The sequence below is a fragment of the Tropicibacter naphthalenivorans genome, assembly GCF_900176475.1.
Classification (GTDB): Bacteria; Pseudomonadota; Alphaproteobacteria; order Rhodobacterales; family Rhodobacteraceae; genus Tropicibacter; species Tropicibacter naphthalenivorans.
Genome location: NZ_FWXX01000011.1, coordinates 1 through 55,168, shown reverse-complemented (window position 1 = coordinate 55,168; position 55,168 = coordinate 1). Strand labels below are relative to the sequence as shown.

The window sequence follows — 55,168 nt, the reverse complement described above, 5'->3', positions numbered from 1 at the left end:
ACGCGTCGCGGTGATCGTTGATGTGCCGCCCCCAGGCCAGCGCCTCGTACCCCACGCGCAGACCGCGCTTGGCGGCGCGTTCACCCAACTCGGCGAAATCATCAGCGCAGCGGTCGATACCCCCAAGGCTGGCAGGATGGCACGACGAGCAGATCAGCACCAGATCGGTGCCAAGCTCTTGCATCAAATCGAATTTTCGCTCGGCCCGGTCAAAGGCTTTGGCGCGCAGGGGCGCTGGCAGGCCTTCGAAATCGCGGAAGGGCTGGAACAGCGTGATGTCCAGACCGTGATCGCGGATCATGTTCCCCACATCGCGCGGCGCGCCATCATGGGCGATAAAATCGGCTTCGAAAATCTCGATCCCGTCAAAGCCTGCGTCGGCGATGGCACGCAGTTTCTCGGTCAAGGTGCCGGAAATCGAAACGGTGGCAATCGAGGTTTTCATGGCGCGATGCTTTCGAAAGTGGCGCGCATCCGCGCGGCGTCGGCGGGCTGGCCGGTGAACAGTTCAAAGGCGCGGACCGCCTGGAAAACGGCCATGCCCGCGCCGGACATGGTGCGGCAGCCCTTGGCGCGGGCGGCGGCGAGCAATGCGGTTTCCATGGGGAAATAGACGATGTCGCCGACCCAGTGGCGCGGGTCGATCAAGGCGGTGTCGATGGCGGTGCCGGGCAGTTTCGCCATGCCCATGGGGGTCGCGTTCACGATGCCTTGGGCCTGCGCGGCGGCTTGGGTCACGTCGCGGGCCACCTCTGCGCGACCGGGAGTAAACCTGTTGATGCTGTCCACCAGCGCCTGCGCCATGGCCGGATCGCGGTCCACAACCAACAGCCGCTGGACGCCCTGATCAACCAAGGCGTGCCCGACCGCGCCGCCCGCGCCACCCGCGCCTAGCAGCAAAACGCAGTCTTTTTCCGCATCCGGCAGGCGCTGGCGCAGCCCTTCGGCAAAGCCCCAAAAATCGGTGTTATGCCCGAAACGCTTGCCATCGCGGAAGACCACGGTGTTCGCAGCCCCCAGTTTCGTGACCGAGTCGGACAGCGTGTCGAGATGCGCAAGCACCTCTTTTTTATAGGGAAACGTGATGTTCAGCCCGGCAAAACCCGCGTCTTGAGCCCGATCCAGCAACTGTGCCAGCGGCGGAACCGGGTCCATCGTGCCGGTGTCGATCAGATCGTAGCAAAGGTCAAACCCCTGCGCTGCGCCTTCGGCCACGTGCATGGGCGGCGTGCGCGATTTCTGGATTCCATCGCCGATCAGGCCGACCTGAAACGTACGAGGCGAAGGGGATGGGGCGTTCATGACAGACTCCGTTTGACCCGCCAAAGATGGCGGATCGCACCGGGCACGTCAATCTTTTAACCGCAGCGTACAAAGATGGTTAGGTGAACGCCTCATCAAAGGCCGCAACCATCTCTGCGGCGCGGCTGGCCACCTCGGCGACAGAGCGTCCGGGCTTGAATAAGGCCGAGCCGATACCAAAGCCGGTGATACCAACCTCTTGCCATTGTTTGAAATTCTCGGGGCCCGCGCCACCGACCGCATAGGTTTTCACGTCGCCCGGCAGGACCGCCTTGATCGCCGCGATGCCGTCTGGACCCAGCTTGGACGCCGGAAAGAACTTGAGCCCATCGGCGCCGGATCGCAGCGCGAGGAAGGCTTCGGTCGGGGTAAATACGCCGGGATAGGACAGCATTCCCGCCTTTTTCGTCGCCACGATCACGCGCTGATTGGTGTCGGGCGAAACCACCAGATGCGCACCCATCTGCCCCAGCCGATGCACATCCGCAGGATCAAGCACCGTGCCCGCACCGATCAGCGCGCCCCTGCCCACGTCCAGCATCGCCCGGATGCTGTCGAAAGGCTGCGGCGAGTTCAGCGGAACCTCGATCTTGGTGATGCCCGCGTCGATGAGGGCTTCGGCCATGGGGGCGGCCTCGGGCGGGGTCAGCCCGCGCAGGATGGCAATCAGTTCACGGCTCATGTGTCAGCTTTCAGTTGGGCATAAGCGGCCTTGAGGCCATTCAGCACGGTGTCTTCGCCGCTGGCGGCACGGCACCAGACGGACTGTGTTTTCAAGGCGTTGAGGTAGATGTCGGACAGGCCATCGGCCCCAAGGACCACCACCTCTTGCCCCAGCCAATAGGGACGCGCGGCGGCCAGTTCGAGACCAATGAGCAGGCCGGACAGACGCGCGCGGGCCACGTCAGGGGACTGGTCATGCACCAGGCCAGCCGCGCGGATCGAGAACAGCTCTGCGCCGATCCCGGCGGGACGGGCCATGGCGTCATTCACCGCCGTCTCAAAGGCGTCAGCGTCCCAGCCATCGCTCACCGAATGGCGCAGGACTGACTGCGTGCCGAGCAGAGAAAACAGTTCTCCGGTCATGAATGTGCGGAAAGAGACAACCTCGCGCGCGCTGATATGCGCCCATTTACAATGGGTTCCGGGGAGGCACAGCACCCCGTCGAAATCCGGCTCTTGGGAGATGAACCCACCGATCTGCGTTTCCTCGCCGCGCATGACGTCCGCGGGCTGCGCCTGTGACAGCCCCGGCAGGATATACACGTCCAGCCGAGGATCAGCCGTCGTAACCCGGATCGCATCCCTCGCGCCCGGCGGCACACAGGGCACCGGCACGTAAGGCGCCTCTTGCCAACCTTGGCGGGCGCCTGCCATGCCGCAGACCACAACCGGCGTCACCCCGGACAGCCGATCGCCGATCAGCCCCGTTAAGACCTGCTCGAACTCGACGGGCGCAAGGGCGCCCATGCCTTGAGCATTGTCCAAGCGTTCCAGCACATCCCCCTGCGCGGACATAAGCCACAAACGCAGGTGGGTTGTCCCCCAATCCACAGCGACCCATTCGGGATTTGACATCGGCGTCCTCCTGCAAAACACCCGAGGTTGTAGGGGATCGAACGGCAGCCGCAAGCACTGGTAAGTCCGCACGCCAGCCGCGCAGCAAATCCCCCCGCGAAAATAGTTAAAAAAATGTTGCAGATTTGCCCCAAACAGCGCAACAGACGAAATGAGAGATAGTGACCGCCCGTCCAAATTGTTACGGTGCCGGAAACAACAAGAGCAGGGCTGGCCGGCGTGAATTTCGCACGGTCATGGCACCGAAGCCTCGCAAGAGGGCTAGGTGCGAGGAACAAGGGACTTTGGAATGAATTTTTCTTTTGTGACCGGCGCTGCGACTTTCAAACGTACCATGCTTGCCGGCCTTCTTTTCACGCTCGCCGGGTGCGGCGTCAGCTACTACAGCCCGTCGGTCAAGGAGACCTCCAATGGCGATCCGGTGACCGTCGTTGCGCTGACGGCGCAGACCGTTGCCGCGGCGAACAGCTCTGACTACACGCCGCGCCAGTTGCCGGCGGCGTTCTTCGCGGCGGCTGGCGCTGGCTCTGGCGCGATTGGGGCCGGGGCCATGCCGAGCGAGCCCTACCTGCCCTCTGAAACCCGCGAGCAGCTGGACTATCGCCCCCTGCCCGACATCACGCCCGCGCCCTACACCATCGGCATCGGCGACGTGCTGCTGCTGGCGACCCGCAGCGCCGGGACCACCGTCGAACAGCTTTCGGGCCTGCTGGCCGCGCAAAGCCGCCGTCAAGGCTATACCGTTCGTGACGACGGCTCGATTGCAATCCCCGAAGTCGGCACCGTTCAGTTGGCAGGTTTGACCATCCAACAGGCCGAGGACGCCCTGTTTCAGGTTTTGGTAAACAATCAAATTGACCCGTCCTTTAGCCTTGAGGTGGCCGATTTCAACTCCAAGCGTGTGGCCATCGGCGGTGCTGTGAACAACGCGACGTTGGTGCCGATCACGTTGCAAACCCTGACCCTGTCCGATGCGCTGACCGCGGCGGGCGGCTTGAACGTCAAGAACCGCGAGTTCGCCTCTATCCGGGTGTACCGTGACGGCACGCTCTACCAGATGCCGGTGTCGATGTACCTTGAACGCTCGGACCTTCAAAAGAAGGTGCTGCAAAACGGCGATGCGGTGTTTGTCGACACGACCTATGACCTCGACCGCGCGATCAGCTTTTACAAGACCAAGCTGGACGTGATCGCCCTGCGCAGCTCGGCCCGTGGCCAGTCGCTGCAAGCGCTGGATATCGAAGTGAACCTGCGCCGCTCTGCCCTGAACGAGCAGCGCTCGACCTTTGAGTTGCGCGAAAGCCTTGGCGCGCAGGAACGCGACTACGTTTACCTGACCGGCGAAGTGAACAAGCAAAGCCGGTTCGCGCTGCCCTATGGCCACCACGCGACGCTGGCGGACGTGCTGTTCGGCGAAGGCGGGTTCGACACCACCACCGGCAACCCTGCCGAGATCTACGTCCTGCGCAGCCAAAGCGCGTCGAGCGATGCGATCACGGCCTACCACCTGAACGCGACAAACGCCGCCGCGCTGGTGATGGCGACGCGTCTGGAAATGCGGCCGAACGACGTGATCTTTATCGAAGAGCAGCCGATCACCAAATGGAATCGCGCGCTGCAACAGTTGTTCCCGTCGCTGCTTCAGGCGGCACAAAACGCCATCTAAAGGAAAATCCGCTCTAAAAGGTTTGGCAAGTTTTCACCGTCTCGTTCGGGAAGGCTTGCCAAATCGCATTTCTGGGCACACATACCGCGATCATGAGCCTGTTCAGCAAACTCCTTGGAAAATCCAAACCGGCCCCTGCGGCGCCCACGTTCTCGGCCCCTATCGCGCCAGAGCAATCCTTTTTCGCCATCGGCGACATTCACGGATCGCTTGAACCGTTCCGCGCCACGCTGCGCGTGATCGAAACCATCGAAGAGCGCCCGACGGTGATCTGCGTTGGGGACTACGTTGACCGCGGGGAGGAATCCGCCGAGATCCTCAACCTTCTCAAGCGGTTAAATACCGAGTTTCCCGATCTCTTTTTGTGCCTCAAGGGCAACCACGAAGAGATGATGCTGAACTTTCTCGACGATCCGGGCAAACATGGGCGGCGCTGGCTGCGGCACGGTGGCTTGCAGACGGTTGCCAGCTTTGGCTTGGGCTATAACGCTGAGACAGCGCTAGAGACCCTGCGCGATCAACTGGCCGACGCCATGGGCCCGGACATGATCGACTGGATGCGCAATCTGCCCGACCGCTGGCAAAGCGGCAATGTCGCGGTGGTCCACGCCGGGGCGGACCCCAGCGTGCCGATAGATCTGCAAGCGCAGCGCACCTTGCTTTGGGGCCATCCGGAATTCGTAACCAAGCCGCGTTCGGATGAGACTTGGGTGCTGCATGGCCACACCATCGTCAAGACACCGCACGCCCGTGCAGGACGGATCGCCGTGGACACCGGAGCCTACGCAACGGGTGTTTTAACCACGGCCTATGTCTGCACCAATGGTGAGGTCGAGTTCTTTACCAACATGCTGGATGTCAGCGCGCTGTAGCGCTTAGGCTCCGCCGCGCCGCAACACCACCGACAGCGTCCGCCAGACAATCCAAAGCTCCAGCTTCAAGCTGGCGTGGGTGATATAGTACAGGTCGGCGCTGACCTTACGGCGGGTGGCTTCGACGCCTTCGATATAGCCCAGCTCGGTCTGTGCAAGGCCGCTGATGCCGGGGCGCACAGAGTGACGCTGGCGATACCCACGCACTTCGCGCAGGAAATGCACCGCGTGATCGTAATAATCGGGGCGCGGGCCGATCAGGCTCATATCGCCGCGCAGCACATTCAGGATCTGCGGCAGCTCATCGATTCGGCTCTTACGCAGAAAGCCCCCCAAAGGCGTGATCCGGTCCACCTCAAGCGGATCGTCCGCAGAGCGCGCAACGGTAGCGGCCCGCATAGAGCGGAACTTGATCGCCGGAAAGGCTTTGCAGTCGCGGCCCATGCGGCGCTGCACGTAAAAGAGATTTCCCTTGTTGTAAAAGGGGTTGAGCACCAGCAGCGTCAACATAAAGACCATCAAGAGCGGCAAAAGCGCCAAGCTCATCAGGATGTCGAACACGCGTTTTCCAGCGAGAAAAAGACTGCTTTTGATGCGGTAGCGTCCGTAGGACAAAGACGCATTTTCGTAATCAATCGCTTGCGCGGCACCAAAGTCAAACACTGCACACTCCCGAAACTTGGGTCTAGGTTAAAAAAATGATAGCGTTCGCGCCGTCTTATACACATTATTAACCAAAGTGCGCGAAGTTTATGCCGCATATGGCAAAAAATACGGGCATCCGCAGAAACCTGCCGATGCCCGCGTTTTAGCTTTGTTGATCCGGTTTATGCGGTGAGAATATCACCCGCACGTTCGCCGATGATGACCGTCGGCGCCATGGTGTTACCGGTGGACACGCGCGGCATGATCGACGCGTCCGCAATGGTCAGCCCTTCGACACCATAAACCTTGAGGTTGCCGTCCACGACCGACATCTCGTCGGTGCCCATCTTGCAGGTGCAGCTTTCGTGGAAATAGGTCCCCGCCGCGTTGCGCGCAAAGTTCTGCATCGCCTCAGGCGACAACGCGCCGGGCATGACTTCGCGTTTGACAAAGTCCTTCATCGCGTCCGAATTGCCGATCTCGCGGCACAGCTCGATGGACCGCACCACCGCCGTCGGATCGTCCGGGTGCGACAGGAACTGCGCATCAACCTTGGCCTGCGCCATGGGGTCACTGCTTTCAAGGTAAACGCGCCCCCGACTTTTCGGCCGGACAAGCCCCGGCGAAATGGTCCAGGCACCGGCGGGCGGGCCATATTCCGGGCCGGTGACCTCGGTCGCATAGGGCACTTCGATCTGAAAGGGCTGCATGTCCGGGCCATCAAGGCTGGAATCGCTCTTCCAAAAAAACGTCGCCTCGGCGAGGCTGTTTTTCGGCGCGAGCGGTTCCTTGTATTCCCAGATGCAGCCCGCAACCAGCACGTGATCCTGAAAGTTCTGCCCCACGCCGGGCAGGTCGACAACGGTCTCGACGCCAATGCGATCCAGTTCGGCCTTGGGGCCAATCCCAGACAGCATCAGGATTTTCGGCGTGTTGATCGCGCCCGCAGCCAGCACCACCTGCGAGGACGCCGACACCGATTGCATCTGCCCATCCTTGACGAAGGTCACGCCGGTCACGCGGGTGCCCTCCATGATCAGCTTGGTGGTCTCGGCCCCGGTCAGCAGGGTCACGTTGCCCTTTTTCAAAGCCGGGTACAGATAGGTCATCGGCAGGTTCAAACGGCGACCGTCCTTGATGCGCACGTTGGCCAGCGCCGCGCCGCCTTCACCTTCCATCATGACGCCGTTCATGTCGTCATAGGCCGGAATTCCAACGCTTTCACAAGCGCTTAGCATCGCGGGGGCAATGGGGTTGGGGTCCTGGACCTGCTCGACATACAGCTTGCCGCCGGTGCCCCGACGGTCGGCGTCGGGCGCGCCCTGCCAGTCTTCGATGCGCTTGTAGATTTCCAGCACGTTGTCGTAATTCCACGCGTCATCGCCCGCCTCGACGGCCCACATGTCAAAGTCGTTCTTGTGCCCGCGCGCCCAGATCTGAACGTTGATCGAAGAGCCGCCGCCCACAACTTTGCCCATCGGCAGGATCAGCTGCCGCCCGTTCACGCCGTCGGACGGGTCCGAGGTGTGGCCCCAGTCGCGCTCGGACCGCAGGTTGGTCGGCCACATGGCGGGGTTCAGAACCGCCTTGATCTGGTCGGTCTCACCCGCTTCGAGCACTAGAACCGACGCGCCGGTATCAGCCAGACGCCCTGCCACGGTCGCCCCGCCCGATCCAGAGCCGACCACGATATAGTCTTATGACTGTTGCAGATTTTGCGCGTTGTAGAGCTGCGTGATGGCCGCGTCGCCGCCCTCTTGCGCCATGGCTTGGACCGCGCTCAGCGATGCGCCTACGGCCAGGGCCAGCTGGAAAAAGCGCCGACGCCCGATCTTGCCTCGGTACAGCGCCGCCTCTAACGCGTTAACGATATCGCCCGCCGCCAGCGGGTTTTGGTTCGTGGTGAACATGGTTTCCTCCCATTTCGTCCCGTCCCGGATGGGCGCCCTCCCGCGCCGTATCCCGGATATCTATGTGCAGTATTTTGCGCATATCGGGCAGCGCCGGGGGATTCCTCCGTTCACTCAATGAATTTTTGTGCACATTGCGACTAAGGTCGCATAAACTAAGATCCCCAATCGCGCCGCGCGCTAGGGGCTGTCGCCTGTTGGTTTTTCGGGTAGTCTGCCCAGTGGTTAACATCGGGACGCTTGGATGACTTTCGCAAAACCCTTGGCCTTGCTCGTGGCTCTGCTGGTGCCGGTTGCGTCCTCGGCAGCGGAGCTGACGATCTTTGCCGCCGCCAGTCTCAAGACCGCGTTGGATGAGGCGGCAGAGGTTTACCAAACTGAAACTGCCGTTAATCTACGCCTGTCATACGCTGGATCGTCCGCTTTGGCGCGGCAGATTTCCTTTGGTGCGCCGACGGATATCTTTATCTCTGCCAATATCGGATGGATGGATCACCTCGAGGCCGAAGGGCTCCTGGTCCCGGACACGCGCACCGATTTGCTGGGCAATTCACTGGTTCTGATCGCGCCCAAGGGGCAAACCGCAGGCGACATCCCCACGCTGGTTCAAAACGCCGAAAGGATCGCCATGGCTCTGGTCGACGCGGTCCCGGCGGGCATCTACGGCAAAACCGCCTTAACCGACCTTAATTTATGGGAAACCGCCGCGCCCAAGGTTGTCCAAGCCGATAACGTGCGCGCCGCGCTGGCCCTCGTGGCGTTGGGAGAGGCGCCCTTGGGCGTGGTTTATGGCACCGACGCGCTGGCCGAGCCCAAGGTGACCATCGTGGCGCAATTCCCGCCGCACAGCCACACCGCCATCCGCTATCCGGCCGCGCTGATCGACGGGCGCGACACCCAAGAAGGGCGCGCCTTTCTAACGTGGCTGGGGCAAGACGCGGCAAAGGACATCTTTTCAAAACATGGGTTTACCCCGTTGAGGGACGAATGACAGACTGGCTGACGCCGCAAGAATGGCAGGCTGTTGCGCTGTCCCTGCGGGTCGCAGTGTGGGCGACCCTTGCGGCCTTGCCCTTGGGGCTGTTGACCGCCTTTGCCTTGGCCCGATGGCAGTTTCCCGGCAAGCAGATCGTTAACGGCCTCGTGCATTTGCCGCTGATCCTGCCGCCGGTGGTTACCGGCTATCTGTTGCTGTTAACATTTGGCACGCGGGCGCCTTTGGGCAGTTTTCTCGCCGAACTTGGGATCGTGTTCGCCTTTCGCTGGACGGGCGCGGCGCTTGCGGCGGGGATCATGGCGTTCCCCTTGATGGTGCGCGCCATGCGCCTGTCGATCGAGGCGGTGGACCCCAAGCTGGAACAAGCCGCCGCAACGCTAGGTGCCTCGCGCACTTGGGTTTTTGCCACCGTGACCTTGCCGCTGATCTTGCCGGGAATCCTCGCAGGCAGCGTGCTGGCCTTTGCCAAGGCGATGGGGGAATTCGGCGCGACGATCACCTTTGTGTCCAACATTCCGGGGCAAACGCAAACGCTGCCATCGGCAATCTACGCGTTCTTGCAGGTGCCCGGCGGCGAAGGCTCGGCCCTGCGGTTGGTACTGGTGTCGGTCGGCGTCGCCATGGGCGCACTTCTGCTGTCGGAATGGCTGGCACGCCGTGTCGCGAGGCGAGTCTCATGACGCTGCAAGTCAGGCTGAAACACCAGTTGCGTGGCTTTGCTTTGGACGTAGATTTCGAAGCGCCTCAAGGGCTTACGGTGCTGTTCGGGCGATCCGGTTCGGGCAAGACAACGATCATCAACGCGGTCGCAGGGCTCATGCAGCCCGACGCCGGGCGGATCTCTGTCGACGGGCGGGTCTTGTGTGATAGCACGCAGGGGGTGCGCCTGCCCCCGCATCGCCGCCGCTTGGGCTATATCTTTCAAGAGGCGCGTCTTTTCCCGCATTTGACCGTGGGGCAGAACCTGTTGTACGGGCAATTTTTCGCCCTGAAAAAGCGCACGCGCCTGCCCGATGTGGTCGACATGCTGGGGATCGGCGCGTTGCTGGATCGACGCCCCGGTGCCCTGTCAGGGGGCGAAAAGCAGCGGGTCGCCATCGGGCGGGCGCTGCTGGCGGAGCCGGAAATGCTGCTGGCGGATGAACCTCTGGCCGCACTGGACGAGGCACGAAAGACCGAAATTCTGCCTTACTTTGAGCGCCTTAGGGACGAGGCCAAGCTGCCGATCCTGTACGTCACCCACGCCCCCGCCGAGGTCGCGCGGCTGGCAACCACCGTCGTTGTCCTGCAAAATGGGCGGGTTGTGCGCCAAGGGTCCGCCGCCGATGTGCTCAGCGATCCGTCGGTGACGCCCGCTGGCGTGCGCGGCGCGGGCGCGATGCTGGAGGCCGTGGTCAAGGCGCATCACGAGGACGGGTTAACCGAACTGAATGCGGCGGGCATCGCCCTGTTCCTGCCGCGCGTCCCGCAAGGCATCGGCGACACGATCCGGGTGCGCATCGCCGCCTCTGAGGTGATCCTGTCCCGAGACCGGCCCGAAGGCCTTTCGGCGCTGAACATCCTGCCCGGCACGGTCGAGGCCATCCGCGCGGGCGGCGGCCCCGGCGCCATCGTCTCGCTGCGCACGCCTGCGGGGCGCATCCTTGCACGGGTCACTCGGCGCTCGGCGCAGCGATTGGGCCTGACCCAAGGCATCAGCTGCCACGCGGTGGTGAAAACCGTGTCCATTGCCCCACAAGACGTGGGCCGCGCTTGAACCGGTGCCGCGCGCCGCTACTTCCGCCTCATGGAACGTGGATTGATCATCGGCAGCAGCGGGGGCATCGGATCGGCCCTGTACACCCACCTATCGGCCCAAGGCATTGATGTGGTTGGCCTCTCTCGGTACAGCGATGGGTTAGACGTCACCGATGAGAACTCGATCAAACGGTCCTTAGAGGCGCTCACGGGTTCCTTTGATCTGATTTTTGTGGCCACCGGCGCGCTCGAAATCGACGGCGCGGAGCCGGAAAAATCGCTCTCGGCGCTGTCGGCAAAGGCGCTGGCCGATCAATATGCTGTCAACGCCATCGGCCCAGCCTTGGTTCTGAAACATGCGGTCAGGCTGCTGCCAAAGGACCGGCGCGCGGTCTTTGCGGCCTTGTCCGCGCGGGTCGGGTCCATCGGCGACAACCGATTGGGCGGTTGGTACAGCTACCGCGCCGCGAAAACCGGCCTGAACCAGTTGATCCACGGCGCGTCCATTGAACTGGCGCGAACACACAAGATGTTGTGCTGCGCCTGCCTGCACCCCGGCACGGTCGAGACCGCGTTCACCCGCAAGTACGCAGGCCGCCATCCCACGGTGCCTGCGGGTACAGCCGCTGCGCGTTTGGTGAACGTTATCAACAGCCTGACGCCTGAACAAACCGGCGGGTTCTACGACTACGCAGGTAAGGAGATCGTCTGGTGAGTAAACTGATCCTGATCCTTGGCGACCAGCTGACCGAAGATGTCTCGGCACTGGCGTCTGCCGATAAGGCCCAAGATGTTGTGGTCATGGCCGAGGTCGCGGACGAAGCCTCTTACGTGCAACACCATCCCAAAAAGATCGCGCTGATCTTTGCTGCCATGCGTAAATTCGCCCAGCGCCTGCGCGATGACGGCTGGGATGTGCGCTATACGCAGCTGGACGATACCGAGAATTCCGGCTCGATCTGTGGCGAGCTGCTGCGCCGCGCCGAAGAGGTGGGCACCACGGACGTGATCGCCACCGAACCCGGCGAATGGCGCCTGATCGAGGCGTTGAACGACTGCCCGCTGAGCGTGACACAGCTGGAAGACACCCGGTTTATCGCCACTCACAAGGAGTTTCAGGACTGGGCCAACGGCCGCAAGGCGCTGCGGATGGAGTATTTTTACCGCGATATGCGGCGTAAAACCGGGCTGCTGATGGATGGCGACAAACCCGAAGGCGGCGAGTGGAACTATGACGCCGAAAACCGCAAAGCGCCGCCCAAGGACGTGACGACCTCGCCCATGAGCTTTACGCCCGACGACACCACGCAAGAGGTTCTGGACCTTGTCGAAGCGCGGTTTTCCAACAGTTTCGGCAGGTTACGCCCGTTCCACTACGCCACAGACCAGACGCAGGCGCGGCGCGCGTTGACGCATTTCATAACCCATGCGCTGCCCTGTTTCGGCGACTATCAGGATGCGATGTTGGAGGGCGAGCCCTTTCTTTACCACGCCTTGCTGTCCGCCTACATGAACATCGGGCTGCTGGACCCGCTAGAGGTCTGCGAAGCCGCCGAGGACGCCTATCGCGAGGGGCACGCGCCGCTGAACGCGGTCGAAGGCTTTATCCGCCAGATCATTGGCTGGCGGGAGTACATCCGCGGCATTTACTATCTTGAGGGGCCCGACTACCCCCGCCGCAACGCGTTGAACCACCAGCGCGGTCTGCCCGATCTGTTCTGGGGCGCGCCTACGGATATGGCCTGCCTGGGCGCGGCGGTGGCGCAGACGCGCGACGAGGCCTATGCCCACCACATCCAGCGACTGATGGTGACGGGAAACTTTGCGCTGCTGGCGGGGATAAATCCGACGGAGGTGCACGATTGGTATCTGCGGGTCTATATCGACGCCTTCGAATGGGTCGAAAGCCCCAATACGGTGGGGATGAGCCAATTCGCCGACGGGGGGATTATCGCCTCAAAGCCTTATATTTCCTCGGGAAATTACATCAACAAGATGTCAAATTACTGCAAGGGGTGCGCCTATTCGGTCAAGGCCAAGACCGGCGAGGACGCCTGCCCCTTCAACTTGCTGTATTGGCACTTTCTGGACCGCCACCGCGACAGGTTCGAGGGCAATCACAGGATGGGGAATATGTACCGGACGTGGGACCGGATGGATCAAGACCGCCGAGAGACGATCCTGACCGAGGCCGAGGCCTTCTTGGACCGGATGAGTAACGGAACCCGCGTCTGATCGCAGCGACCGCACCCGGCGCCCGCGACGGTGACCAAAATTTTTACTTAAAAATTTTCCACCGCGGGCCGCGCGGTCACTCCTGGGCCGGAGCCGGGGCGGACAAGGCGCCGTTGATCCAATCGCCCGTTGCTTCCTCTCCGCTGGCGTAGCGCATGGTGCCTTGGCCGTGTCGCTTGCCGTTCTCGAACGCGCCTTCATAGACGTCGCCGTTGGCGTAGGTGGCCACGCCCTGCCCGCTGATCTCGCCCTTCGACCAGTCACCTGTGTAGGTAAAACCGCTCGACATGGTGATGGTGCCCGTGCCGTGACGCAGCCCCTCGCGGAAGTCGCCTTCGAACACGGTGCCATCGGGATAGGTCGCGATGCCTTTGCCGTGGCGTTGGCTGTCTTGCCAGTTGCCTTCGTATTTCTCACCGTCGGCAAAGGTCATGACGCCAAAGCCATCGTACCGCGCGTTCTGGAACTCGCCGGTGTAGGTCAGCCCGTTGGGATAGGTCGCGGTACCGCGCCCCTGGATCACGCCGTCGACCCAATCGCCCTCGTAGGTTGCGCCGTCCGGGTAGGTGATCTTGCCTTTGCCATTCGCCAGATCGCCGGTGACTGCGCCCTCGTAGACCGAACCGTCGGGGTAGGTGACCTTGCCTTGCCCTTCGATCTGCCCCGCCACCCAGTTGCCTTCGTAGCGATAGCCGTCGCGGCCAATGAACGTGCCTATGCCGTGGCGTTGGTCGTTGTTGAACGCGCCCTCGTAGATGTCACCGTTCTTGTAAGTGACCTTGCCCTGGCCTTCGCGGCGACCATCGACCAGCTCACCTTCGTAGATGTCGCCGTTGGGCTGGGTCAGTTTGCCCACGCCATCGGTCTGGCCGTCGCGCCACGTGCCTTCATAGACCAGCCCGTCCGCCATGGTCAGCTTGCCCGCGCCGTCGCGCTCGCCATTGGCCACGCGGCCCTCGTAGGTCGAGCCATCCGGGTAGGTGATCTTGGCGTTGCCCTCTTTGACGCCATTCACCCATTGCCCGTCATAGACATAGCCATCAGGAGAGGTCATCACGCCTTTGCCGTGGTGCAGCGCATTGCGGAAAGAGCCTTCGTAGCGCACACCGCCTGCGTAGATCATCACGCCCTGCCCGGTAATCTTACCGTCCAGCATCGAGCCTTCGTAAGTGCTGCCATCGGTAAAGACGATTCTGCCCATACCCTCGGGTTTGCCCTTGGCGAACTGGCCCTCGTAGACAGCCCCCTTGGGAAAGCGCGCCACGCCTTGGCCCTTGATCTCGCCGCGCTCCCATTCGCCGGTGTACTCATACCCGTTGGGCAGGCGCAGGGTGCCGGTGCCGTGTTGCAGCCCATCCTCAAAGGTGCCCTCGTACAGGCCGCCGTCTTCGTATTCCTTGGACGTCACGTCCGTATCCTGCGCAAGCGTGATGCTCGCGGCGGTGATAGCCAGAATGCCGGTGATCAAGCCAAGTTTCATGCGCGCACGGTCCCCCCTGAATTGCGGGAAAACTAATTGAGGATAGGCATTTGAGCAATGGCTTTTGGGGCGGGGCGGCATTCGCTTGCCGCAACGCACGGCCTGCGCACCGAACCGGGCGGCTTTCATTCCCGCCGTCCTATGCTATGTCAGCCGTGATGACCCAAGAAGGCCTGCGAGATGACTGACACCTTTCGCCTGACGATGGCACAGCTGAACCCCACGGTCGGGGACCTGCACGGCAACGCTGCCAAGGCGCTGGACGCGTGGCGCGCCGGCAAAGAGGCCGGGGCCGATCTGGTCGCCCTGCCAGAGATGTTCATCACCGGCTACCAGACGCAGGATCTGATCCTCAAGCCTGCTTTTATTAACGCGGCTGTCGCACAGATTAACGCGCTGGCCGAGCAATGCGCCGATGGGCCCGCGCTGGCGATTGGTGGCCCCTGCCCCGATGGCACCAAGCTGCACAACAGCTATTACCTGCTGCAAGGCGGCAAGGTCGCCGCAGTCACGCACAAGTATTATCTGCCCAATTACAACGTCTTCGACGAGGTCCGCCTGTTCAGCCGTGATCAGTTGCAAGGCCCGGTGAACGTGAACGGCGTGCGCATCGGGATGCCGATCTGCGAAGACGCATGGTACCCCGACGTGGTCGAAGCGATGGAGGAATCCGGCGCGGAAATCATCGTGGTGCCCAATGGGTCGCCCTACTTCCGTAACAAATTCGAAACCCGTCTGAACAAGATGGTCGCCCGCGTGGTCGAGACCGGCTTGCCCTTGGTCTACCTGAATATGGTCGGCGGGCAGGACGATCAGGTCTTTGACGGGGGCTCCTTCGTGATGAACCCGCATGGCCGCCCCGCCGTGCAGCTGCCGGTCTTTGTCGAGGTGATCTCCACGGTCGAGTTCACCCGTGGGGACGATGGCTGGGTCGCGCAAGAGGGCGACTTTGCCCAGCACCCCGGCGAGTGGGAACAGGACTACCGCGTGATGGTCGAAGCCTTGCGCGATTACTGCCGCAAGACCGGCTTTGGCAAGGTGCTGCTGGGGATGTCGGGGGGCATCGACTCGGCGCTTGTGGCGACCATCGCGACCGACGCCTTGGGCGCCGAGAACGTGCGCTGCGTCATGCTGCCGTCAGAATACACCAGCCAGCATTCGCTGGAGGACGCCGAAGCCTGCGCAAACGCGCTTGGTGTGCACTACGACTATGTCCCGATCGCAGAGGGGCGCGCCGCGATCACCAACACGCTTGCGCCGCTGTTCGAAGGCCGCGACGCCGATCTGACAGAGGAAAACATCCAGTCCCGCCTGCGCGGTCTGCTGCTGATGGCGCTGTCCAACAAGTTCGGCGAGATGCTGCTGACCACCGGGAATAAATCCGAGGTGGCCGTGGGCTATGCCACGATCTACGGCGACATGGCGGGCGGCTACAACCCGATCAAGGATCTGTACAAAACCCGCGTGTTCGAGACCTGCCGCTGGCGCAACGCCAACCATCGCACTTGGATGAACGGCCCCGAAGGCGAGGTGATCCCCGACCGGATCATCACCAAACCGCCCAGCGCCGAGCTGCGTGACGACCAAAAAGACAGCGACAGCCTGCCCGATTATCCCGTCTTGGACGCGATTTTGGATATCCTCGTGGATCAGGACGGCTCTATCGCCGATTGCGTGGCCGCCGGGTATGCCGCCGAAGATGCCAAACGCGTGCAACACTTGGTTTACATCAGTGAATACAAACGGTTCCAGTCCGCACCCGGCGCCCGTCTGACCCCGCGCGCCTTTTGGCTGGACCGGCGCTATCCCATTGCGAACCGCTGGCGCGATCAGGGGTAAGCCCCTTATAGGTTTAACAAAAACGCCGCCGGCCCGCCCGCGCGGCGTTTTTTTTCATGCGCCTGCACATGGTTTAAACACCGCTCAAATCCCGAAAAAGAAAAATTGACCTTTAGCAGGTGCTTAAGAAACCGGACGTATCCCCACTTTCGAATTTGATATCGGAGAGTGCTGATGCTGCCAGCCCCTAACGATCCGCGGTGGTCGCGGATTTTACAGACCGACAAAGAGCTGCCGCAGGCCTCTTTGGCGACGCGTATTCTACTGACCCGCCTGCGCGGCGATGTGCGATCTTCTCCCGGTGCGCTTGCGGCCAAGATCGCCGAACTGCGCGCCTATTTCGAGAAAAACACCTTCGCCCAAAAAGACATCGCCCTGTTCTAGGAGAGACCTGATGAAAAATTCCATGATGAGCGTGGCCGATGCCGCGCGCCGGATCGAAGCGGGCGCAGTGCTGTCCATCGCAGGCTCGGAAGAGGCGCTGTCAAAACTGCCGCGCGGCAAGTGGATTGGCGGCACGTCGGTCTATTTCATGACCGACAAGGGCGGCGTCGAGGACCGCGAAAACGTCTTTGTGACCGAGATCGAGGCCGCCTCGGACGCGCGCGTGCGCCATGTCGAGGGCGAAGACCTGCCGATGATGACCATGAACCGGTTTGAGAACGGCATGAGCATGATCCTGATCCCCGCTTTTTCCAAGGCGCACACCGATTTCGCGCTGAACGGCGCGGGTTATGCCGGTCTGTTCGATCAGCCCCTGATGGGGTGGATCGCCGGGGTGCATCTGGATGATCTTGGCACCGTCACCCCCAAGATTTTTGACGGCGGCACCGGCAAAGCACATGAGGATGGCGCGATCCTGCTGCATGTCGAACTGCCCGAAGGCAAGATGGCCGATATCGACATCGTCAACCTGTTCGAACAGGACGCCGACGCCGACGAAATCACCTTTGCCGAAAGCGGGTTTCACGCCAAGACGGCCATGGTCAACGGCCAGGAGGTCGATCTGGCAGGCTACATCGCCGACAAGGGGCTCGACACCGCGCTGCCGCTGGTCGCGAACTACGCGGGCGCGATGATCAACGTGTCGTTCCAGAATGTCGACGCGGACAACGGCGTCGATTTCTACGCGCCGGTTGTCAGTGGTGTCTCCTATCGTCTGGCCAAATCGCCCGGCGCCTACGCCGATGTGTTCGCACAGCGCGTGACCAGCGACGGCCAGAACGAGATGTCGTGCAACTGCATCCTGAACTACCTTTACGGCGAGATGGCAGGCAAGACGACCGGCAACTGCACCGGCCCTGTCACCTTTGGCGAGGTCGCCTATATCCTGCTGAACCAGACCATGGTGCAGGTCAAGATTCAGTCCGCCGAAGCCTCGGGCGCGCAAGTGGCCTGAACGGCGTAGGGGGCGCGTCCTGCGCCCCTTTTCCTTTAGATTTTCGACGGTTAGATCTGTGTCAGTTGGGTCAAAGGCAAAAGGCGCTCAAAGTCCTCTGGCAGGCACAGCTGCGTGCCTTCGCTGACACAGGCCGCCGACGCCGCTGCCGCCCCGCGCCGCAGCGCCTCTTGTGGGGAAAGCCCCGCGGCGAGGCTCATGGTGAAGCCGCCGACAAAGCTGTCCCCCGCACCGATCGCCGACACCACACCATCATTGGCCGCATTCACGTGCCAGTGGCCCGACGGCCCCGCCATGACCGATCCATCCTTGCCGCGCGCGATGATCACGATCTCTCCGGCCCCGCGTTTGCGCAGGATTTCCGCAAAAGCCACGCTGTCCGTTCGGCTCGCCAAAGGCTGCCGCGACAGGGTCATCGCTTCGTGACTGTCCATGCGCAGCACGGCCGGGGTGGGCGCCGGACCCTTGGCCTGATGGTCAAGGTGAATGCCGGAGGTGTCGATCACGATCCGCCGCGCCCCCAGCTTGGCGCAAGCGCGCGGCAGAAAGTCCACGTCCGCCCCCGGCGGCATCGACCCGGACATCACCACAAAGGCGTCTTCGTCCACATCGCGCACCATGCCATCCACCATGTCGTCCAATTGCTCTGCGCTCCACGTTGGCCCGCTCAAGACAAACCGGTACTGCTCTCCGCTTTGCTCATCTGTCACCGCAAAGGAATGGCGCGTCTCGCCCGGCGCTTCGACCCGCATCACGTCCAGATTTCGCGCGCGCAGCAATTCCTCGAGCACAGAGCCGTTTGGCCCGCCCAAGGCCACCAAAGCCGTCGCCTTGCCGCCAAGCTGGGTGATCGCGCGGGCCACGTTGACCCCGCCTCCGCCCGGCTCTCGGGTTTCGGGCGCGCAGCGCAGCTTGACCCCCGGCACCACACGCGCCGCCGAGGTGGCCAAATCAAGGGCCGGGTTCAAAGTCACTGTCAGAATCTGGGTCATTCATACACCTTTTGTTATCGTTACCATGGCAATTGCGACGCACATGTAAAAGCCCCGGCTGGACAAAAACCCCGTTGTATGAGACCACGCGCGCTGATCAGGAGGCCTGCATATGACCGTCACCCGTTTCGCGCCCTCGCCCACTGGCTATATCCACGTGGGGAACCTGCGCACTGCGTTGTTTAACCATCTCATCGCTCGCAAGACCGGTGGGCAATTTGTGCTGCGGATCGACGACACCGATCCCGAGCGCTCGAAGCAAGAGTATGTGGACGCCATCAAGCAAGACCTCGAATGGCTGGGCCTGACCTGGGATCGGGTTGAACGTCAGTCCGACCGGCTGGATCGCTATGTCGCCGCCGCCGATCAGCTGCGCGAGATGGGGCGCTTTTACGAGGCGTGGGAAACCCCGACCGAGCTGGATCTCAAGCGCAAAAAGCAGCTGAACATGGGCAAACCGCCGGTCTATGACCGCGCTGCGCTGGCCCTGTCCGATGAGGAAAAAGCTGCATTGCGCGCAGAGCGTGGCGATGGCGTGTGGCGTTTCAAGCTGGATCACGAGCGGATCGCCTGGGACGATGGTATCCTTGGCGAGGTGTCGATTGACGCCGCGTCCGTGTCTGATCCGGTGCTGATCCGCGCCGATGGTCAGTTTTTGTACACGCTGGCGTCGGTCGTTGACGATATCGAAATGGGAATCACCCACGTTGTGCGCGGCAACGACCACGTGACCAACACCGCGACGCAGATCCAAATGATCCGCGCGCTGGGTGGCACGCCGCCGGACTTTGCGCATCACTCGCTGCTGACCGGCCCGCAGGGGGAATCGCTGTCCAAGCGTCTGGGCACGCTCGCGCTGCGCGATCTGCGCGAAGCAGGCGTCGAGCCAGAGGCTCTGCTATCGCTGATGGCCCGCTTGGGCTCCAGTCAGCCGGTTGAGCTGCGCCTGTCGCTCGACGAGATTGCCGACGGGTTCGACCTGTCGCAGTTTGGCTCTGCACCGACCAAGTTCGACGTCCAGGACCTGTACCCGCTGACCGCGAAAAAGCTGCACGAGCTGCCTTTGGACGCGGTTGCCCAAGAGGTTGCCGATCTGGGTGTGCCCGCCGAAAAGGCCGAGCTGTTCTGGAAAGTCGTGCGTGAAAACATCACCACCCGCAAGGACATTGCGCCGTGGTGGGCGCTGTTCCGCGATGGGGCAACACCGCTGATCGCTGACGAAGATCGCGCGTTTATCGCCGACGCCCTGCCGCTGCTGCCAGAGCCGCCCTATGACGCCACGACGTGGAAAACCTTCACCGACGCGGTCAAGGAAAAGACAGGTCGCAAGGGCAAAGGGCTGTTCATGCCGCTGCGCAAGGCGATCACCGGCCAAGAGCGCGGCCCCGATATGGGCGACGTGATGCAGCTTTTGCAGATCCGGCCCAAGCTCGGCTAACGCCCCAATCGTTAAAAAACTTTCGAAAAGGCGCCCAACACGGCGCCTTTTTGCGTTTTTCGGCGGGTTTTGGCCTGCCGCTCGGCGGAAACCCTCCTGCGCTGGAAGGTCTTTGAATTTTGCGCCTTAATTCCGCCCTAACTTTTATCGCATATCCACTTTGGAATATAACTTCCCACTATATGCGCGTGAACGTTAGACAAAGAGGTACACTATGAAAGCAGGCAAATTTGGTATGAAGGGTGGCTTTGGCTGGCGCGGCGGTCGCAGCGAAACCGTGGTCGAAACCAGCACTCCGTCAGAGGTGACGCCGACAGAAACCACCGTGACCTACTCGGACGAGGCCGTCGACGAACTGCTCTTTATGATCGAAGAAGAAAAGCTGGCAGGCGATATCTATGATGCCTTCTACGACATGTACGGCATTCGGATTTTCAGCAATATCGCCGCGTCCGAGGACAAGCATTTCGACGCGCTGATCGCTCAAGCCGAAACCATTGGGCTGGATGTGGACCAGTTCGTCTTTGCCGAGACGGGCCAGTTCGAGGACCCGGACTTGCAGGACATGTATGACAGCTTGCTTGCCGAGGGCGCAGAGTCGCTGACCGCCGCACTGGAAGTCGGCGCTGCCATCGAAGCCAAGGATATCGAAGATATCGCCGCAGCTGCCGAGCTAGTCGAAGGCACGGCACTGGCGGATGTTTACCAAAATCTGCTGGCTGGTTCGGCCAACCATCTCGCCGCGTTCGACGCCCTGCTGTGAGACTCTGGCCGCGCTCTGCTAGCGGGGCGCGGCCACAGATTCCATCCGCGCTCGATCCGGTGCCAGCATCCCTGCCGCATCGATATGCGCATAGGCATAGGCGATCTTTTCATCTGCGGCCTGCGCCATTTCCGGCCAGGCCGAGTGGATCAGACGCACCTGTGCAGCCAGAATATGTTCCATGACTTCAGGGCGTTCCGCGCCGTCTCGGATCAGAACGTCGTAGGCATCCTCGGCCAGATCGCGGGCTTGAATCGCGGGCGCAGTGATGTGATCGAATTGCGGTTGCACCTGCGAAGGCCCAGCGCAATCAGCCAGCAGTTGGGTCAGGCGGTGGATGACGTCGATCGCCGTACCGGGGTCGTTTACACCGGGCGACAAAGCGCGTGAGGCCGTCTCGGCCAAGACCATCAGACCAAAGCGCGCGTCCTGCTCGAGCGAGCGGCTCTTAGCAATCGTAAAGCAATCGCAAACGGCGTCATTCACGTCGCGCGCGCAGGTCGTGCGCGCCAAAACGTCCCCTTCGATCACATAGGTTCCGGGCATTTTCGCCAACCACATATGCCCCCCCTGCGCCATGCTCTCCTGCAAGGCTGGCATGTCGACGAACTGGATATAGCCCGACCGCTTGGCGCAAATCTCCACCGCATTCGGCGGGGCATCGACACCCTCGCCCGCGATATGACCGCCCAGCGCCGGACGATCCATCAAGGCCTGGAGCGGTGGGCGCGCGGCGTCTTCGACCAAATGAAGGATATGATCCATGCTGCCAAGCTGTGAAAGATGCCCAATCCAGCGGATCAACGCGGTAATGATCGCGGCAATCACAAAGGCCGTCATGAAAAACACGACCACCGCCGCGGCGGTGTCATAGTAGTGGGCGCGGAACATAGCGATCGCTGTCAGAGAGAACAAAAAGCTGCCAACAAAGGTCGCCAGAACGGTTTGCGTCGTCGTGTCCTCCATAAGAATTCGATAAGCGCGCGGCGTTGCAAGGCTCGACGCAGACTGAGAAGCCTGCACCATCACCCCAAGCGAGAACGTCGTGACGGTCAGCATCGACGCCGCAAGGATGTTGAGCACGGGCAAGGCGGCCTGTTCGCCAAAGCGTTCCTTGAGCGCATCCGGAATCAGAGTATCGGCCAAGGGCGCAACCAGCACCGCCACAAGCGCCAGCAAGGTCATCAGCATCACGCGGACCGACAGCTTTTTCGACAGCCTCAAAAGCTGCATCACGCGTTTAGAAATCATACCAAAACCTTACTGCCCAAGCGGGTCAAAATATCGTCTACCATGCGCCGTTCATCTTGGGTCAAGCTTTGTGCACGCGGATAGAGCGGCTTTGCGCGATCGTTCAAAATCGGCGCATCCCAGCCTGACGTCGTTTCCACAAAATGCGCAACGCCTTCGGGGCCAAACTCTGTCAGATAACCTTGGATCACCACATCAAGGTAGCTCAGCAGGATCGGATTCCTATCCGTCGGCAGAGAAATCCGTCCCGGTGCAATGGCATAGACCGCGATATGCGCCGCTGCGCTGTCATGGGCGATCGCCCGCGTTGCGTCGTGCCGTTCATAAGCTGCTTCGCGCGTGTCGAGCGCCGCCCAGCCGTCCGCGCCCACCGGCGCAATCAGCCCGAGTATCTCGGCCTTGGGATCAGGAATCGCTGTCAGGAAACACAGGTCGCGCTCTGGCACCGCGCGCCACGCCCGCCGCCAGCCACGCAACCGCGCGGTGTGCGCAGGCGTATAGCCATGGGTCAATCGGTTCACCAAGGACCCGTAGCCAAAGAAATATGTATCGGTCATATGGCAAATATTCATCGCAGTTGATGCAAGTCAAACGTCACAGGCCCGTGAGGTGCCATAAGACCTCAACTTGGTCCGCAGGAGGCGAGTATGCGAGTCACGAAAAGAACGAATATCGCAATGCGTGTGTTGATGTATTGCGCGGGGAACACCGGTCGCCTGGTGACCAAGCATGAGATTGCCGAGGTCTGCAACGCCTCGGAAAACCACTTGGCGCAGGTGATTAACCAACTGGCGCAGCTTGGCTATCTGCACACGCAACGCGGGCGCAACGGCGGGCTGGAACTGGGCCGCCCCGCCGATCAGATCGTCATCGGAGAGATTTTTCGCGCGCTCGAAGCACCCGTGCCGCTGGCCGAATGCTTTGCCGATGTGGACAACACCTGCCCGCTGACCGACGCCTGCCGCCTGCGCGAGGCGCTGACCGCTGCGGCCAATGCCTTTTACGAAACGCTGGACCCGATCACGCTGGACACGCTGGTCTGCGACAATGCCCAGCTTTTGAACATCATTGCGCCGAACGCGCGTTGCGACAAAAGTCCCTGCGACGTGCCGCTTGTCAAAGCGCCCGTAAGCGACTAATCAGAGGTCATTCACGACGGGAGAACCGGATATCCGGTGCCGAAGGCGCAACCGCCCCGGAAACGCTCAGGCCACAGGACCGCCGTGAGGCAAACACTCTGGAGAGAGGCGCAGAACGCGTCCGCCGAAGGGATAACGATCTCAGGCACATGGACAGAGGGGGCAGCAAGGGTGCGCAACCGCGCGCCGTGACTGCCCGCAGACATTCATTGCGGGAAATGGGGAAAGCGCATGGATGATCTGAAACGGGTTTTTCTGCACGATTTGCACGTGGAACAGGGCGCCAAGATGGTGCCCTTTGCTGGCTACGAGATGCCGGTGCAGTACAAGCTGGGCGTGATGAAAGAACATCTTCACACCCGCGCCGCCGCCGGTTTGTTCGATGTCAGCCATATGGGCCAGGTGATCCTGCGTGGGGATAATGCCGCCGAAGCGTTGGAAACGCTGGTGCCGGTGGACGTGGTGGGCTTGGCCGAGGGGCGTCAGCGCTATGGGTTTTTCACTAATGAAAACGGTGGGATAGAAGATGACCTGATGGTCACCAATCGGGGCGATCACCTGTTTCTCGTGGTCAACGCCGCCTGCAAGGACGCCGATTTCGCGCGCCTGCAAACCCTGGACGTCGACGTCGAGATCATCACCGACCGCGCGCTGCTGGCGCTGCAAGGGCCGGGGGCGGAGGCGGCGCTTGCCCGGCTTGCGCCCGACGTGGCCGACATGGCCTTTATGGATGTGGCGACGGTGACGCTCTGCGGGGCCGAGGCGTGGGTGTCGCGATCCGGCTACACCGGCGAGGATGGTTTTGAGATTTCGGTGCCTGCAACGGTCGCCCGCACGCTGGCCGAAACGCTCTTGGCGGATGAGACCGTCGAGCTGATCGGCCTTGGCGCGCGGGATTCGCTGCGGCTCGAAGGGGGGCTTTGTCTTTACGGCCATGACATCGACAGCGCCACGACCCCGGTCGCCGCGCGCCTGTCTTGGGCGATCCAAAAAGTCCGCCGGACGGGCAGCGCACGCGGGGGCGGCTTTCCCGGCGCGGACGTGATCCTACGGGAACTGGCCGAGGGTAGCGATATGGCCCGCGTTGGCCTACTGCCCGAAGGCCGCGCGCCCATGCGTGAAGGCGTTGTAATCTTTGACGAAAACGACCAGCCGGTGGGCAAGGTGACCTCTGGCGGCTTTGGCCCGTCGGTTGGCGGCCCGGTGGCCATGGGCTATGTGCCCAGCACGCTGGCCGCGGAAGGCACCAAATTGTTCGGCGAAGTCCGCGGCAAAAAGCTGCCCTTGGTTGTTGCCAAACTGCCGTTCGTCCCCGCAGGCTTCAAACGATAAACTGACTGGAGAAGTGTCATGAAATTCACCGAAGAGCACGAATGGCTGCTGGTCGAAGGCGACGTGGTTGTCGTCGGCATCACCGCCCACGCGGCCGAACAACTGGGCGACGTCGTCTTTGTCGAACTGCCCGAGGAAGGCACCGAGGTGTCCAAGGACGACGAGGTGGTTGTGATCGAATCTGTCAAGGCCGCGTCCGACATCCTCGCGCCACTGGACGGCGAGATCGTCGAGGTCAACACCGCCATCGTCGACGATCCCGGCAAGGTGAACGAAGACCCCGAGGGCGACGCCTGGTTCTTTAAGATGAAGGTCGAGGACATGGCCGAGATGGACGACCTGATGGACGAAGCCGCCTACAAGAAATTCATCAGCTAAGCCTCTGGCCTGACTGACTTATCCCGGTGGCCTGCGATGCGTGGGCCGCCCTTCCACTTGATCTGAAAAGGTGCACCCGTGACCTACGATCCGATCGACTACTTGCCCTATGACTTTGCCAACCGTCGCCACATCGGCCCCTCGCCCGAGGAAATGGCGCAGATGTTTGACACGCTCGGCGTCGCCGATCTGGACACGCTGATCGCGCAAACCGTCCCCGAAAGTATCCGCCAAGAGCGCCCCTTGGACTTTGGCAAACCGCTGTCAGAGCGCGAGATGCTGCACCGGATGCGCAAAGTCGCGGACAAGAACAAGGTGCTCGTGTCGCTGATCGGTCAAGGCTATCACGGCACCGTCACGCCCCCGGCGATCCAGCGGAATATCCTTGAGAATCCAGCGTGGTACACGGCCTACACGCCCTATCAGCCCGAGATTTCGCAGGGCCGTCTTGAGGCACTTTTGAACTTTCAGACCATGGTCAGCGACCTGACCGGGCTGGAAATCGCCAACGCCTCGCTGCTGGACGAAAGCACCGCCTGCGCCGAGGCGATGACCATGGCGCAGCGGGTGGCGAAATCCAAAGCCACCGCCTTTTTCGTTGATGAAAACTGCCACCCGCAGAACATCGCGGTGATGAAGACGCGGGCCGAGCCTTTGGGGATTGAGATCATCGTTGGTGCGCCGGAAACGCTTGACGCTGGTGCTGTCTTTGGCGCGATTTTCCAGTATCCCGGCACGTATGGGCATGTGCGCGATTTCACGGCCGAGATGGCCGCGCTGCACGAAGCCAAGGCCGTGGGGATTGTCGCCGCCGATCCTATGTCTTTGTGTTTGCTCAAGGAACCGGGCGCGATGGGCGCCGATATCGCCGTCGGCAGCACGCAACGGTTTGGCGTGCCTGTGGGCTACGGCGGCCCGCACGCGGCCTATATGGCGTGCCGCGACGATTTCAAACGCGCCATGCCGGGGCGGATTGTCGGCATCTCGATCGACAGCCACGGGAACAAGGCTTACCGCCTCGCGCTGCAAACCCGCGAACAGCACATCCGCCGCGAAAAGGCGACCTCCAACGTCTGCACCGCGCAGGCTTTGCTGGCGGTGATGGCCGGGTTTTACGCGGTGTTCCACGGGCCAAAGGGCCTGCGCGCCATCGCCCAGCGCATCCACCGCAAGACCGCCCGTCTGGCGAAGGGGCTTGAGGCGGCGGGCTTCAAGGTCGAGCCTGAGGCGTTCTTTGACACGATCACCGTCGACGTGGGCCTGCTGCAACGCGGCGTGTTGCAAGCCGCCGTGCGCGAGGGCATCAACCTGCGCCGCGTTGGCAAGACCAAGGTGGGCATCACGCTGGACGAACGCACCCGCCCCGCGACCATCGAAGCGGTGTGGAAAGCCTTTGGCCTGCTGCGCAAGGACGACGATCTGGACGCCGACTATCGCCTGCCCGAGGCGCTGATCCGCACCTCTGGCTACCTCGAACACGAGGTGTTCCACATGAACCGCGCCGAGACCGAGATGATGCGCTACATGCGCCGTCTGGCCGACCGCGACCTGGCACTGGACCGCGCGATGATCCCACTGGGGTCGTGCACGATGAAGCTGAACGCGGCCGCAGAGATGATGCCGATCACCTGGGACGAGTTCGGGATGCTGCACCCCTACGCGCCCAAGGATCAGGCGCAGGGCTATCATGAGATGATCACCGATCTGTCTGAAAAGCTTTGCGAAATTACCGGGTACGATGCCTTTTCGATGCAGCCGAACAGCGGCGCGCAGGGCGAATACGCAGGGCTGTTGACGATCCGCGATTGGCAGGCCGCCCGCGGCGAAGGCCAGCGCAACGTTTGCCTGATCCCGGTGAACGCCCACGGCACCAACCCGGCCTCGGCCCACATGGTCGGCTGGAAAGTGGTCGCGGTGAAATGCGACGATCAAGGGTCCATCGACCTCGATGACTTCCGAGCCAAGGCCGAAAAGCACTCGGATACGTTGGCCGCCTGCATGATCACCTACCCCTCGACCCACGGCGTGTTCGAAGAGACGGTGAAAGAGGTCTGCGCGATCACGCACGAACACGGCGGGCAGGTCTACATCGACGGCGCGAATATGAACGCCATGGTCGGCCTGTCGCGTCCGGGCGATCTGGGCGGCGATGTCTCGCACCTCAACTTGCATAAAACCTTCTGCATTCCGCACGGTGGCGGCGGCCCCGGCATGGGGCCCATCGGCGTCAAGGCCCACCTCGCCCCGCATCTGCCCGGCGATCCGAACGGCGGCAAAGCGCCAGTGTCTGCCGCGGCCTTTGGCTCGCCGTCGTTGTTGCCGATCTCTTGGGCCTATGTGCTGATGATGGGCGGCGAAGGGTTAACGCAAGCGACCCGCGTGGCGATCCTGAACGCCAACTACATCGCCAAGCGGCTGGAGGGCGCGTATGACGTGCTCTATCGCGGCGGTGAGGGGCGCGTCGCGCATGAGTGTATCCTTGACACCCGTCCGTTTGAGAAAACCGCCGGGGTGACCGTCGAAGACATCGCCAAGCGTCTGATAGATTGCGGTTTTCACGCCCCAACCATGAGCTGGCCCGTCGCCGGAACGCTGATGGTTGAACCCACCGAAAGCGAAACCAAGGCCGAGCTGGACCGTTTCTGCGATGCCATGCTGGCGATCCGCGAGGACATCCGCGCCATCGAAAACGGTGACATGGACCGCGAGGTAAACCCGCTCAAGATGGCACCGCATACAATGGAAGACCTCGTCAAGGATTGGGATCGGCCCTACACGCGCGAGCAAGGGTGCTTTCCGCCCGGCGCGTTCCGCGTCGACAAATATTGGCCGCCGGTCAACCGTGTGGACAACGTCTTTGGCGACCGGAACCTGATTTGCACCTGCCCGCCCATAGAAGACATCGCCGAAGCGGCGGAATAACTTGGGAAAAATGCGAAACAAGGTGGCGCGCTCTAGGCGCGCCATTTGCGTTCTGATACCGCTATCAGGACGGAGGACGCCATGACCCAGATCCAATCTCACACCCTGCGCGACGGCGACACAGAGGTCACTGTCCTTAATATCGGCGGCGTCATCCAAGACTGGACGGTTGGCGGGCAGCGTGTGGTGCTTGGGCATTCTGACCCAGAGGTTTATCGCGAAAACCCTGCCTCGATGGGCATGATCCCCGGCCGTGTCGCCAACCGGATCAAGGATGCCCGGTTCACGCTGGACGGGATCGTTTACCATTTGCCGAAAAACTCCGGCGAACATAGCTTGCACGGCGGCCCCGAGGGGATCGGCAAACAGATCTGGCAGATGGAGCCCGAAGGCCCGCGCGCCGTGACGCTGCGCCTGCATTCGCCCGACGGACAATGCGGCTATCCCGGCAATGTGGATTTTACCGTTCGCATCAGCTTGGACGGTGGGGCGCTGACGTGGGACATGCGCGCGGTGCCGGATCGCGTGACGCCAATTAACCTCGCGCAGCACGTCTATTTCAACCTCAACGGCACCGACGATATTCGCGATCATCGCTTTACGCTGGACGCCCCCGCCTACACCCCCACCGATGCGGACCTGATCCCAACCGGAGAAATCGCGCCCGTCGCTGGCACGCGGTTTGACTTTCGCGCAGGGCCGCATTTGTCCGAGATCGACGCCGATCGCCAAGGCTATGACGTGAACTTTGTGCTGGCCGAAGGCGATCACGCAAAGGTGCGGGTTACTGCGCCTAATGGGATGCAGTTGGAGATGTGGACCGACCAGCCCGGCGTCCAGTTGTACACATCAACCATGCTTACGCCGCACGGCACGCCTTGGCCCGGTCAGACAATGAATCTTTTCTCCGGCTTTTGCGTCGAGGCCCAAGCCTTTCCCAATGCTGTTAATCAAAAGGGATTTGGCAACATTCTTTGCTCTCCCGAAACACCGTATCGTCAGGTGACGACGATCCGCATTGCCCGCATAGATTAACGGCAAAGCGTCGGTTGTATGCAACTTCCTGTCGCTGGCGCCCTTTCAACAGAGGGCAGGGATGCCTATGCTCTGGGCAAATCCAATTTACCAGGAGGCGACATGCTCAAGAACGACCAGCTCGATCAGTGGGATCGCGACAATTTTTTCCACCCGTCGACCCATTTGGCTGAATTCGCGCGCGGCAATGTGCCGAACCGCGTGATCACGGGCGGCTCGGGGTGCCACATCGAAGATCGCGACGGCAATCGCCTGCTGGATGCTTTCGCGGGTCTGTATTGCGTGAACGTGGGCTACGGGCGTCAGGACGTCGCCGACGCCATCGCCGAGCAAGCCAAGGAGTTGGCCTACTACCACGCCTACGTCGGTCATGGCACCGAGGCGTCGATCACCCTGTCCAAAATGGTCTTGGATCGCGCGCCGGACCACATGTCCAAGGTCTATTTCGGCCTCTCCGGGTCTGATGCGAATGAAACCAACGTCAAATTGATCTGGTATTACAACAACATCCTAGGTCGCCCCGAAAAGAAAAAGATCATTTCCCGCTGGCGGGGGTATCACGGCTCTGGGCTGATGACCGGCTCGCTGACCGGGCTTGAGCTGTTCCACAAAAAGTTCGATTTGCCGCTGGCGCAGGTGATCCACACCGCAGCGCCCTATTATTATCGCCGCCCGTCGCTGGATATGGACGAAGGCGCTTTTGTTGCGCATTGCGTGGCCGAGCTTGAGGCTCTGATCGAACGTGAAGGCGCCGACACGATTGCGGCGTTCATCGGCGAGCCGGTCTTGGGCACCGGCGGCATCGTGCCCCCGCCCGGCGGCTACTGGGCTGCGATCCAAGCCGTTTTGAACAAGCACGACATCCTCTTGGTCGCCGACGAAGTCGTCACCGGGTTTGGCCGTCTTGGCAGCATGTTTGGGTCTGAACACTATGGGCTAAAGCCGGATTTGATCACCATTGCCAAAGGCTTGACCTCTGCATACGCGCCTTTGTCCGGCTCGATCGTGTCCGAGAAAATGTGGAAAGTGCTGGAGCAAGGCACCGACGAAAACGGCCCGATTGGCCACGGCTGGACGTATTCGGCGCACCCCATTGGAGCCGCGGCGGGCGTTGCAAACCTCAAGCTGATCGACGAGTTGAACCTGGTGCAGCAAGCCGGCGAAGTAGGTGGCTATCTGAATGCAGCGATGCGAGATGCGCTTGGCGCGCACGTCCATGTGGGCGAAGTGCGCGGTGAAGGGATGCTCTGCGCGGTCGAATTCGTAAAAGGCCGCGAAGAGCGCGCCTTCTTTGATGCGACAGACAAGGTCGGCCCGCGGATCGCCGCCGCACTTTTGGAACGGGGGGTGATCGCACGCGCGATGCCGCAAGGCGACATTCTCGGGTTCGCGCCGCCCTTCTGTCTGACCCGCGAAGAGGCTGACGAAGTTGTCGGCAAAACGGCGCAGGCCGTCGCCGAAGTGCTCGGCTAAATGCTAAGTTACGGGTGTTTTTAGTCTAATTTGATTAAAAATACCCACGAACAAGGCTGCCAGCCAGCAAAGACCACCCGTCCGCGATTACGAAAAACGCCAGTTTGAATGGCAAGGATACGATCGCGGGCGGCACCATCATCATCCCCATCGACATCAAAACCGCTGCAACGACGAGATCGATGATCAGGAACGGCAGGAAGATAAGAAAGCCGACCTGAAATGCGCGGGCCACTTCGGACAGCATGAATGTCGGGATCAAGACCGACAAAGGCGCCTCGGGCGCGAGCGAGGTGTTGGCAGCATCCGGACGAAGATCCGCCATGGCGCGATAGGTGTCAGGGTCCGCGCGCCCGGCCATGAACACCCGGAAAGGCGCGATGGCCTGCACGGCCGCATCTTCGATCTCAATCTCTTCATTCAACAGCGGCTGCAGACCTGTTTCCCAACTTTCGGTAAAAACCGGCTCCATTACGAAGTAGGTTAAGAACAAAGCAAGGCTGACGATCAGCATATTCGGCGGCGACTGTTGCAGGCCAACCGCTTGGCGCAGAATGCCAAAAACGGTCACCATGAAAGGGAAACAGGTCACCATGATCGCAATGCCCGGCGCGAGGCTCAGCAAGGTGATCAGCGCAATAAGCTGGATCGACGTCGCCGTAATCGACCCGCCTTCGCCCAAGTCAATGGCGACGGATTGCGCCTCGGCCCCGCCCGGCGCAAGGAACGAAGCCGAAAGAATGAGCAATGCAAGTGGCGAGAAACGCATAATCAAGACGGCGATTGAAGATCGACCACTTCGGTCAAACGCACGGCAAGCTGCCCTTGACCATCCCCTTCGACGACCTCCAGAACACCAATGCCAATGAGCTTTTCACCAACATATAGCTCTACCGGATCGTCCAACTGTTTATCCAAGCTTAGGACCGATCCTTCGGCCAGTTGAAGCAGCTCCCGCACAAGCGGACGCGCCCGACCGACAGATACGGTAATTTCAATCGGGACAGACGTGAAAGGCGTGCCGCTTTCGCTGCGCATCGCGGTTTGAGTGCTATCCATTTGCTATCTTCCTCCGATTGTCATGGGCGAACCCTGCAACGGCTTCGGTTACCGAGGCGATAAGATCGCCCAAATCGACTTGCTTTTCCGTTTCCCCGAACCGGATGTCCGCCTGTTCTTCGGCGAGGGTATCGTCGGCGACAACTTGGATCGGAAACCCAAAATCCTGTTCAAGAAGCGGCGATACCGCGTCCATATTCTGAGGCGAAACGGCAATGTAGACGTCCATGGACCCAATCTGCTGCGCCATTTCCTTGAGATGCTCAGCGATATGCTGACCTAGCGTCTCGCGCGCCAAGGCTGGCAGTAGCGCGTTCACAATCTCGTTCAGCAAAGGCGTCATGCCATTCATCACTTGGCTGTAGGCCTCGTGGTATGTGAAGGAGAGATCCTGCAAGTGTTGCGACAGTCCGCTGGATATGCGCGCTTTATCCTCCGACTGGGCTTTGACAGCGTCATCCCATCCGGCACGATATCCATTTTCGAAGGCTTCAAGCTTATGGCCCTCAAGCTCGGCTTCGTTGACCCCACCCGCCTCTTGGGCGCCCGCACTTGGGGCGGCGGCGCTGAAGTCCTCTAAAAGTTGCCGAAGTGCGCTCAACTTGCTTCCTCCTTGTCTTCTTCCAACCAACTACGAAGGATTTCGACCGTCTCGGTTTTACGTTCTTCGATCAGGCTTCTTAGACGGTCGACGGGGTCCTCTTCAGGGGGCGAGTCAAAATCCACCATGCCCATACCGCTGAAATCGGGACCGTCGCCCATCATCGGAAGGTCGCCAAAGCCGCCTGCTGGCTCTATCTCGCCATCCAGCGCCGCGCCCATCTCGCCGCCAGGGGCGGGCAGGGCACCGGCAGGTTGCGCATCGTCTCCACGCGATAGGACAGGGCGCACCACAAATAGACCCAAAATCAGAGCGACCACCGCAAGAACTCCCATTTGGATCAAACGCATCGTGTCGATGGGACCGGCAAAGAGGCTGGGTTCGATTGGCCCGGTTCCCAAACCTTCAGGGCGCTCAAAGGGCAGCGAGCGAATGGTGATCTCGTCCCCACGTCCCTCGTCGAATCCAACCGCGGACGAGACGAGATCTCGCAGAGCTTGAAGTTGATCCTCGGGCAAGGGAATGAAGGTTTGCGCCCCATCCTCCGCCACGTCGTAAGTGCCGTTCACGAGGACAGCCACGGTGAGACGACGAATCGCCCCAGGAGAACGCGTAATTTCACGCATCGTTTCAGAGACTTCGTAATTCACGCGCTCGCGGGTTTCCGCTTTTTGAGAGGACGATGTATCCGGCCCGCCGCCACCGCCTGCCGGCAGGTTCGAGGCCACGGTCACATCCCCGCCCCCGGAGTTTTCCGCACGATCCGTCAATTCTTCGGTATCGGTGGAAATGACCACGCGCCCCTCAGGATCAAAGCTGCGTTCGCGGATCAGCTCGCTTTCGGTGATCGTATCGACACTGACCTCGACCACTGCGTTGCCGATGCCCACCCGCGCTTCCATGAGACGCTGAACTCTATCACGCAGTTGGGCGGCCTTATCGTCGGCGGTCGCGCCACCGCCATTTTCGGCTTCCGCGCCGATCAAGCCACCCTTGCCATCGATGACGGCGACGCTTTCAGGCACGAGGCCCGGAACGGCCGATGCGACAAGGAACTTTAAAGCGCGTGCCTGCTGCGCATTTAAAACACCACCCGTTGTGGTCACGGAAATCGATGCCGTCGGCGTCACGTCCCTCTGGAAGGGATTCGCACTGCTATTGGCGATATGCACGCGCGCTGCCGAAATCTGGGGATTCGACACGATTGTCCGCGCCAACTCCCCTTCCTTTGCACGCCAATACGCGGCGTCGAACATCTGGGACGTCGTACCGAAACCAGATAGGCCATCCAGCAACTCGTATCCTTGACCGCCATTGGCTGGCAGCCCTTCGCTCGCCAAAGTCAGGCGAAGAGCGTCCCGCTCTGATTCGGGAACAAAAATCGCCCCTCCGCGCACCTCAAACTGGACATTGCGCGCCTCCAATGCGGACACGACTTCCCCAGCCGCGCCGTTTTCTAGGCCCGCGTACAAAAGTGCGAGATTCGGCGCGGTGGCAAGACGTGACAGCCCCAAAACCGCAAATATCATGGCCAGCGTGGCCCCGATCACGACAAGACGCTGACGCGCGCCCAAAGAACTCCAACTGTTAATGAGTGATTGCAAGATCGACCTCCGCTCCAAACGTTCTGTTCGGCTGAGCTCAGATTGACCTATTCGACTTAACAATAAGTTAGCCCCTTTGCATCTATAACGGCCTCGAGGCTGAAAAGAGGTTTTACATGTCTGACGCAACCGCCGATGACCAGGAGGTCGAAGAAAAGAAACCGTCTAAATTGCCACTTATTATCGGCGTCGTGCTTGCGCTCGCCGGTGGCGGTGGCGGTTTTTTCGCTGTCCAATCGGGCATGTTGGGGGGCGGTGCCGCACCGGCCGAGGAAGAGGCTGCTGACGCACAGGCGGAAGAACAGGCCGCCGCCGATGCTGCAACCGAGCCTTTGCCAGACGTTTCCTTTGTCGAGGTACCGCAGCTGACGGTCTCGCTCGGGCCAAAATCGCAGGCCAGACACCTACGCTTTCGCGCGAGCCTTGAGGTGCCTCGGAAATATGCCAGCGAAGTGGAGAGCATCCTGCCCCGCGTTCAAGACGTGCTTAACAGCTATCTGCGTGCGCTGGAACCGCGAGACATTGAAGCACCTGGCGCGCTTGTTCGCCTGCGCGGTCAGATGCTTCGCCGCGTGAAACTCGTCGCCGGAGAGGGCCGCGTCCGCGACCTCTTGGTGCTTGAATTCGTATTGAATTGAAGGGGATTTAAATGGAACTGATTGCCGACATTCTGCTGGTCGCAGGCGCCCTTGGAGCGGGGTTCTATTGTTTTGTTTTGTCGAGACGCCTTACGAAGTTCACCGATCTTGAAAACGGGGTAGGAGGCGCCGTCGCGGTGCTTTCGGCTCAGGTCGACGATCTGACCAAAACGCTTGCAGACGCTCAGAACACCGCCGGAGAATCCGCCAAGTCATTAGGAGAGCTGACCGAGCGGGCCGAAGATGTGTCGCGGCGGCTCGAATTGCTTGTGGCCTCAATGCACGACCTACCCGGCGATTCTGCGCCCCCGGCAGGCAGCGATACCGTCTTTGTACGCCATCCCCGCAACTGAGGTCCGTGATGAAAATATTCAAGATTTTCAGTAAGAAAAAAGACGCAGCGGCTCAAACGGATGCTCCCATTGGGCCCAAAAAACCGAGCCCTGCGATCAAGCGCAAAAACAAGGGGACTTTGACCGCAATCGGGGCGCTTTTGCTGGCGTCAGCGGCGATTCGTGCCGCAACTGGGGCTGGCGAAGCCTTTGCGAATGAGCCTGCGCCCAACGCCGCGCCCGAACCTGAGCAACATCAGGCACAAGCAGATCACGCGGCCCCGGCGGCAGAAGGCGGGCAGCCCATGATGGCCGACAGCGATATTTTGCCGCTTATCCAAGCGCTCAATGCACGTGAAACACGGATCAAAAAGCGCGAATCCGACCTTGAGGTCAGGATGCAGGCATTGTCTCTTGCCGAGCAAGAGATTGATCGCAAGCTCGAGGCGTTGGAGCAGGCCGAAGCCAATCTCAAAGCCACGTTGGCGATTGCACAGACCGCTGCCGAGGATGACCTAAGCCGCCTCACCAACGTGTACGCCAACATGAAGCCCAAGCAAGCCGCCGCTTTGTTCGAAGAAATGGACCCGGAATTTTCCGCCGGCTTCCTAGGCAGAATGAAACCGGATGCCGCCGCCGCCATCATGGCGGGTCTGACCCCGCAGGCCGCCTATTTGATCAGCGTCGTTCTTGCTGGCCGAAATGCGAATGTTCCTAAGGAGTAAACCTACTTACCAACCTGCGCGGCAAAGGCCTCAATTTGGGCTGCGGGCATTGCGCCAGACTGACGTTTCCTTTCTCGACCGCCTGAAAATCCAATCAGGGTCGGGATGCCCCGAATGCCATACCGCTGCCCCGCATCGGGAAAGTCTTGGGTGTTTAGCTTCACCAAACGTGCGCTGCCCTTTAGCCGCGCAGCTGCTTTTCCGAACTCGGGGCCCATCATGCGACACGGCCCACACCACGGCGCCCAGAAATCTACGATCAAGGGAACCTCGTCGACGCGCGCGGCCTTCGACAACGTTGCTAGATCGACCTCAACCGGCTTGCCTGACACCAAGGGTGCGCCGCAAGTGCCACATTTGGCGGCATCATTCAGGCGGTCCTTGGGCACGCGATTCGTCTGAGCACACTCAAGACAAACAAGTTTCACTCCGGCCATGATGCTTCCCTTTTACATATCAGGATCAATATATGTTGGTAACACACCATCGTGACAAGGCGAGTTCCGATCACGGGATTGATTTTCCCTACCCTTTACGCAAAATGTTCGAAACAGGCAGAACGCCTGCCGCCGATTTCTAGAAAGAGTGCTGCCATGATCACCCGTCGTTCCCTAATTGCTGCTGCGGCAGCAACCGCCGCCCTCCCTGCCGCCGCCTTTGAGGTGGACCCGATTTTTCGGCCGCAGCAGGTCAGCATCAAAAGCGATCTGGAACCTGGGCAAATCTTGATTCTGCCGCGCGCGCACTTCTTGTATTTCGTCGAAGCGCCGGGACAAGCGATGCGCTACGGCGTCGGCGTCGGCAAGGCAGGTTTGGAATTTACCGGAACGGCGACGATTGACGTCAAGAAGGAATGGCCGACGTGGCGACCAACCAATGAAATGATCGAGCGTTCCCCTGAAACCTACGGCAAGTTCAAGGACAACGACTACGTTCAACCCGGCGGACCCGGCAACCCATTGGGTGCGCGGGCGCTGTATCTGTTCCAGAATGGCCGTGACACCTATTTCCGGATTCACGGCACGACGTCCCCGCGGTCCATCGGACAGTCGGTGTCGAACGGCTGCATCCGCATGATCAATGAGCACGTGATCGACCTTTACAAGCGCGTTCCCATCGGCACCAAAGTTACCGTTCTGTGACAACACGAAATCGCGCCGAGCAGCGCTTTGACCTTATCGTCGTAGGCGCCGGGCCAGCCGGCGCTTCGGCTGCTTTCACTGCGGCAAAAAGCGGTTTACGCGTTGCGCTGTGCGATAAAAAGTCATTTCCACGCAATAAGTTATGCGGCGGCGGCCTAACTGGCCGTGCCATCACGCATTACCGTAGAATTTTCTCGCAGACGCTACCACCAATCCCGTTGGAAAAGCGTACCGAGATTTCTTTTCACGCCTTTGGGCAGGATCTGGGCACCAACACAGACGCCCCCGCCCTGCATCTCGCCATGCGGCGCGACTTGGATGCCGCGTTGGTTGAAGCCGCGTTGGCAAGCGGGGCCGTCGATTTCACGGGCAGCCCGGCGACGGTCGAGCCGACTGAGAAAAGCGTTGCAACTGACGGCATGATTTTGCGCGCCCCCTTGATCATCGCCGCCGATGGCGTGAATAGCCCGACCGCCAAGCTCTTGTTCGGTCAGGCTTTTGCTCGCGATCAGATCGGGTTCGCACTGGAAGTAGAGCTGCCGACCCGCGATCCAAGCCGAGCGCTGCGGATTGATTTTGGGGCCGCCGACTGGGGCTATGGCTGGCAGTTTCCGAAACATGACGGGACCACGATCGGCGTCGGCGGCGTGCTTGCTAAAAATGCCGACATGAAAGCGCACATGTCCGCCTATCTGGCCAAATTAAACGTGCCGGATGATCTAACCGTCAAAGGACAGTTCTTGCCGTTTGGTGATTTCCGCGTGCAGCCGGGCAAGGACCAGGTTCTGTTGGCAGGAGATGCGGCGGGACTTGTCGATCCCATCACCGGGGAAGGCATCGCTCATGCGCTGCATAGCGGAGAGTTGGCAGCACTCGCGGCGACTGAATCGTTAAAATTGGGTAGACCTGATCAAGCCCTCGGGCTGTATCAAAAGTCGCTCGCCCCCATTCATTCAGGGCTGCGGCACGCGAACAGACTGCGGCCATTGATGTTCAACGAGCGCCTGCGGCCGACTTTTATCAAAAGCTTTCAACGCTCTAAAACGCTCCGCACCGAATATCTTCGCTTGCTCGCGGGGGAAACCGAGTACGGCCCGCTCATGCAAAAAATGGCTTTGCGTTTGCCAGGGTTCGCCCTACGCGCGCTTTTGGGGCGGTGATCCGCACAAACTGAACCAACAGCCGCCCCATTCTTGCCCAAATCTCCACGTTAAATCTTTTGAAGGCTTTGGCGATTTACGCTAGGCTTCGCACGTGGAGGATGAAATGGCAGTAGCGGCTTTGGTCTTGGGTAGCATCTTGGGCTTTTTCGCGGGCGTATTTTCTTGGGTCGTGCTGGATTTCACCGTCTTGCAAGCGTTTGGCCTGTACTTAACCGCAAGCTTTGGCTGCGGGGCATTGGCGCTGGCCAACGCGATTGTGGCGCGCCCCTCCGAAGGTGACATGCCCCTCAAGGCTTAATTGCTCAAGCGATCTATCAGCTCCTCAACTTTTGGCCCGACACTCTCGACAATCTTTTTAACACCCTTTTCATTTGGGTGAATGTTATCCGATTGCATAAAAGCGCGCAGTTCGCTGGGATCGCTGCCCTCGGCCATCAGTCCGGCAAAGAAATTCTCTAGAAAAACAGTTCCATAGGCATCAGCCAGCTCTGGGTAGATCGCATCGAACGTCTGTTTGTACTCCGGGCCATAGTTCCCCGGCGCGCTCATTCCGATTAACAAAACTTCTAGGTTCCGATCCTGCGCCACCTGCAAGATCCCCTCAAGGTTTGCCCGCGACAGCGTTGGGTCAATGCCGCGCAACAGGTCATTCCCGCCCAAGGCGACGATCATCGCGTCGATCTCGGGCGTCAAAGACCATTCGACACGCCCAAGACCACCGGCAGTCGTGTCCCCCGACACACCGCCGTTTACGATCCGCACGTCATGTCCTTGATCCGCAAGCCAATTTCGCAGCTGCGGTACAAACCCGTCTTGTTCGAGCAAGCCATACCCTTGGGTCAGCGAGTCCCCCAGCGCGAGAATATTCACCTCTGCCGCTTGGGCCGGTAACCCATTGATAAGGACAATTGCCGCAAACACCTTGAGGCGCAGCGCACGCAGCCCATATGTGAGAAAGCATAACATGAGGAAGCTCCTATGCCCGAACCTGTTCTGTCACTTAAGGATGTCACCCTCAGCCTCAAGGGCAATGCCGGAAATGTTGAAATCCTGCATGGAATTTCGCTGGACGTGGCAAAAGGCGAGACGATCGGCCTGATTGGCCCATCCGGTTCTGGGAAATCCTCTTTATTGATGGTGATGGGCGGGCTGGAGCGCGCCACAAGCGGGTCTGTTCTGGCGCTTGGGCGCGATCTGACCAGCATGGATGAGGACGCCTTGGCCCAATTTCGGCGGGACCATATGGGGGTGGTGTTCCAGAGCTTTCATTTGATCCCGACCATGACCGCGTTGGAAAATGTTGCGACGCCGCTAGAGCTTGCGGGCGACAAAGACGCCTTTGCCAAGGCCAAGCAAGAGCTGGACGCCGTTGGCCTTGGGCACCGCGCCGACCATTATCCTGCGCAAATGTCGGGCGGCGAGCAGCAGCGCGTCGCGCTGGCTCGCGCCCTTGCAACGCAGCCCGATATCCTCTTGGCGGACGAGCCGACGGGCAACCTGGACGGGGCCAATGGTGAAGCGATCATCGAGCTGTTGTTTGGCCTGTCAGAACAACGGGACTCGACCTTGGTTCTGGTGACGCACGCGCCCGAACTTGCCGCGCGCTGTGATCGTGTGATCCAGCTGCGGGACGGGTTGATCGATACGCAACGGCAGGCCGCGGAATGAGCTGGGCCGTCCCCGCGCGTTTCGCGCGCAGAGAGTTGCGCGGCGGCCTGTCCGGCTTTCGAATTTTTCTCGCCTGTCTGGCCTTGGGGGTCGCCGCAATTGCAGGTGTCGGCTCGGTCCGGTCCGCCATCGAGCAAGGCCTTGAAGAACAAGGCGCAATCCTGCTGGGGGGCGATGCACAGGTAGAATTCACCTACCGTTTCGCATCCGAAGAAGAGCGCGCATGGATGGAAAGCGCCGCCACAGCCGTGTCCGAAGTCACCGATTTTCGGTCAATGGCCACGGTGCTGCGCGATGGCACGTCTGATCGCGGTTTGACGCAGGTGAAATCGGTGGACGCAGCCTATCCGTTGCTCGGCGATATGGTTCTCGACCCCGCGATGCCCTTGTCAGAGGCTTTGTCCAATCAGGGCGGCGTCATGGCACCCGTTCTGGCCGACCGCTTGGGTCTCGCGCCGGGGGATACGTTCCGCTTGGGCACGCAAGAGTTCACCTTGCGCGCCACCATCGTCACCGAACCAGATGATGCCGGCGACGGCTTTGGCCTTGGGCCCCGAACCATCGTTCTGACACAAGACCTACAAGGCTCTGGCCTGCTCGCCCCCGGTTCGCTTTATGAGACGGAATATCGGCTGCTTTTGCCCGAAGGCGCGGATCTGGACGCAACCAAGCAAGCGGCCTTGGATCAATTCGAAGCCAACGGCCTGTCGTGGCGGGACGCCCGCAACGGCGCACCGGGAATCGCGCGTTTCGTAGAACGGTTAGGTTCGTTCCTCGTGCTCGTGGGCCTGTCCGGGCTGGCGGTCGGCGGGGTCGGCGTTTCCGCTGCCGTGCGGGCCTATCTGGCGAAAAAGACCTCTGTCATCGCAACTTTACGCACCCTCGGGGCGACGCGCGCGGTGATTTTTAGAACGTATTTTCTGCAAATCGGGGCGTTGTCGTTGCTTGGCATCGCGATCGGCTTGGTGCTGGGCGCGGCGATCCCAATTGCATTTGGTGGGATCATCAATGATGCGCTCCCCGTCCCTGCCGTGTTCACGTTGCACATCGGGCCGTTGTCCGAAGCTGCCCTGTATGGCCTGCTGACCGCGCTGGTTTTCACCCTCTGGCCGCTGGCCCGCGCCGAAGATGTCCGTGCCGCGACCCTGTTCCGCGACGCGTTGGGCAGTGCAAAGCTCTTGCCCGCCCCGCGCTATCTCATTGCCACGGCTGGGCTTTTGATCGCTCTTGTCGGCTCTGCCGCGCTGTTGTCCGGCAGTGCTCGGCTGACCTTGTGGACCGCTGGCGGCATCTTTGGCGCGTTGCTTGTGCTGGTGCTGACGGCCTTTTTGATCCGTTGGCTCGCGCGCCTGGCGACGGGCCTTGCCCGTGGTCGCCCCGTGTTAAGATGGGCTTTGGGCGCGATTGGTGGCCCTGGCGAAAGCGCAGGCGCGGTGGTCTTGTCGCTGGGTCTTGGCCTGTCGGTTCTGGCCGCAGTCGGGCAGATCGACGGCAATCTGCGCGCCGCCATTCAGCGCGATCTGCCTGATATTGCGCCGTCCTACTTTTTTGTCGACATTCAAAAAGACCAGATGCCCGGCTATCTGGACCGGCTGGAAAACGACCCCGCGGTCAGCCGGATCGACAGTGCGCCCATGCTGCGCGGCGTTGTCACTCGGATCAATGGCCAGCCCGCCCAAGAGGTCGTCGGCCCACATTGGGTGGTACGCGGTGACCGAGGGGTGACCTACGCAGCCCAACCTGATGCGCGCACCACCGTGACCGAAGGCGAATGGTGGCCCGAGGATTATTCCGGGCCGCCGCAAATCAGTTTTGCCGCCGAAGAAGCCGAGGAAATGGGCCTCCAGCTGGGTGACACGGTGACGATCAACGTGCTTGGCCGCGACATCACGGGGACGATCACGTCATTCCGGGACGTCGACTTTTCAACCGCGGGGATCGGGTTCGTGCTGACGATGAACCCCGCCGCCTTGCAAGGTGCCCCGCATACCTTCATCTCGACCGTCTACGCCGAGCCAGAAGCCGAAGCCGCTATTTTGCGCGATTTGGCAAACACTTACCCCAATATCACGGCGATCCGGGTGCGCGATGCCATCGACCGCGTGTCCGAATTGCTCGAAGGGATCGGCGCCGCGATTCGCTGGGGTGCGGCGGCGACTTTGCTGACCGGCTTCCTCGTCCTGATCGGCGCAGCCGCCGCAGGCGAAGGCGCGCGGACCTACGAGGCCGCGATCCTCAAGACCCTCGGCGCCAGCCGCGCGCGCATCCTCAGCAGTTTTGCCCTGCGCTCTGCTTTGCTTGGCGCGGGGGCCGGAGCGGTCGCCATCGGGGCAGGCATTGCAGGGGGATGGGCCGTCGCGACCTTTGTCATGGAAACAGACTTTTCCGTGATCTGGGGCAGCGCGTTGGGCATCGTTGCGGGTGGGATCATCGCAACTTTGCTCGCAGGTTTGGCGTTTGCCTGGCGGCCCTTGGCAGCACGTCCAGCGGGAATTTTGCGCGCCCGAGAATAGGGAAACGCGACATCTTGGGCCCCTCACGCGTCTTGCACAGCGGCGCGTGGGCTGGCAAGCCTTCGTGCAACCACAGCAAGACTGGACGCCGCCATGACCGATTCTCTTCCCATCGCTGTCACCGCCCCACTGACCCATGCTCAGCGCACGCAGATCATGAACCTCGTGCGCCGCGCGGCAAAGGCCGAAATCCTTCCGCGGTTTCGGCAGCTTGGCGCGCATCAGATCGATCAGAAATCCGGTCCGCAAGACCTTGTGACCGATGCGGACAAAGCCGCGGAAGCCATGCTGACACGCGGCCTTTTGGCCATGTTTCCCCACGCTTTGGTTGTCGGCGAAGAAAACGCCAGCGTGAATCCCGACATCATTGATCAGATCGCAGAAGCCGAGCTTTGCTTTACCATCGATCCGGTCGACGGCACGTGGAATTATGCGCACGGGCTGGCGATGTTCGGTGTGATGGTGTCGATCCTGCGCTTTGGCGTTCCCGTGTTCGGGCTGCTGTATGATCCGATCATGAACGATTTCATCATCGCCGACACGCAATCAGATGCCGAATTGGTCATGCCGCGCCGCGTGCGCCGAAAGCTCAGCACAAGCACCGGCGGCGCGATCCAAGACTTGTCTGGATACATCGCGATCAACCTGATCCCCGAAGCCAAACAAGCCGAGATGGCGGCGACCCTGCCGCAATTTGCCCGCGCTTTGTCCTTGCGCTGCGCTTGCCACGAAATGCGCATGGTCGCGCAAGGCGCTGTGGACTTTGCGCTGTATTCCAAGCTGACCCCTTGGGATCAGCCCGCTGGTGTTGTCGCCGTTCAGCAAGCCGGTGGCCATGCCGCGATGCTTGACGGATCAGACTACCGCGGCGACCTGAAGGACGGCTACCTGTTGGTCGCCAGCGACAAAGCGACTTGGGACCGCCTACGCGATCTATTTGCCTTTTTGATCGACGCCCCCCAAGCCTAACGTCTGCGTTACAGCCATCCGTTCCCCTCTTGTTCGCACGCTTTGACGAACATATTGTGAACACATGGCAACGATGACTTTAGATAAAAAACTCGCGATTCTGTCGGACGCGGCCAAATACGATGCCTCCTGCGCCAGTAGCGGGGGGCAAAAACGCGACTCTCGCGACGGCAAAGGGATCGGTTCGGTCACAGGTTCCGGCATTTGCCACGCCTACGCCCCCGACGGGCGCTGCATTAGTTTGCTCAAGATTTTGATGACAAATTTCTGCATTTACGACTGCGCCTATTGCGTCAATCGCGTCTCATCAAACGTCCAACGCGCACGGTTCACGCCCGAAGAGGTCATTCACCTCACGTTGGAATTCTATCGGCGCAATTATATCGAAGGCCTGTTTCTGTCCTCGGGCATTATCCGCTCGCCTGATGACACCATGGCCGACATGGTCCGGATCGCGAAATCCCTGCGGCAAGAGCACCGTTTTCGCGGGTATATTCACCTCAAAACCATCCCGGACGCGGACCCCAAGCTGATCGAAGAGGCGGGATTGTTCGCCGACCGATTGTCCATCAACGTCGAACTGCCGACGGATCGCGCGGTCAAGGACTACGCCCCCGAGAAAAGCCCCGATCAGATACGCCGCGCCATGGCCGACGTTCGGTTGCTCAAAGAGGCCCGCCAAGACAAGAGCTTTACCGGAAAGCGACCGGCGAAATTTGCCCCCGCGGGTCAATCGACCCAGATGATCGTAGGCGCGGATGGCGCAACAGACACAACTATTTTGCAAAGCTCTTCAAGGCTTTACAGTAGCTACAAACTGCGTCGGGTGTACTATTCAGCCTTCTCTCCGATCCCGGACGCCTCGGCCGTTTTGCCGCTCATCCAGCCCCCGTTGGTCCGGGAACATCGCCTGTATCAGGCCGATTGGCTTTTGCGGTTTTATGGGTTCGACGTGGACGAAATCGCCTCGGCCACCTCTGACGGAAACCTTGATCTGGCCGTCGATCCCAAACTCGCTTGGGCGCTTGCGAACCGCCATCTCTTTCCCATCGATGTCAATCGCGCGGACCGAGAGCTGCTGCTGCGTGTGCCCGGTTTCGGGACGAAAACGGTTGATCGCGTGTTAAAAACACGCCGGCATCGCACGCTGCGGTATGACGATTTGCGGCGGATGGGGGCGAACCTGCGCAGCGCCAAGCCCTTTATGCACGCCTTGGATTGGACACCTCGCGGGCTGACGGACACCGCTGATTTGCGTGCCCGTTTCGCCCCGCCGCCAGAACAACTTTCGCTCTTTTGATGTACAGCATCCATTTACCCGAAATCGGCACCTTTGACGCTTGGCGGGACAAGGCGCGCGCTCTCTTGGCCGCCGCCGTTGCGCCCGAAGATGTTCTGTGGACCTGCGGCCGTGACAGCCCGGACCTGTTCCAAGCCGCTGGTCCTTTGCCACAGGGAGACCGCACCGCCACCGCTTCTAAAGCCTTCATTTCCATGGCAAACCTTGCCATCTGGCACCGCGATCCGGAACGCTTTTCCAGGCTCTACGCGCTGCTCTTTGCGCTGCAATCGGACCAGCGCCTGATGTCGGACAAAGCCGACCCCCGCGTTGCGAAACTGACCGCGATGTCCAAGGAGGTCAGCCGAGACAAACATAAGATGACTGCGTTTTTACGGTTTCGAGAAGTTGGCGATCGCAATGCGCCACGACGCAGTTTTGCCGCCTGGTTCGAGCCGACGCACCTGATTTGCGAACCCATCGCGCCGTTTTTTGCCAAACGATTTGGCGACATGGATTGGAAGATTTTTACGCCGGATTTGAGCATTCATTTTAACGGAAACATCAGCTTTGCCCCTGGTCAGCCGAAACCACCGATTGCAGACGACGCGACCGAGGAGCTTTGGCGGACCTACTACCGGTCCATTTTCAATCCGGCCCGCGTCAAGACCCGCGCAATGCAGTCTGAAATGCCCAAGAAGTACTGGAAAAACCTGCCCGAAGCGCAACTGATCCCCGAGATGTTGGCAGAGGCGCAGGCGCGTGCGCAATCCATGGCGGATGCGGCTCCGACGCTGGCCCCTGCGCGGGCTGCGCGTGTGTCAGAACGGCTCCGCGCGCAACAGGCGCAACATTCTGAAAACGCGGATCAATTTACGACTTCGATACAGGGATGCCGGCGTTGTTCCCTATGGAAAAACGCAACACAAGCCGTGGTGGGTACTGGGCCGCTGGATGCCGAGATCATGATCGTCGGCGAACAACCCGGCGACCACGAAGACTTGGCCGGACAGCCCTTTGTCGGCCCTGCCGGGCAACTTCTGGACCAAGGCTTGGCGGGGGCGGGGATTGACCGTTCGCGCGTTTATGTCACGAACGCCGTAAAACACTTCAAATTCCGCGCAAATGGTCGGCAACGCATTCACCAGTCGCCAAACCGCACCGAGATTGAGAACTGCAAATGGTGGCTTGATCTGGAAATTGAGCGTGTTGCGCCCAAGCTGCTGGTCGCGCTTGGGGCGACCGCGCTGGAGAGCCTGACCGGCACGCGCCATGATCTGTTAAATTGTCGGGGCAGTCTTGAGCGGACACCGGATGGTCGGCCCGTGTTTGTCACTGTGCACCCAAGTTATATTCTTCGACTGCCCAATTCAGAGCGCGCCGCCGCACTCTCAAACTTCACAGACGATCTGCACAAGGTCGCCGCGTTATTGCAGCCTGACAGCCCGCTTGCGGCCAAGCCGGGCATTGCGTAGGCCTTTGTTAAACAAATGGAGGCAAAGATGCGCGACGGTAAGATTGCTCAAAACGGGCTGGTGCTGCTGGGCTGCGGCAAAATGGGATCCGCCATGCTGGAAGGCTGGCTGGCGCAAGGCTTGCCTGAGTCCTCGGTCTGGGTGCAGGATCCTCATCCCTCCGATTGGGTGATGTCGAAGGGGGTCCATGTCAACGAACCCCTGCCCAAAGCCCCGGCGATTGTCCTGATTGCGGTGAAACCTCAGATGATGGCGGACGCTTTGCCGTCGCTTCAGGCTTTGGGCAACGGCGATACGCTGTTTTTGTCCGTCGCTGCCGGAATTTCCATTGCCACCTACGAAGAGTTGCTCGGCCACGACACGCCGATCATCCGCGCCATGCCAAACACCCCCGCCGCCGTGGGCCAGGGCATCACGGCGATCATCGGCAACGCACAGGCGTCCGCAGAAAACCTTTCAACGGCCGAAGAGTTGTTGTCTGCCGTGGGCCAAGTCGTTCGCTTGGACGCTGAGTCACAAATGGACGCCGTCACTGGCGTCAGCGGATCTGGCCCTGCCTATGTGTTTCATATGATTGAATGTTTGGCCTCCGCTGGCGAAGCGCAAGGGCTTTCCCCGGAGCTGGCGATGGCGCTGGCAAAGGCAACCGTGGCGGGTGCCGGCGCCTTGGCCATGCAGGCCGCCGAGGATCCAGCGCAACTGCGCAAGAATGTGACGTCGCCTAACGGCACGACCCAAGCCGGGCTGGAGGTTTTGATGGCGGACGACGCGCTGCCCAAAATCATCACCGACACCGTTGCCGCCGCGGCGAACCGATCCCGCGAGCTGGCCAATGGCTGACATCAGCTTTGACGATTTCCTCAAAGTCGACATCCGCGTCGGGACTGTCTTGCGCGCCGAACATTACCCCGAGGCGCGCAAGCCCGCGATAAAAATGTGGATCGACTTTGGCCCCGAGATCGGAGAGCGCAAAACAAGCGCTCAGGTCACCGCACACTACACGCCTGAAACGCTCGTTGGGCGACAGATCATGGGTGTCGTCAATTTTCCGCCCCGACAAATTGGCAAGTTCATGTCAGAAGTTCTGGTCCTCGGGCTATCGGATGAAACCGACGGAATCGTCCTTTTGAACCCTGATAAACCGGTGCCGAACGGTGCGCGGATGCACTAACTAGTGCTGATCCTCGCGAAAGATCAGCCGCGCGTCTTCTTGCGTGGTCGGATCCCACGGGTCGTGTTCAGGCGCTTGACGCAGAACCGGCCAAGACGGCAGCAAAGCGTTGATCAGCGCATCGGCCCGAGGAATATGAAGAATCTTCTGCATGTTTTGAAAGGTCATCGGTAAGCCCCCATTTCACAAAGGATAATCGCACCGGAGTGTAAAAGTTCCGTAACGCCCACCCTTGATTTCCTCTGCCCCATCGGGTTCGCTGCGCCGCAGGAGGATCCGCACATGAACCAGCCCACGATTTCCGGCCACGGCATCTTTACCCCGTCCGAAGTGATCACAAATGACGAGCTGGTCGAGGCCTTCAACGCCTACGCAGATTTGTGGAACGCGAAGAACGCGGCAGAGATCGAAGCAGGCAAAGCGGAACCGATGGCGCACTCCAGCAGTGATTTCATCGTCCAAGCGTCGGGAATTGAGCAACGCTATGTGATTGATAAAACAGGCGTTCTTGACCCCAAACGGATGTTCCCGCGCCTGCGCAGCCGTAGCGACGATGAGCCGGGCGTCATGGCCGAGATGGCTTTGGATGCGTGCACAAAGGCGCTTGAAATGGCGGGGCGCACAGGGTCCGAGATTGATTTGGTGATCTGCGCCTCCTCCAACCAAGAGCGCGCCTATCCCGCGATTTCCATCGAAATTCAGAACCTTATCGGGGCGCAAGGATTCGCCTTTGACATGAATGTGGCGTGCTCTTCGGCGACATTCGGCATTCAGGCGGCCGCTGATATGGTCCGCGCCGGTAGCGCACGTCGGGCCTTGGTCGTCTGCCCCGAGATTTGCTCTGGGCATTTGGAATGGCGCGACCGGGACTGCCATTTTATCTTTGGCGATGTGTGCACGGCCGTCGTGATTGAACCTTCGGACGAGGCAAAAGGTGCAAAGTTCGACATCCTTTCCACGCGCTGTGCGACGCAGTTTTCGAACAACATTCGGAACAACAACGGTTTTCTGCGCCGCACCCGCGATCAAATGGAAGATCGGCGCGACATGCAATTCATGCAGAATGGTCGCAAAGTCTTTAAGGAAGTGTTGCCGATGGTCTCACAACACATTCGTGATCACATGGATGCCGAAGGCTGGACCGCCGATGATCTCAAACGGATGTGGCTGCATCAGGCGAACAAGGCGATGAACGATTTCATCGGGAAAAAGGTTTTGGGCCGCACACCCGAAGCCGGCGAACAACCCAACATCCTGCAAGACTACGCCAACACGTCTTCTGCCGGTTCGATCATTGCATTTTCAAAATATTCCAACGACTTGGAACCCGGAGATCGGGGCGTGATCTGCTCTTTTGGAGCGGGATATTCCGTGGGATCTGTCCTGTTGGAGCGCCGTTAACGCGACACGCGATGCGTTAACCCATGCACGATGGTGCCAGCCAGCAGCCCCCAAACTGCGCCGCCGATACCAAATACGGTCAAGCCCGAAGCTGTGATCACAAAGGTCAAAGCCGCTGATTCGCGCGTATCTGGCTCTGACAGAGCCCCCGCGGCGGAATTCATGAACACTGCGAATAGAGCGACCCCTGCAAGGCTCGCCATCGCCAAAGGTGGCGCGGCAGCGGCGACAAAGGTGACCACAGCGGCAAATATTCCAAACAAACAGTAAAAGAGCCCCGCCCAAACCGCTGCCCAGTAACGTTTGGCGGGGTCGGAATGTGCGTTTTCATCGGCGCACATCGCTGCGGTGATGGCAGCAAGGTTGGTCGCGATGGCACCGAAGGGGGCAGACAAAATACTGATCGCGCCCACCGCGGCAAAGAACGGACCCGTCGGCGGCTGGTAGCCATTTGACCGCAGCACGGACGCCCCTGGGATATTCTGCGTCGCCATGGTCACGATGAACAAGGGCACCGCCAATCCGATCACCCCGGCAACCGAAAAACTTGGCGTGATCCAAACCGGCGCGGTCAACACAGTCTCTGGCAAGGGCAAGGCGCCGTTGTGCCAAACGACCAGAATCAAGGTTACCAAAACCGCTGCGGGCACCGCGAACAAACGCCAAACCCGGCTGACTACGAACCATGTGAGCAGGATCGGCACCGCCACCATCGGTGCGTCCCCAACAGCGCGAAAAGGCGCGAAACAAATAGGCAAGAGGACCCCTGCCAACATGCCTTGGGTGATCGGCGCGGGCACGGCTTGGGCCAAGCGCACCAAGGGCTTCCAAAAGCCCGCGATCACGGCCAGCGCACCCGCTACGATGAACGCGCCGACCGCGCCAGAGAACCCGGCTGGGTCCGGCGCAGAGACCGCCAAAAGCGCAGCCCCAGGCGTCGACCAAGCGCAGGATGCCGGGATTTTTTGCCAAAACGCCAGCGCGATCCCGGCGATCCCCATGGCTAAAGCGCCCGCCATAAGGGCCGAAGACGCCTGCATCGGGGACGCACCCATAGCCTCAACCCCTGCAAGGAAAATCGGAAAAGAGCTGAAAAAACCGACAATTGCGACGACAAAGCCGGTTGCGAGCGCTTGCATCCCTCCCATGGTCTAAGCGCCTACAGCTTCGCGCCAATGGCGGCGGCATAGCGAAACGTAGGTCTCATTCCCACCAATCTGGATTTGCTCCCCATCAACCAAGGCTTGACCGTTTTCATCCTGCCGCACGACCATCGTCGCCTTGCGCCCACAATGGCAGATCGTGCGGACTTCGCGCATTTCATCCGCCAAGGCCAACAGCGCTGCAGAGCCGGGGAATAGCTCTCCGCGGAAGTCGACCCGCAGCCCGTACGCCATGACCGGCACCTTCAGATCGTCGACAACACGGGCCAGTTGCCAGACTTGCTCGCGGGTCAGAAACTGCGCCTCGTCAATGAAAATGCAGGCGACCTTGCCTTGGGCCAAGCGCGCCTCGATCTTGGTAAACAGATCTTCGGAAGGACCAAAGACATCGGCCTCGCGCGCCAGGCCGATCCGCGAGCCAATCTGCCCGACACCCGCCCGATCATCAAAGGACGCGATCAGCAGGTAAGTCTGCATCCCGCGCTCGTTGTAGTTATGCGCCGCCTGCAAAAGCAGGGTCGATTTGCCGGCGTTCATCGTCGAATATTGGAAGTGCAGCTTGGCCATTCTATGGGTTTGCCTCAGCCAACAGGCGGGTGCAAGAGATCAGGCGCGGGGCTTCCTCTACGAAGCGCCCGCGCGATACTCGTTAGTCAAAACACCGGGACACACACTATGGAAACGGGACAGACCAGAACGCCCCACCGGCGATTGGGGATGATTGCGTTTCCGTTAAACTAGAACCGGGCCGGTAACCGATCACTGACACGGCCTGCAACACCCGCAGGACTGTTTTTTAAATGACATTTCCAGACGTTCTGCGTTAATGGGAAATGAACAAAGGGTTTCCCCGGGCACACTCATCCGGGGTTTTGGGGGCGCTATGTCGACTGTTGGACGTTATCTGAAGAAGCACACCGAGGCGCTGGTCAAGGACGTGGGCATCGAAGCCGCCTGCGAACTGACGGGCAAATCCAAGGCCACGCTGGGTCGCTATTATTCCGATTATCCCGAACACGCCGACCGCTTTATCCCCGTCGATGCCGTCGCCGCTTTGGAGGAGGCCGCAAGCTATCCGCATGTCACCTCGGCGCTGGCCGAGCTGAAGGGCATCACGCTGCATTTCGACAACGAGCCGCGCAACTCCAAGCGCGAAGGCGGCGTCAACGCCGACGTCATCGCCTTGTCGCAGCGCTTTGCCATGCTTATGGCCGAATACAATCAGTCGATCGAGGACGGCGTCATTTCCGCGAACGAAGCCAAGCGCTTGCTCAAGGAAACCTTGGCCATCCAAAAAGTGCTGATCGACATGAAGCTGCACCTCGAAGATGAAACGGTCTGAGCCGTTTCATTCGGTCAGACGTGCCCCCATCGCCGCGGAAAACCATGTTCCGCGGCGCCTTCAGACGTTCCTACAAGACCTCGAAGTCACTGAAAGCTCTGAAGAAGTTTGGGAGTTGATCGTTGATCTGGGCACCTCGCTGCGCCTGCCTTGCATCGATTTCATCTCGGCCAACGACTACCACGATTGGACCTGCGCGCAGTTTATTCGCACGTCCTATGACGCCTCTTGGCTGCACCAATTCAACGATGATCCCGCGCTGTATCGCTGGTCGTATTTTCGCAGTCACGGCATGTCTTGCCTGACGCCGATCACCGTGGGCATCGAGTTTCTGGACGAGTATCACCAACTGCCAGAAGCGCGCGTGAACGTGCTGCGCGAAGCGGCACGCCGTGGAATCAGGGCCGGGTTTTCCATCCCGTTGCGGCAGTATGCGCCCGCGCAGTCGGCCTTGATGACCTTTGCGGGCGATCTGTCGCGCAGCGAATTGCTCGAAGTCATTCGCACGGACGGCTGGACCCTAAACGCCGGAGCCTTGGCCGCGCACCAGCGCTATCTGCTTCATTTTGCGCAGGAATTCCCGGACCGGAATTCGATCACTCCGAAACAGCAAGAACTGCTGGAATTGATCGGGGGCGGTTTGCTCGACAAACAAATTGCCGAGCTTTTGGATATCTCCGTCTCGGCCGTGCGGCAGCGGTTGAATGCGCTGCTGCAAAAGACCGGGATGAACAACCGGGTGGAGCTGGCCACTTTGGCCATGTCGCTGGGTGTCCTACCGCATCCGCTCAGCCGGCCTGAACGGGATGCGCGGACCCTGGTCGGCGAAGACGTTTACGTCCCGCCGCGCCCGCTGAAGCCTCGCGTGATGGAAACCGATCAGGGTTAACCCTGGACCAGCTGTCCCCAGAGGTCGTATTCGCCCGCCTCGTCCACCTCGACGGTGACGATCTGGCCGGGTTTCAGGTGGTCCGCGCCTTCGTCGATGAACAGGTTACCGTCGATCTCGGGGGCGTCCGCCTTGGTGCGGCAGGTGGCGATGCCATCCTCGTCCACGTCGTCGACGATGACCTCCATGCGCTTTCCGACCTTGGCCTCTAGCTTGGCTTCGGAAATTGCCTGCGCCTTTTCCATAAAGCGCTCCCAGCGGTCTTGCTTGACCTCGGCGGGAACATGGTCGGGCAGGTCATTGGACCGCGCGCCATCGACGTTTTCGTACTGAAAACAGCCGACGCGATCCAGCTGCGCTTCGTCCATCCAGTCCAGCAGAGTCTGGAACTCGTCCTCGGTCTCGCCGGGATAGCCGACGATGAAGGTCGAGCGCAAAGTAATGTCGGGGCAGGTGTCACGCCAGGCGGCGATTTCGTCCAAGGTCCGCTCGGCGGCGGCGGGTCGCGCCATGCGGCGCAGCGTGTCGGGGTGTGCGTGCTGAAAGGGAATATCCAAGTAAGGCAGGATCTTACCCTCGGCCATCAGGGGGATGGCGTCGCGCACATGCGGATAGGGGTAAACGTAGTGCATCCGCACCCAAGCGCCCAGACTGCCCAGATCGCGCGCCAGATCGAGGAAAGGAAACTTGCTCTCGCGGTCCTTCCAGTCGGTGCCGTAGGCGCTGGTGTCCTGAGAGATCACCAGCAGTTCCTTGACGCCCGCTTCGACCAGCTTTTCCGCCTCGCGCATCACCGCCTTGTGGGGACGACTGACCAGACGACCGCGCATGTCGGGGATGATGCAGAACTTGCATTTATGGTTACAGCCTTCGGAAATCTTGAGATAGCTGTAATGGCGCGGGGTTAGGCTGACACCCGTCGCGGGCAGCAGGTCAATGAACGGATCGGGCGAAGGCGGCACCGCGCCATGCACCGCGTCGAGCACCTGTTCGTATTGATGCGGGCCAGTGACCGCCAGAACCTTGGGGTGCACGCCGGTGATATACTCGGGCTCGGCCCCCAGACAGCCAGTGACGATCACCTTGCCATTCTCGTTCAGCGCCTCACCGATGGCCTCGAGGCTCTCGGCCTTGGCGCTGTCGAGAAAACCGCAGGTGTTCACGATCACCGCGTCCGCCCCGGCATAGTCGGCGCTGATCCCATACCCTTCGGCGCGCAGGCGGGTGAGGATGCGCTCACTGTCGACCAAAGCCTTGGGACAGCCAAGCGAGACCATGCCGACGGTCGGCTGACCATCGCGGCGGGTTTCATTGATGCGGGCGCGGGCCAGATCGGGCCTCAGATCGGGGGGATTCTGCATAGGGCGCGTATAAACCTCTGTTTAAATCCGGGAAAGACTTTGCAGTCCCGAAACGCAAAAACGGGCCGAATTGGCCCGCTTTCGCTAAGATTTGACGATCCGCCTTAGCGGCGACGGTCGCGGCGGGCGCTCATGGGCTGGAACGCCACGCCCACATGCGCTTCGCAATAGGGTTTGCCCTGCTGCACGGGCAGACCGCAGAACCAGAAATCATCGGTCGCCGGGTCGCCCACGGGCCACTTGCAGGTGCGCTCGGTTAGCTCCATCAAGGTCAGCTTCTTGGCCTTTTTCTCGACCTCGTTCACCTTGGCGAGCGCCTCGGGCGAGATTTCGTTGGTCGAAGGCTGCGGCGGCAGAGGCTGGCCGGCCGGAATGATCTGCTTGCGCGCCGGCATGGTCGAGACCGGCGCCGGGGTCGGCTCTGGCTTGGGTTCGGGCGCGGGGGCCGCAGCCTCGACCGGCTTGGGCGCGGCGGGTTTCGCCTTGGGTTTCGGCTCGGGCTTGGGCTTGGCCTCGACCTTGGGTTTGGTTTCGGCGGCGGGGGTTGCGCCAGCGCGGTTCGACAGACCCAGACGGTGGACCTTGCCGATCACGGCATTGCGGGTCACGCCGCCCAATTCTTTGGCGATCTGGCTGGCGGATTGCCCCTCACCCCACATCTTTTTGAGCAGTTCGACGCGTTCATCGGTCCAGGACATGGCCACTCCACGGAAAAAAGCGGCCACGGGACGCGGGCCGCCTGTCGTTTCATTGATCAGGCTCTATTCTAATCATTGCAGAACAATATACAAGGTGGCGCAGCTACAGGAGGCTTCATGTCCGACATTCAAGATTACGCACCCGGAACCCGTCGCTTTGGGCGGATCAACTGGCTGGGGGTGCAGACCCTTGCCAAACGCGAGATCTTGCGGTTCGCCAATGTCTGGACGCAAACTCTGCTGGCGCCCCTGGTGACCGCCGGGCTGTTCATGGTGATCTTTACCATCGCCATCGGGCCGCGCCGAGGCGACGTGATGGGTGTGTCATTTTCGACCTTCATCGCGCCGGGTATCCTGATGATGACGGTGATTCAGAACGCCTTTGCCAACACGTCCAGTTCGTTGGTGATTTCCAAGGTTCAGGGGAATATCGTCGATACGCTGATGCCGCCTTTGTCCGGGGGCGAGATGCTGGTGGGCTATCTGGCAGGAGGCATCACGCGCGGTTTGATTGTCGCCGTCGCGATTGCCTCGGCGCTTTGGCTGACGCTCGGGATCGTGCCCGCGCATCCGCTTGGGGCGCTGGCGTTCGTGTTCCTCGGAGCTGGGTTCATGTCGGCTTTGGGCATACTCGCCGGAATTTTTGCCAATAAATTCGATCAAATGGCGGCGATCACCAACTTTATCGTTACGCCCTTGGCATTCCTGTCGGGCACCTTCTACTCGGTCGAGGCGCTGCCCCCCGGTCTTTACCAGATCACGCACCTCAACCCGGTATTCTACCTGATCGACGGGGTGCGTTGGGGCGTGATTGGCGTGTCTGACAGCAACCCGCTGTTCGGCTTTGGGTTTGCCTTTGTTGCGACGGCACTGATCTGCGCCGTCGCTTGGGTCATGTTCCGCACGGGTTACCGGCTCAAGGCTTAATCCTCGTGGTCGTAATCGGTGAGTTTCGCCATTTCGTCGCCAAAGCGTTTACGCAGCTCCTTGCGTGCTTTCGCGGCGTGCTGGCGTTTTTGATCTAGGGGTGTCGTAATTTCCAGCGGCGGAACCTCGGCAGACTTCCCCGCGTCGTCAACCGCCACCATGGTGAAGTAACAAGAATTGGTGTGACGCCGGGTGCCCGCACGAATATCCTCGGCTTCGACCCGGATACCGATCTCCATCGAGGTCCGCCCCACGTCGTTGACGCTGGCCTTGAATGTCACCAGCTCTCCGACGTTGATAGGCTGGCGAAAGGTGACCTGATCGACGGACAGAGTGACCGCGTATTTCCCCGAGTAGCGCGACGCACAGGAAAAAGCGACCCGATCCAATAGGTTAAGCAACGCGCCACCATGCACCTTGCCGCTGAAATTGGCCATGTCAGGCGTCATGAGAACAGTCATTTCGAGGCGGCGAGGGTCCATCTATGTAGCTCCTAAAAAGGTAAATCTTTCTTGAGCGTTAAGATTCGCGTGTTTGGCATTCAATTGTTTTGATTGCCGCAGGTGAGTTTGGCGGACAGAAACAAAGAAGCCCCCGCGAGTTGCGAGGGCTATGAATTTGGTTGCGGGAGTAGGATTTGAACCTACGACCTTCAGGTTATGAGC

At 60.7% G+C, this 55,168-nt stretch carries 59 protein-coding genes and 1 riboswitch (1 of these 60 cut by a window edge); of the genes, 35 read left to right on the top strand and 24 right to left on the bottom strand.

Annotated elements, in window-relative coordinates; all coding sequences use genetic code 11:
- The 4 genes from B9A11_RS18030 to B9A11_RS18015 form a co-directional block, all read right to left on the bottom strand.
- On the bottom strand, window positions 1-445 hold the 5' portion of the coding sequence (locus B9A11_RS18030) for a bifunctional sugar phosphate isomerase/epimerase/4-hydroxyphenylpyruvate dioxygenase family protein (protein ID WP_058247780.1). It extends 1,439 nt beyond the left edge of the window; the window shows 445 of its 1,884 coding nt (coding positions 1-445); the start codon lies at window positions 443-445; its stop codon lies beyond the left edge, outside the window.
- Entirely contained in the window at window positions 442-1,302 is an 861-nt protein-coding gene (locus tag B9A11_RS18025) for a shikimate dehydrogenase (RefSeq protein WP_058247781.1), read from the bottom strand. The genes B9A11_RS18030 and B9A11_RS18025 overlap by 4 nt, the downstream gene beginning before the upstream one ends.
- Window positions 1,303-1,381: 79 nt before the next feature.
- Window positions 1,382-1,984, bottom strand: a complete 603-nt coding sequence (locus B9A11_RS18020) for a 2-dehydro-3-deoxy-6-phosphogalactonate aldolase (protein WP_058247782.1) — start codon at window positions 1,982-1,984, stop codon at window positions 1,382-1,384.
- Window positions 1,981-2,880 (bottom strand): 2-dehydro-3-deoxygalactonokinase, encoded by a 900-nt coding sequence (locus tag B9A11_RS18015; protein ID WP_058247783.1) that lies wholly within the window; start codon window positions 2,878-2,880, stop codon window positions 1,981-1,983. The genes B9A11_RS18020 and B9A11_RS18015 overlap by 4 nt, the downstream gene beginning before the upstream one ends.
- A 289-nt stretch (window positions 2,881-3,169) precedes the next feature.
- On the opposite strand from B9A11_RS18015, the gene B9A11_RS18010 reads away from it, so the two are divergent.
- The gene (locus tag B9A11_RS18010; protein WP_234988894.1) at window positions 3,170-4,546 is read left to right on the top strand and encodes a polysaccharide biosynthesis/export family protein; all 1,377 of its coding nucleotides are present in this window, start codon (window positions 3,170-3,172) and stop codon (window positions 4,544-4,546) included.
- Between the two features lie 92 nt (window positions 4,547-4,638).
- Window positions 4,639-5,418 carry a metallophosphoesterase gene (locus B9A11_RS18005; protein WP_083499847.1) on the top strand — a complete coding sequence of 260 codons (780 nt, stop codon included), beginning with the start codon at window positions 4,639-4,641 and terminating at the stop codon, window positions 5,416-5,418.
- 3 nt (window positions 5,419-5,421) lie between these two features.
- On the opposite strand, the gene B9A11_RS18000 is transcribed toward B9A11_RS18005, so the two are convergent.
- From B9A11_RS18000 to B9A11_RS21930, 3 genes are all read right to left on the bottom strand, one after another.
- Window positions 5,422-6,081 (bottom strand): sugar transferase, encoded by a 660-nt coding sequence (locus B9A11_RS18000; protein ID WP_083499848.1) that lies wholly within the window; start codon window positions 6,079-6,081, stop codon window positions 5,422-5,424.
- A 164-nt stretch (window positions 6,082-6,245) separates the two neighbouring features.
- Window positions 6,246-7,751 (bottom strand): GMC family oxidoreductase, encoded by a 1,506-nt coding sequence (locus tag B9A11_RS17995; RefSeq protein ID WP_200807314.1) that lies wholly within the window; start codon window positions 7,749-7,751, stop codon window positions 6,246-6,248.
- 9 nt (window positions 7,752-7,760) lie between these two features.
- Entirely contained in the window at window positions 7,761-7,973 is a 213-nt protein-coding gene (locus B9A11_RS21930) for a hypothetical protein (protein WP_200807313.1), read from the bottom strand.
- A 244-nt stretch (window positions 7,974-8,217) separates the two neighbouring features.
- On the opposite strand from B9A11_RS21930, the gene modA reads away from it, so the two are divergent.
- Genes modA through B9A11_RS17970 form a run of 5 tightly spaced genes read left to right on the top strand, consistent with a single transcriptional unit; the run spans window position 8,218 to window position 12,942 of the window.
- The gene (gene modA / locus B9A11_RS17990; RefSeq protein WP_058247784.1) at window positions 8,218-8,964 is read left to right on the top strand and encodes a molybdate ABC transporter substrate-binding protein; all 747 of its coding nucleotides are present in this window, start codon (window positions 8,218-8,220) and stop codon (window positions 8,962-8,964) included.
- The gene (gene modB / locus B9A11_RS17985) at window positions 8,961-9,650 is read left to right on the top strand and encodes a molybdate ABC transporter permease subunit (protein WP_058247785.1); all 690 of its coding nucleotides are present in this window, start codon (window positions 8,961-8,963) and stop codon (window positions 9,648-9,650) included. The genes modA and modB overlap by 4 nt, the downstream gene beginning before the upstream one ends.
- The gene (gene modC, locus B9A11_RS17980; RefSeq protein WP_058247786.1) at window positions 9,647-10,726 is read left to right on the top strand and encodes a molybdenum ABC transporter ATP-binding protein; all 1,080 of its coding nucleotides are present in this window, start codon (window positions 9,647-9,649) and stop codon (window positions 10,724-10,726) included. The genes modB and modC overlap by 4 nt, the downstream gene beginning before the upstream one ends.
- Before the next feature lie 30 nt (window positions 10,727-10,756).
- Window positions 10,757-11,422 (top strand): SDR family NAD(P)-dependent oxidoreductase, encoded by a 666-nt coding sequence (locus B9A11_RS17975; protein WP_058247787.1) that lies wholly within the window; start codon window positions 10,757-10,759, stop codon window positions 11,420-11,422.
- Entirely contained in the window at window positions 11,419-12,942 is a 1,524-nt protein-coding gene (locus B9A11_RS17970; RefSeq protein WP_186009199.1) for a cryptochrome/photolyase family protein, read from the top strand. Before B9A11_RS17975 ends, B9A11_RS17970 begins: the two co-directional genes overlap by 4 nt.
- Window positions 12,943-13,018: 76 nt before the next feature.
- Here B9A11_RS17970 and B9A11_RS17965 read toward each other — a convergent pair whose 3' ends face one another.
- Window positions 13,019-14,422 (bottom strand): MORN repeat-containing protein, encoded by a 1,404-nt coding sequence (locus B9A11_RS17965; protein ID WP_058247789.1) that lies wholly within the window; start codon window positions 14,420-14,422, stop codon window positions 13,019-13,021.
- Window positions 14,423-14,602: 180 nt separating this feature from the next.
- On the opposite strand from B9A11_RS17965, the gene B9A11_RS17960 reads away from it, so the two are divergent.
- The 3 genes from B9A11_RS17960 to B9A11_RS17950 all read left to right on the top strand — a co-directional run bounded on the left by B9A11_RS17960 (window position 14,603) and on the right by B9A11_RS17950 (window position 17,660).
- Complete coding sequence (locus tag B9A11_RS17960; RefSeq protein ID WP_058247790.1) at window positions 14,603-16,261, top strand: NAD+ synthase; 1,659 nt, start codon at window positions 14,603-14,605, stop codon at window positions 16,259-16,261.
- 174 nt (window positions 16,262-16,435) lie between these two features.
- Window positions 16,436-16,645, top strand: a complete 210-nt coding sequence (locus B9A11_RS17955; protein WP_058247791.1) for a hypothetical protein — start codon at window positions 16,436-16,438, stop codon at window positions 16,643-16,645.
- Window positions 16,646-16,655: 10 nt separating this feature from the next.
- Entirely contained in the window at window positions 16,656-17,660 is a 1,005-nt protein-coding gene (locus tag B9A11_RS17950) for a DUF6976 family protein (RefSeq protein ID WP_058247792.1), read from the top strand.
- 50 nt (window positions 17,661-17,710) lie between these two features.
- Here the strand turns inward: B9A11_RS17950 and B9A11_RS17945 are convergent, their stop codons facing one another.
- Window positions 17,711-18,652: a 1-phosphofructokinase family hexose kinase gene (locus B9A11_RS17945; protein WP_058247793.1), complete on the bottom strand. Its 942-nt coding sequence runs from the start codon at window positions 18,650-18,652 to the stop codon at window positions 17,711-17,713.
- 112 nt (window positions 18,653-18,764) lie between these two features.
- Here B9A11_RS17945 and gltX point away from each other — a divergent pair, with 112 nt between their 5' ends.
- Both gltX and B9A11_RS17935 read left to right on the top strand, forming a co-directional pair.
- On the top strand, window positions 18,765-20,090 hold the full coding sequence (gene gltX / locus B9A11_RS17940) for a glutamate--tRNA ligase (RefSeq protein WP_058247794.1): 1,326 nt from the start codon (window positions 18,765-18,767) through the stop codon (window positions 20,088-20,090).
- 214 nt (window positions 20,091-20,304) lie between these two features.
- Entirely contained in the window at window positions 20,305-20,853 is a 549-nt protein-coding gene (locus B9A11_RS17935; RefSeq protein WP_058247795.1) for a DUF2202 domain-containing protein, read from the top strand.
- An 18-nt stretch (window positions 20,854-20,871) separates the two neighbouring features.
- Here B9A11_RS17935 and B9A11_RS17930 read toward each other — a convergent pair whose 3' ends face one another.
- Window positions 20,872-22,104 (bottom strand): DUF2254 domain-containing protein, encoded by a 1,233-nt coding sequence (locus tag B9A11_RS17930; protein WP_058247796.1) that lies wholly within the window; start codon window positions 22,102-22,104, stop codon window positions 20,872-20,874.
- Window positions 22,101-22,661, bottom strand: a complete 561-nt coding sequence (locus tag B9A11_RS17925; protein ID WP_058247797.1) for a gamma-glutamylcyclotransferase family protein — start codon at window positions 22,659-22,661, stop codon at window positions 22,101-22,103. The genes B9A11_RS17930 and B9A11_RS17925 overlap by 4 nt, the downstream gene beginning before the upstream one ends.
- 90 nt (window positions 22,662-22,751) lie before the next feature.
- Between B9A11_RS17925 and B9A11_RS17920 the strand changes: the two genes are divergently transcribed.
- The 6 genes from B9A11_RS17920 to B9A11_RS17895 all read left to right on the top strand — a co-directional run bounded on the left by B9A11_RS17920 (window position 22,752) and on the right by B9A11_RS17895 (window position 30,383).
- On the top strand, window positions 22,752-23,243 hold the full coding sequence (locus tag B9A11_RS17920) for an RrF2 family transcriptional regulator (protein WP_058247798.1): 492 nt from the start codon (window positions 22,752-22,754) through the stop codon (window positions 23,241-23,243).
- Between the two features lie 7 nt (window positions 23,244-23,250).
- Window positions 23,251-23,335: riboswitch (glycine riboswitch) on the top strand.
- A 139-nt stretch (window positions 23,336-23,474) separates the two neighbouring features.
- Complete coding sequence (gcvT, locus tag B9A11_RS17915; protein ID WP_058247799.1) at window positions 23,475-24,575, top strand: glycine cleavage system aminomethyltransferase GcvT; 1,101 nt, start codon at window positions 23,475-23,477, stop codon at window positions 24,573-24,575.
- 18 nt (window positions 24,576-24,593) lie between these two features.
- Entirely contained in the window at window positions 24,594-24,953 is a 360-nt protein-coding gene (gene gcvH, locus B9A11_RS17910; RefSeq protein ID WP_058247800.1) for a glycine cleavage system protein GcvH, read from the top strand.
- A 78-nt stretch (window positions 24,954-25,031) separates the two neighbouring features.
- Window positions 25,032-27,875 (top strand): aminomethyl-transferring glycine dehydrogenase, encoded by a 2,844-nt coding sequence (gene gcvP / locus B9A11_RS17905; RefSeq protein ID WP_058247801.1) that lies wholly within the window; start codon window positions 25,032-25,034, stop codon window positions 27,873-27,875.
- A gap of 81 nt (window positions 27,876-27,956) precedes the next feature.
- Complete coding sequence (locus B9A11_RS17900; protein ID WP_058247802.1) at window positions 27,957-28,910, top strand: aldose epimerase family protein; 954 nt, start codon at window positions 27,957-27,959, stop codon at window positions 28,908-28,910.
- Window positions 28,911-29,012: 102 nt separating this feature from the next.
- Window positions 29,013-30,383 carry an aspartate aminotransferase family protein gene (locus B9A11_RS17895; RefSeq protein ID WP_058247803.1) on the top strand — a complete coding sequence of 457 codons (1,371 nt, stop codon included), beginning with the start codon at window positions 29,013-29,015 and terminating at the stop codon, window positions 30,381-30,383.
- Window positions 30,384-30,417: 34 nt separating this feature from the next.
- Here the strand turns inward: B9A11_RS17895 and fliP are convergent, their stop codons facing one another.
- Genes fliP through fliF form a run of 4 tightly spaced genes read right to left on the bottom strand, consistent with a single transcriptional unit; the run spans window position 30,418 to window position 33,647 of the window.
- A complete protein-coding gene (gene fliP, locus B9A11_RS17890) occupies window positions 30,418-31,152 on the bottom strand; it encodes a flagellar type III secretion system pore protein FliP (RefSeq protein ID WP_058247804.1) in 735 nt (244 codons plus the stop codon).
- 2 nt (window positions 31,153-31,154) lie between these two features.
- The gene (locus tag B9A11_RS17885) at window positions 31,155-31,442 is read right to left on the bottom strand and encodes a FliM/FliN family flagellar motor switch protein (RefSeq protein ID WP_058247805.1); all 288 of its coding nucleotides are present in this window, start codon (window positions 31,440-31,442) and stop codon (window positions 31,155-31,157) included.
- Entirely contained in the window at window positions 31,435-32,043 is a 609-nt protein-coding gene (locus B9A11_RS17880) for a FliH/SctL family protein (RefSeq protein ID WP_058247806.1), read from the bottom strand. Before B9A11_RS17880 ends, B9A11_RS17885 begins: the two co-directional genes overlap by 8 nt.
- Window positions 32,040-33,647, bottom strand: coding sequence for a flagellar basal-body MS-ring/collar protein FliF (gene fliF, locus B9A11_RS17875; protein ID WP_058247879.1), 1,608 nt, complete (start codon window positions 33,645-33,647; stop codon window positions 32,040-32,042). The genes B9A11_RS17880 and fliF overlap by 4 nt, the downstream gene beginning before the upstream one ends.
- 116 nt (window positions 33,648-33,763) lie before the next feature.
- Between fliF and B9A11_RS17870 the strand changes: the two genes are divergently transcribed.
- From B9A11_RS17870 to B9A11_RS17860, 3 genes are read left to right on the top strand one after another with little or no spacing between them, the layout of a single operon-like run.
- Window positions 33,764-34,285 (top strand): flagellar basal body-associated FliL family protein, encoded by a 522-nt coding sequence (locus B9A11_RS17870; protein ID WP_058247807.1) that lies wholly within the window; start codon window positions 33,764-33,766, stop codon window positions 34,283-34,285.
- A gap of 11 nt (window positions 34,286-34,296) precedes the next feature.
- Window positions 34,297-34,638 carry a hypothetical protein gene (locus tag B9A11_RS17865; protein ID WP_058247808.1) on the top strand — a complete coding sequence of 114 codons (342 nt, stop codon included), beginning with the start codon at window positions 34,297-34,299 and terminating at the stop codon, window positions 34,636-34,638.
- An 8-nt stretch (window positions 34,639-34,646) separates the two neighbouring features.
- Window positions 34,647-35,342, top strand: a complete 696-nt coding sequence (locus B9A11_RS17860; RefSeq protein WP_234988893.1) for a MotE family protein — start codon at window positions 34,647-34,649, stop codon at window positions 35,340-35,342.
- 2 nt (window positions 35,343-35,344) lie between these two features.
- On the opposite strand, the gene trxC is transcribed toward B9A11_RS17860, so the two are convergent.
- The gene (trxC, locus tag B9A11_RS17855; protein WP_058247809.1) at window positions 35,345-35,779 is read right to left on the bottom strand and encodes a thioredoxin TrxC; all 435 of its coding nucleotides are present in this window, start codon (window positions 35,777-35,779) and stop codon (window positions 35,345-35,347) included.
- 156 nt (window positions 35,780-35,935) lie between these two features.
- Between trxC and B9A11_RS17850 the strand changes: the two genes are divergently transcribed.
- The 3 genes from B9A11_RS17850 (at window position 35,936) to B9A11_RS17840 (ending at window position 37,945) form a co-directional block, all read left to right on the top strand.
- A complete protein-coding gene (locus tag B9A11_RS17850) occupies window positions 35,936-36,484 on the top strand; it encodes a L,D-transpeptidase (protein ID WP_058247810.1) in 549 nt (182 codons plus the stop codon).
- Window positions 36,481-37,644 (top strand): geranylgeranyl reductase family protein, encoded by a 1,164-nt coding sequence (locus tag B9A11_RS17845; protein WP_058247811.1) that lies wholly within the window; start codon window positions 36,481-36,483, stop codon window positions 37,642-37,644. Before B9A11_RS17850 ends, B9A11_RS17845 begins: the two co-directional genes overlap by 4 nt.
- 106 nt (window positions 37,645-37,750) lie before the next feature.
- The gene (locus tag B9A11_RS17840) at window positions 37,751-37,945 is read left to right on the top strand and encodes a hypothetical protein (protein WP_058247812.1); all 195 of its coding nucleotides are present in this window, start codon (window positions 37,751-37,753) and stop codon (window positions 37,943-37,945) included.
- Here B9A11_RS17840 and B9A11_RS17835 read toward each other — a convergent pair.
- Complete coding sequence (locus B9A11_RS17835; RefSeq protein ID WP_058247813.1) at window positions 37,942-38,613, bottom strand: arylesterase; 672 nt, start codon at window positions 38,611-38,613, stop codon at window positions 37,942-37,944. The two genes, B9A11_RS17840 and B9A11_RS17835, sit on opposite strands and share 4 nt — an antisense overlap.
- Before the next feature lie 12 nt (window positions 38,614-38,625).
- On the opposite strand from B9A11_RS17835, the gene B9A11_RS17830 reads away from it, so the two are divergent.
- From B9A11_RS17830 to B9A11_RS17800, 7 genes are all read left to right on the top strand, one after another.
- Window positions 38,626-39,315: an ABC transporter ATP-binding protein gene (locus B9A11_RS17830; RefSeq protein ID WP_058247814.1), complete on the top strand. Its 690-nt coding sequence runs from the start codon at window positions 38,626-38,628 to the stop codon at window positions 39,313-39,315.
- Complete coding sequence (locus tag B9A11_RS17825; protein ID WP_058247815.1) at window positions 39,312-41,828, top strand: ABC transporter permease; 2,517 nt, start codon at window positions 39,312-39,314, stop codon at window positions 41,826-41,828. The genes B9A11_RS17830 and B9A11_RS17825 overlap by 4 nt, the downstream gene beginning before the upstream one ends.
- 93 nt (window positions 41,829-41,921) lie before the next feature.
- Window positions 41,922-42,797: an inositol monophosphatase family protein gene (locus tag B9A11_RS17820; protein WP_058247816.1), complete on the top strand. Its 876-nt coding sequence runs from the start codon at window positions 41,922-41,924 to the stop codon at window positions 42,795-42,797.
- Between the two features lie 64 nt (window positions 42,798-42,861).
- Window positions 42,862-44,097: a putative DNA modification/repair radical SAM protein gene (locus B9A11_RS17815; RefSeq protein WP_058247817.1), complete on the top strand. Its 1,236-nt coding sequence runs from the start codon at window positions 42,862-42,864 to the stop codon at window positions 44,095-44,097.
- Window positions 44,097-45,551 (top strand): UdgX family uracil-DNA binding protein, encoded by a 1,455-nt coding sequence (locus tag B9A11_RS17810; protein ID WP_058247818.1) that lies wholly within the window; start codon window positions 44,097-44,099, stop codon window positions 45,549-45,551. The genes B9A11_RS17815 and B9A11_RS17810 overlap by 1 nt, the downstream gene beginning before the upstream one ends.
- Window positions 45,552-45,578: 27 nt before the next feature.
- Window positions 45,579-46,391, top strand: coding sequence for a pyrroline-5-carboxylate reductase (proC, locus tag B9A11_RS17805; protein ID WP_058247819.1), 813 nt, complete (start codon window positions 45,579-45,581; stop codon window positions 46,389-46,391).
- Window positions 46,384-46,722 (top strand): tRNA-binding protein, encoded by a 339-nt coding sequence (locus B9A11_RS17800; RefSeq protein WP_058247820.1) that lies wholly within the window; start codon window positions 46,384-46,386, stop codon window positions 46,720-46,722. Before proC ends, B9A11_RS17800 begins: the two co-directional genes overlap by 8 nt.
- Here the strand turns inward: B9A11_RS17800 and B9A11_RS21460 are convergent, their stop codons facing one another.
- Window positions 46,723-46,875 carry a hypothetical protein gene (locus B9A11_RS21460; protein ID WP_159452520.1) on the bottom strand — a complete coding sequence of 51 codons (153 nt, stop codon included), beginning with the start codon at window positions 46,873-46,875 and terminating at the stop codon, window positions 46,723-46,725. It abuts the gene before it with no gap.
- A gap of 129 nt (window positions 46,876-47,004) precedes the next feature.
- On the opposite strand from B9A11_RS21460, the gene B9A11_RS17795 reads away from it, so the two are divergent.
- A complete protein-coding gene (locus B9A11_RS17795; protein ID WP_058247821.1) occupies window positions 47,005-48,123 on the top strand; it encodes a beta-ketoacyl-ACP synthase III in 1,119 nt (372 codons plus the stop codon).
- Here the strand turns inward: B9A11_RS17795 and B9A11_RS17790 are convergent.
- Complete coding sequence (locus tag B9A11_RS17790) at window positions 48,120-49,262, bottom strand: benzoate/H(+) symporter BenE family transporter (RefSeq protein WP_083499849.1); 1,143 nt, start codon at window positions 49,260-49,262, stop codon at window positions 48,120-48,122. The two genes, B9A11_RS17795 and B9A11_RS17790, sit on opposite strands and share 4 nt — an antisense overlap.
- A gap of 12 nt (window positions 49,263-49,274) precedes the next feature.
- Window positions 49,275-49,853 (bottom strand): thymidine kinase, encoded by a 579-nt coding sequence (locus B9A11_RS17785; RefSeq protein WP_058247823.1) that lies wholly within the window; start codon window positions 49,851-49,853, stop codon window positions 49,275-49,277.
- A gap of 316 nt (window positions 49,854-50,169) precedes the next feature.
- On the opposite strand from B9A11_RS17785, the gene B9A11_RS17780 reads away from it, so the two are divergent.
- Window positions 50,170-50,628 (top strand): hypothetical protein, encoded by a 459-nt coding sequence (locus B9A11_RS17780; RefSeq protein WP_058247824.1) that lies wholly within the window; start codon window positions 50,170-50,172, stop codon window positions 50,626-50,628.
- A gap of 115 nt (window positions 50,629-50,743) precedes the next feature.
- Window positions 50,744-51,517 (top strand): helix-turn-helix transcriptional regulator, encoded by a 774-nt coding sequence (locus B9A11_RS17775; protein WP_159452519.1) that lies wholly within the window; start codon window positions 50,744-50,746, stop codon window positions 51,515-51,517.
- Here B9A11_RS17775 and rimO read toward each other — a convergent pair.
- The gene (rimO, locus tag B9A11_RS17770) at window positions 51,514-52,878 is read right to left on the bottom strand and encodes a 30S ribosomal protein S12 methylthiotransferase RimO (protein ID WP_058247826.1); all 1,365 of its coding nucleotides are present in this window, start codon (window positions 52,876-52,878) and stop codon (window positions 51,514-51,516) included. The two genes, B9A11_RS17775 and rimO, sit on opposite strands and share 4 nt — an antisense overlap.
- A gap of 104 nt (window positions 52,879-52,982) precedes the next feature.
- Window positions 52,983-53,576 (bottom strand): GcrA family cell cycle regulator, encoded by a 594-nt coding sequence (locus B9A11_RS17765; protein WP_058247881.1) that lies wholly within the window; start codon window positions 53,574-53,576, stop codon window positions 52,983-52,985.
- 117 nt (window positions 53,577-53,693) lie between these two features.
- On the opposite strand from B9A11_RS17765, the gene B9A11_RS17760 reads away from it, so the two are divergent.
- Window positions 53,694-54,503 (top strand): ABC transporter permease, encoded by an 810-nt coding sequence (locus B9A11_RS17760; RefSeq protein WP_058247827.1) that lies wholly within the window; start codon window positions 53,694-53,696, stop codon window positions 54,501-54,503.
- Here B9A11_RS17760 and B9A11_RS17755 read toward each other — a convergent pair.
- A complete protein-coding gene (locus B9A11_RS17755; RefSeq protein WP_058247828.1) occupies window positions 54,500-54,985 on the bottom strand; it encodes an acyl-CoA thioesterase in 486 nt (161 codons plus the stop codon). The two genes, B9A11_RS17760 and B9A11_RS17755, sit on opposite strands and share 4 nt — an antisense overlap.
- Window positions 54,986-55,168, bottom strand: a 183-nt coding sequence (locus tag B9A11_RS22315) for a hypothetical protein (protein WP_234988892.1), incomplete at its 5' end; no start/stop codon positions are given.

Bases quoted from the DNA above. Each gene is read 5' to 3' on its own strand.
- B9A11_RS18025 (WP_058247781.1), bottom strand. From the start codon at position 1,302: ATGAACGCCCCATCCCCTTCGCCTCGTACGTTTCAGGTCGGCCTGATC.
- B9A11_RS18020 (WP_058247782.1), bottom strand. From the start codon at position 1,984: ATGAGCCGTGAACTGATTGCCATCCTGCGCGGGCTGACCCCGCCCGAG.
- B9A11_RS18015 (WP_058247783.1), bottom strand. From the start codon at position 2,880: ATGTCAAATCCCGAATGGGTCGCTGTGGATTGGGGGACAACCCACCTG.
- B9A11_RS18010 (WP_234988894.1), top strand. From the start codon at position 3,170: ATGAATTTTTCTTTTGTGACCGGCGCTGCGACTTTCAAACGTACCATG.
- B9A11_RS18005 (WP_083499847.1), top strand. From the start codon at position 4,639: ATGAGCCTGTTCAGCAAACTCCTTGGAAAATCCAAACCGGCCCCTGCG.
- B9A11_RS21930 (WP_200807313.1), bottom strand. From the start codon at position 7,973: ATGTTCACCACGAACCAAAACCCGCTGGCGGCGGGCGATATCGTTAAC.
- modA (WP_058247784.1), top strand. From the start codon at position 8,218: ATGACTTTCGCAAAACCCTTGGCCTTGCTCGTGGCTCTGCTGGTGCCG.
- modB (WP_058247785.1), top strand. From the start codon at position 8,961: ATGACAGACTGGCTGACGCCGCAAGAATGGCAGGCTGTTGCGCTGTCC.
- modC (WP_058247786.1), top strand. From the start codon at position 9,647: ATGACGCTGCAAGTCAGGCTGAAACACCAGTTGCGTGGCTTTGCTTTG.
- B9A11_RS17975 (WP_058247787.1), top strand. From the start codon at position 10,757: ATGGAACGTGGATTGATCATCGGCAGCAGCGGGGGCATCGGATCGGCC.
- B9A11_RS17965 (WP_058247789.1), bottom strand. From the start codon at position 14,422: ATGAAACTTGGCTTGATCACCGGCATTCTGGCTATCACCGCCGCGAGC.
- B9A11_RS17960 (WP_058247790.1), top strand. From the start codon at position 14,603: ATGACTGACACCTTTCGCCTGACGATGGCACAGCTGAACCCCACGGTC.
- B9A11_RS17955 (WP_058247791.1), top strand. From the start codon at position 16,436: ATGCTGCCAGCCCCTAACGATCCGCGGTGGTCGCGGATTTTACAGACC.
- B9A11_RS17950 (WP_058247792.1), top strand. From the start codon at position 16,656: ATGAAAAATTCCATGATGAGCGTGGCCGATGCCGCGCGCCGGATCGAA.
- B9A11_RS17945 (WP_058247793.1), bottom strand. From the start codon at position 18,652: ATGACCCAGATTCTGACAGTGACTTTGAACCCGGCCCTTGATTTGGCC.
- gltX (WP_058247794.1), top strand. From the start codon at position 18,765: ATGACCGTCACCCGTTTCGCGCCCTCGCCCACTGGCTATATCCACGTG.
- B9A11_RS17935 (WP_058247795.1), top strand. From the start codon at position 20,305: ATGAAAGCAGGCAAATTTGGTATGAAGGGTGGCTTTGGCTGGCGCGGC.
- B9A11_RS17930 (WP_058247796.1), bottom strand. From the start codon at position 22,104: ATGATTTCTAAACGCGTGATGCAGCTTTTGAGGCTGTCGAAAAAGCTG.
- B9A11_RS17925 (WP_058247797.1), bottom strand. From the start codon at position 22,661: ATGACCGATACATATTTCTTTGGCTACGGGTCCTTGGTGAACCGATTG.
- B9A11_RS17920 (WP_058247798.1), top strand. From the start codon at position 22,752: ATGCGAGTCACGAAAAGAACGAATATCGCAATGCGTGTGTTGATGTAT.
- gcvT (WP_058247799.1), top strand. From the start codon at position 23,475: ATGGATGATCTGAAACGGGTTTTTCTGCACGATTTGCACGTGGAACAG.
- gcvH (WP_058247800.1), top strand. From the start codon at position 24,594: ATGAAATTCACCGAAGAGCACGAATGGCTGCTGGTCGAAGGCGACGTG.
- B9A11_RS17900 (WP_058247802.1), top strand. From the start codon at position 27,957: ATGACCCAGATCCAATCTCACACCCTGCGCGACGGCGACACAGAGGTC.
- B9A11_RS17895 (WP_058247803.1), top strand. From the start codon at position 29,013: ATGCTCAAGAACGACCAGCTCGATCAGTGGGATCGCGACAATTTTTTC.
- fliP (WP_058247804.1), bottom strand. From the start codon at position 31,152: ATGCGTTTCTCGCCACTTGCATTGCTCATTCTTTCGGCTTCGTTCCTT.
- B9A11_RS17885 (WP_058247805.1), bottom strand. From the start codon at position 31,442: ATGGATAGCACTCAAACCGCGATGCGCAGCGAAAGCGGCACGCCTTTC.
- B9A11_RS17870 (WP_058247807.1), top strand. From the start codon at position 33,764: ATGTCTGACGCAACCGCCGATGACCAGGAGGTCGAAGAAAAGAAACCG.
- B9A11_RS17865 (WP_058247808.1), top strand. From the start codon at position 34,297: ATGGAACTGATTGCCGACATTCTGCTGGTCGCAGGCGCCCTTGGAGCG.
- B9A11_RS17860 (WP_234988893.1), top strand. From the start codon at position 34,647: ATGAAAATATTCAAGATTTTCAGTAAGAAAAAAGACGCAGCGGCTCAA.
- trxC (WP_058247809.1), bottom strand. From the start codon at position 35,779: ATGGCCGGAGTGAAACTTGTTTGTCTTGAGTGTGCTCAGACGAATCGC.
- B9A11_RS17850 (WP_058247810.1), top strand. From the start codon at position 35,936: ATGATCACCCGTCGTTCCCTAATTGCTGCTGCGGCAGCAACCGCCGCC.
- B9A11_RS17840 (WP_058247812.1), top strand. From the start codon at position 37,751: ATGGCAGTAGCGGCTTTGGTCTTGGGTAGCATCTTGGGCTTTTTCGCG.
- B9A11_RS17835 (WP_058247813.1), bottom strand. From the start codon at position 38,613: ATGTTATGCTTTCTCACATATGGGCTGCGTGCGCTGCGCCTCAAGGTG.
- B9A11_RS17830 (WP_058247814.1), top strand. From the start codon at position 38,626: ATGCCCGAACCTGTTCTGTCACTTAAGGATGTCACCCTCAGCCTCAAG.
- B9A11_RS17825 (WP_058247815.1), top strand. From the start codon at position 39,312: ATGAGCTGGGCCGTCCCCGCGCGTTTCGCGCGCAGAGAGTTGCGCGGC.
- B9A11_RS17820 (WP_058247816.1), top strand. From the start codon at position 41,922: ATGACCGATTCTCTTCCCATCGCTGTCACCGCCCCACTGACCCATGCT.
- B9A11_RS17815 (WP_058247817.1), top strand. From the start codon at position 42,862: ATGGCAACGATGACTTTAGATAAAAAACTCGCGATTCTGTCGGACGCG.
- B9A11_RS17810 (WP_058247818.1), top strand. From the start codon at position 44,097: ATGTACAGCATCCATTTACCCGAAATCGGCACCTTTGACGCTTGGCGG.
- proC (WP_058247819.1), top strand. From the start codon at position 45,579: ATGCGCGACGGTAAGATTGCTCAAAACGGGCTGGTGCTGCTGGGCTGC.
- B9A11_RS17800 (WP_058247820.1), top strand. From the start codon at position 46,384: ATGGCTGACATCAGCTTTGACGATTTCCTCAAAGTCGACATCCGCGTC.
- B9A11_RS21460 (WP_159452520.1), bottom strand. From the start codon at position 46,875: ATGCAGAAGATTCTTCATATTCCTCGGGCCGATGCGCTGATCAACGCT.
- B9A11_RS17795 (WP_058247821.1), top strand. From the start codon at position 47,005: ATGAACCAGCCCACGATTTCCGGCCACGGCATCTTTACCCCGTCCGAA.
- B9A11_RS17790 (WP_083499849.1), bottom strand. From the start codon at position 49,262: ATGCAAGCGCTCGCAACCGGCTTTGTCGTCGCAATTGTCGGTTTTTTC.
- B9A11_RS17785 (WP_058247823.1), bottom strand. From the start codon at position 49,853: ATGGCCAAGCTGCACTTCCAATATTCGACGATGAACGCCGGCAAATCG.
- B9A11_RS17780 (WP_058247824.1), top strand. From the start codon at position 50,170: ATGTCGACTGTTGGACGTTATCTGAAGAAGCACACCGAGGCGCTGGTC.
- rimO (WP_058247826.1), bottom strand. From the start codon at position 52,878: ATGCAGAATCCCCCCGATCTGAGGCCCGATCTGGCCCGCGCCCGCATC.
- B9A11_RS17765 (WP_058247881.1), bottom strand. From the start codon at position 53,576: ATGTCCTGGACCGATGAACGCGTCGAACTGCTCAAAAAGATGTGGGGT.
- B9A11_RS17760 (WP_058247827.1), top strand. From the start codon at position 53,694: ATGTCCGACATTCAAGATTACGCACCCGGAACCCGTCGCTTTGGGCGG.
- B9A11_RS17755 (WP_058247828.1), bottom strand. From the start codon at position 54,985: ATGGACCCTCGCCGCCTCGAAATGACTGTTCTCATGACGCCTGACATG.